Genomic DNA, 57431 nt, shown 5'->3' with positions numbered 1-57431 from the left:
GGGAGATTAACCGTTTTCAGGCTGAGGCCGCCTTCAAACTCGTCGCTATTTTTCAGACTGACAATCCAAAAGAATCGTTCAAGGCGGAATTGCCACAGCGCTTTCCAGACCTGGCGGATGCCGAACAATTCTTGACCGACTGCGTAACGGCTGATTTTATAGTGAATAGCTTGGAAACCAAGCCTTCCAAACGTAATCCAGCAGCGCCTTTCACGACTTCTACACTACAACAGGAGGCTAGTCGAAAATTGGGCTTTTCCGTCGCTCGTACCATGGCGGTAGCACAGCGGCTTTATGAGGCTGGCAGAATCACTTATATGCGTACCGATTCAGTGAACTTGAGTGATACGGCACTGTTAGGCGCGGAAGAGGAGATTAAAGCAGCCTATGGAGCCAACTACCATAAACGTCGTCAGTACCGGACCAAATCGGCCGGCGCGCAAGAGGCGCACGAGGCCATTCGTCCAACGTATTTCGACCGGCACACCATCGACGGTGATCATGCAGAAAGGCGACTGTACGAATTGATCTGGAAACGTGCCATAGCCTCCCAAATGAGCGAGGCTGAGTTTGAGAAGACGACTGCGAAAATCGGCATTTCCACACGGCGTGAAGAATTGGTAGCCAACGGAGAGGTAATGCGATTTGACGGTTTTCTAAAGGTCTATTTTGAATCGACCGACGAGGAGCAGGACGTTAATCTGGACAACGATGGTGAGAACACCTTGCTCCCTCCCCTGCAGCGGAACCAACGGGTGCAATTGCGCTCCATGACCGCCACTGAACGTTTTTCCCGTCCGCCTGCCCGCTATACAGAGGCTAGTCTCGTAAAAAAACTGGAGGAGTTAGGCATTGGCCGCCCGTCCACCTACGCGCCCACCATTTCGACGATACAAAATCGGGGCTATGTGGTCAAAGAAGATCGCGAAGGGAAGTCTCGTGACTATCGTGTGCTAGAACTCCAGAATGGCCAGTTGTCGACTCTGGTTAAGACGGAAATCACTGGCGCAGAAAAAGCCAAGTTATTCCCTACCGACATCGGTGTGGTGGTAAATGACTTTCTGGTCGAACATTTCAAAGGAATCGTAGACTTCAATTTCACGGCCAAGGTCGAAAAGGAATTCGATGAGATTGCTCAGGGAATGAAGGAGTGGACAGACATGCTGCGGGGCTTCTACGGGCCGTTTCATACGGAAGTAGAAACCACCATCAAAAATGCCGACCGCGCCACCAACGAACGAGAATTAGGAATTGATCCTGAATCCGGGAAACGGGTCAGTGTGCGCATCGGAAGGTTTGGGCCCATTGTGCAGATCGGATCAGCCGAAGATGAGGAGAAGCCCCGTTTTGCGAGTTTAAGGCCGGGGCAGATGATTGAAACCATCACCTTTGAAGATGCACTCGATTTATTTAAGCTGCCCAAAAAAATAGGAGAATTTGAAGGGAAGGAAATGACGGTAGCCATTGGTAGATTCGGACCTTACATCCGCCATAATAATGCTTTTTATTCGCTACCCAAGGATGTTGATCCACACGGCGTCACAACCGATACTGCCATACAGATTATTCAGGATAAGCGGCAACGGGACATCGAGAAGGTAGTCAAGGTATTCGACGAGAATCCGGATGCTCGTATAGAAAACGGCCGTTGGGGACCGTTTATCCGCTTCGGCAAGCAGAATATCAAGATGCCCAAGGGAACGGATGTCGCGTCTGTAACATACGCAGACGTTTTAAAATGGGCAGAAGCTGGAGATAAGAAGCCAAAGAAAAAAGGAAAGAAATCGTAAATGAAAAAAGACCTGCCTGAAAATATAGTCAATGACATCTCGATCGCCGTAGTTCTTGAAAGTGATTCGCCTACCGGCAAAGTCTGGAACGTTTACCTGATCAACGAAAAAAACATACCCATCAAAAATGTGATGGTTAGTTCTAAAGGCTACGGTGTTAAAGACGACAAAGAGGTAAAAACGTCTATATTGCGTCACTTTATAGGCGATATCGATCCGCATGACTATGCGAAAATCGAAGCGATCGATGAACAGGTATTCGGGTTAACCAATGAGTATTGGCTCAGTTATTACATCGATGGAACCATCTACGATAAAAAATATATTTTTTTACCAGAAAGTATCATTGATGATAACCTGATCAAAGTACCGGTGTTGAATAAACCCGGGGTACTAATTGGAGGAAATAACTGATCAATGGCCCGGACAAACAAAATCATCGCGATCGACGGATACTCGTCCTGTGGCAAAAGTACACTGGCTAAAGCACTGGCGAAGAAACTCCATTACGTTTATGTCGATAGCGGAGCCATGTATCGGGCCGTGACGTTATATTTTATACGGAACGATATCCCCATTACGGATACCGAAAAAGTGATCCAGGCCTTAGCGGCGATTCATATTGATCTCCATAACGAAGCCGGAAATACCACCATTTTCTTAAATGATGAAGATGTGTCCGAGGAAATCAGGCAGATGTACGTTTCCGATTATGTCAGCGAAGTCAGTGCGGTCAAAGCCGTGCGTTCGGCGATGGTTACCCAGCAGCAAAAGTTAGGACAACGGCGTAACATCGTCATGGACGGTCGCGATATTGGTACAACGGTGTTCCCCGACGCTGACTTGAAAATATTCATGACAGCCGATCCCAAAGTGCGCGCGGAACGCCGCTACCTGGAATTAAAAAACAAAGGAGAGGCGATCACCTTGGAAGAGGTATTTGAAAACTTAGCGCACCGTGATTACATTGACACCACTCGCGAAGAAAGTCCACTGATTCGAGCAGAGGATGCCATTGTATTGGACAACACCGACCTCAACGAGGAGGAGCAGCTACAGTTCGTTCTTGACCGGTTATAGCCTGCCAGGATAGGTCGCTAATCCCTGCTCAAGACAAAGCAGTGCCCGCTTCAGGTCGTTCACATTCAGTACATATGCCAGCCTCACTTCGTTCTTCCCGGCTTCAGGCGTGCTATAAAAGCCACTTGCCGGGGCCATCATGACGGTCTGGTTTTCATAAGAGAAATGTTCCAGCATCCATTGGCAGAACTTATCGGCATTATCAACGGGCAAACGGGCCACCACATAAAAGGCGCCTCCCGGGTTTGGAGTATATACGCCCTTGATTGCATTAAGGCCTGCCACCAAGGTATCTCTCCTAAATGTGTATTCTTTTTTTACCGCATCGAAATAAGTCTGTGGAGTGTCAATAGCGGCTTCAGCTGCAATCTGGGCAACAGCCGGCGGACTAAGTCGGGCTTGTGCAAACTTCAATGCCGCATTCCAAAGCTCTCTGTTTTTCGTGATCAAACAACCCAGTCGCGCTCCACAAGCACTGTAACGCTTGGAGACCGTATCGACCACTACCGTGTGCTGTTCCAGTCCGTCGAGTTGCATGGGCGATATGAACTCCCGGCCGTCGTAGCAAAATTCGCGATAAGCTTCATCGACCAGCAAGAATAAATCGTGTTTCAGACAGAGGTCCCTTAACGCTTCCATTTCTTCGCGGGAATATAGGTAACCCGTGGGGTTATTGGGATTACAGATCGCAATAGCTCGCGTGTTTGGCGTAATGGCCGCTTCAAAATCTGCGATAGGGGGGAGTGCGAATCCCTGATCGATGTGAGAGAGTATAGGTATTACGTTAACACCGGCTGATCGGGTGAAACTGTTGTAATTTGCATAGAAGGGCTCAGGAATGATAATTTCTTCGCCGGGGTTGATGCAAGTTTGCATGGCGAAGGAAAGCGCCTCAGAGCCGCCGTTTGTTACCAGGATGTCGTCCGGGTTTATATCGTATCCCAACGTGTTATAATAACCGGCTAATTTCCTTCGATAGGATTCCGTTCCTTCAGACGGCGTGTATGCCCACACTTTGAAATCGATGTTGCGAATGGCATCCAACATCAATTGGGGTGTCTCGATATCGGGTTGGCCGATGTTCAGGTGATATACATGTTTACCCTCCCGCTTTGCTTTTTCAGCATAAGGGGTAAGTTTACGGATTGGAGAAGCCGGCATTTCGTCGCCTTTTACACTAATTGCGGGCATGTCACAGTATTAATACGATGTTAATTTTGACGCAATATTAAGCATAGCTTTTCATTTAAAAGCAAAAAAAAGCCGCTAAAAAAATAGCGGCCTCCTATCTTTTTATAAGATGTTATAAATTAACCGGTTACCTCTCCCTTGATGTAGAGAGTCTTTACAGGTGTTTTGGTGTTGGATCGCACCGTAAAATTTTTGGTAAAAGGTTGTTTTGCAGCTGCATTGTAGGTCACCGATATCGTGCCCGTTTCTCCGGGTTTTACAGGTGTTTTGGTGAATTCGGCTACAGAGCACCCGCAGGACGGCTTCACTTCGTTGATGATAATCGGTTCTGTACCCACATTAGTGAACGTAAACACGTGAGTAACCGGCTTACCCTGGGGTATTTTACCAAAATCGTGGGTTTCTTTGTCAAACTTAAATTCTGCTTTGCTATTCTGCTGGGCGAGCGCCGTGGTACTCACAAAAGCTACCAATAGGGCGCATATAGAAACAAATTTTTTCATCATCTTTTTTCTGAGTAAATGTTTTGTTTTAGTAATCGTTGTACAAATTTACTGTTTAGAATTGATAAGTCAAAAAATGTTCCAAAAACAATGGCTAGGGAAATCTATTTGTCGCCATCTGGCTAAACTAGGGGATATTGAGGTATTTATGGGTTTGTAAAGAGATTTCCCACTTGGGATTTTGCATTACGTAATCTACAATAAGCGGCGTCATTTCCTGTGCCTTAGACCATTCAGGCTGAAGATAAAGCCTGCAGGAAGGGGAGACCAGTGTTGCATGTTTTTCGGCCCAGGCGAAATCGCTTTTGTTGAAGACAATCACCTTCAGTTCACCTGCCACGGCGATAACATCGGGCAAAGGTGACTTGAATTTCTTGGGCGAAAGGCAAACCCAATCCCAGTGACCGCTCAACGGATAGGCACCGGATGTTTCAATAAACGTTTTGATGCCCGCCGCCTGCAATCCTTTCGTGAGGTAATCAAGGTTGTAAATCAAGGGTTCTCCGCCGGTTACGACCACGGCTTTTGACGGATACTGTTTAGCGTGTTCAATAATCGCGTCGGCCGGCGTAAGCGGATGCAGTTCGGCATCCCAGCTTTCTTTTACATCGCACCAATGGCATCCTACATCGCACCCGCCCAGGCGGATGAAATATGCGGCCTTGCCGGTATGATACCCTTCCCCTTGAATGGTGTAAAATTCTTCCATTAAGGGAAGCTGGGAGCCATCGTCTGGAATTTGGTGTGCCATGCGTGATTTTGAGGTTGCAAAGATACGGAAAATCATTCTCTTTCCGTATCTTTGTGCCCCAATGATGAATCACCTTTGTATGGTGGTTTGTGGAAATACAGTTTTTAACAAAAAATCATAGTTGTAGATGATTAACATTACCCTACCAGACGGCTCCCGGCGTCAGTATGTACCAGGAGTCACCGCGATTGAAATCGCGCAATCCATTTCAGAAGGTTTAGCCCGCAACGTACTGGCGGCGGAAGTAAACGGCGAAGTATGGGATGCATCGCGTCCCTTAAACGAAGATGCCACATTACGGCTGCTTACCTGGAATGATAAAGATGGAAAATCGACCTTTTGGCACTCATCGGCCCACTTGATGGCTGAGGCGTTGGAAGCACTTTACCCCGGCACCAAGTTCGGTATAGGTCCGGCTATCGAAACCGGATTTTATTACGACGTTGATTTTGGTGATCGCGAGTTTTCTTCCGATGATTTCAAACAGATCGAGGAAAAGATGATCGAACTTGCCCGTGCTAAGTCGGAATATGTGCGCAAACCGGTGAGCAAAGCCGATGCGGAGGCTTATTTTACAGAAAAAGGTGATGAATATAAACTCGATTTAATTAAGGATCTGCCGGATGGCAGCATAACATTTTATACCCAAGGCAATTTTACCGACCTGTGCCGCGGGCCCCATATCCCTAACACGGGCTTTATTAAGGCCGTGAAACTGACGAACGTCGCCGGTGCGTACTGGCGCGGTGACGAGAGCCGGAAGCAGCTCACTCGTATTTATGGCGTGACATTTCCCAAAGCCAGTGAGTTGGCTGATTACCTTCACATGATCGAGGAGGCGAAAAAGCGTGACCACCGGAAACTGGGAAGGGAACTGGAATTATTCGCCTTTTCTGAAAAGGTAGGATTGGGACTTCCCTTGTGGTTGCCTAAAGGAGCGCGGTTGCGGCAAAAATTGATCGATTTTTTGCAGCGGGCCCAAATGAAGGCAGGGTATGAACCGGTGGTGACGCCCCACATCGGACATAAAAGCCTGTACGTCACCTCTGGCCACTACGAGAAATACGGCGCAGATTCGTTTCAGCCAATTCACACACCACAAGAAGGGGAGGAATTTCTGTTGAAGCCGATGAATTGCCCCCATCATTGCGAGATTTACAAAACCAAGCCTCGCTCATACAAAGATCTGCCGATCCGCTACGCGGAGTTCGGTACAGTTTATCGTTACGAACAGAGTGGGGAGTTGCATGGACTAACCCGTGTGCGGGGATTCACGCAAGACGATGCTCACCTATTTTGTCGTCCGGACCAGGTAAAAGACGAGTTTAAAAAGGTAATTGACCTGGTGCTTTATGTATTTGGGGCGCTGGGTTTCGAAGACTACGTTGCCCAAATCTCATTGCGCGATCCTGAAAACCGTGCGAAATATATTGGATCGGACGAAAACTGGGACCGGGCCGAAACGGACATCATAGAGGCAGCGGAAGAAAAGGGGCTAAAGACGGTAATCGAATTGGGCGAGGCGGCCTTTTATGGACCGAAACTTGACTTCATGGTCAAAGATGCGCTGGGCCGTAAATGGCAATTGGGAACTATCCAGGTTGATTACAACCTGCCCGAACGATTCGAATTGGAATATACCGGTAGTGACAACGCCAAACACCGGCCGGTAATGATTCATCGGGCTCCGTTTGGTTCATTGGAGCGTTTCGTAGCCGTATTGATTGAACATTGTGCAGGGCAGTTCCCTTTGTGGCTTGCACCTGAGCAGTTTATCATTCTTCCCGTGTCCGAAAAATACGAAGAATATGCAAAAAAACTTTTGGAATCCCTCAATAATTCCGATATTCGCGGCTTGGTTGACCTACGGGATGAAAAGGTAGGTCGCAAGATCAGGGATGCAGAATTAAAGAAAATCCCGTATATGCTTATCGTTGGTGAAAAAGAAGCCGAAAACGGCACGATTTCTGTTCGGAAACACGGCCAAGGTGACCTAGGAACGATGGGCATAGATGAGTTTAGCGAACAGTTAATTAAAGAAATAACCGTTTAATTATTTTAGACATTTGGCATTAAATAGACCAGGATTCAGAGGCCCAAGACCTCCGTTTAAGAAAAAGGAGCCGGAACACCGCATTAACGAGAATATCCGAGTACCGGAAGTACGATTGGTGGGCGAAAATATAGAGCAAGGGATTTATCCAACGCGTAGGGCTTTGGAATTGGCCGACGAATTGGAGCTGGATTTAGTTGAAATTTCGCCAAATGCTAATCCTCCGGTTTGCCGGATTATCGACTATAGCAAGTTCATCTACGAACAGAAGAAGAAGCAGAAAGAGATCAAGTCGAACGCGAAGCAAACGGTTATCAAGGAGATTCGCTTCGGTCCGAACACCAGCGATCATGACTTCGAGTTCAAACTTAAGCATGCAATCAAGTTTTTGGAAGCCGGAGAGAAAGTACGCGCATATGTTCACTTCAAGGGCCGTGCAATTGTTTATAAGGAACAGGGAGAAATCCTGTTGCTACGTTTTGCTCAGGCGTTGGAGGAATACGGCAAGGTGGAACTGCTTCCGAAGTTGGAAGGAAAACGGATGTTCCTGACGGTAGCACCCAAAGTGGGAGCAAAGAAATAACGAAATAACAAATCGATATATAATTCAATAAATCATGCCAAAAGTGAAAACCAATTCCAGTGCAAAAAAGCGTTTCAAGCTTACTGGAACAGGTAAAATTGCGCGGAAACATGCGTTCAAGAGTCACATCCTGACTAAGAAAAGCACAAAACGTAAACGCAATCTAACGCAAACCGGTTTAGTGTCTGAAGCAGATATGGGCAACGTAAAACGTATGCTTGCGATCGGCAAATAAACGGAAGTAAAGGAAGTAAAAATCAAAATTAGTAACCGGGTACTGGGTTGTAAGACCGTTGTGAAACACGGCGCCTGTTACCAAAAATCAAAAGATTATGCCACGTTCGGTTAACGCAGTAGCGTCAAGAAGAAGACGCAAAAAAATCCTCAAATTGGCCAAGGGCTACTATGGGGCGCGCAGCAAAGTATACACCGTTGCGAAAAATACAGTAGAAAAAGGATTGCAGTATGCTTACCGCGACCGCAAAACCAAAAAAAGGGAATTCAGAGCTTTATGGATACAACGTATCAACGCCGGTGCCCGCGAACACGGAATTTCGTATTCGCAGTTAATCGGTAAGTTGAATGCGAAAAACATCGGGTTGAACCGCAAGGTATTGGCCGATTTGGCCATGAACAATCCTGAGGCATTCAAGGCCGTAGTTGATGCAGTGAAATAAAGTTTAAACCCGATATCGATTTGTTAGAAAAAGGAAGCCAACGGCTTCCTTTTTTAGTTGCCCAACGCGAGATACATCACCCGATGTGGTCCGATTTGGGGGATTTCAAATTCATCGGAAACGAAGTCGAAGCCAAGGTGTGAATAAAAATCATATGCAACCCTTCGGGCATTACACCACAGATAATCCGCTTTCAATACGTGGGTTAAATGCTCGATTGCCGCGGTTAGTAAGGTCGAACCGATACCCTTGCCGCTCCAGTCTGGGTGCGTTGCCATTCCACGCAGCCGATATCCTACTCCTTCATGGTCTTCCATCGGTTCGTACTGGCAGGATAAGATGCTTACGATAGCATCGTCCGGAGTTGCATAGCCCATATGAAATGTTGCCTCATCATTATCGCCTTGAAAGTGACAAGCTGCCATCGGCGCGCCGTTTCGAAGTACGCGACTGCGCAAAGCGAGCGTTTCATCAGCCGTAATGAATTTAACCATGTCCACCGATTTTAGCTAATACATCCACCAGACGATTCGAATAGCCGTATTCGTTGTCGTACCATCCGACGACCTTCACCAATCCGCCGACAACTGACGTCAACTGCGCGTCGAAAACGCAGGAGTAGGGGCTGTTAATGATATCGACCGATACAATCGGGTCCTCTGTATATTGCAGAACGTTTTTTAACGTTTCCTCTGCGGCCGTTTTAAAAGTATGGTTGATTTCGTCAACCGTGGGCTGAGTGCGCAATATGCAGGTGAAGTCGGTAAGTGATCCGTTCAATACGGGTACCCGTATGCCCGCGCCTCCTAACTTACCTTCAAGATGGGGAAATACATTCGTTACCGCTTTCGCTGCACCTGTAGTAGTGGGAATGATCGATGCCGAAGCGGCTCGCGCCCTGCGAAGGTCCCTGTGCGGCGCATCGTGCAGGTTTTGGTCGCCGGTCATGCTATGCACAGTGGTGATGTAGCCATCAATGATGCCCCAATTGTCGTCCAGCACTTTTATCAATGGTGCGACGTTATTGGTTGTACACGATGCATTCGACAATAAGGGAGCGTGCAGATCAATCAACGTATCATTCACGCCCAGGACCACCGTTGGGATTTCTTTATCCGGCGAAGGGGCCGATATAACCACCTGGCGGGCACCTGCCGCCAAGTGGCCGGATGCTGTTTCCTGTGTGAGATGCTTTCCAGTCGACTCAACCACCAGATCGATACCCAGCGATTTCCAGGGGAGGTGATCCGGTATTCGTTCGTTGAGCACGGTGATGGCTTGGCCGTCGATAATCAATTTGTTTTCAGTTACGTCAACTGTGCCTAGATAAGGGCCATGTACGGAATCGTATTTAAATAGGTGGGCCAGCGTCTGCGAATCTGCTAAATCATTGATTGCGATGATATTGATGTCAGCATACCTTCTTAATAATAAGTTGCGGAGCGTGTTGCGGCCGATACGGCCAAATCCATTAATGGCGATATTGAGCATTTCAGTCGGGGTATCGTGGGTTTACCATGGTCAAAGTTACGCATTTGATTAGTATCCGGCGAAACAAAAAGTTGGAGTATTGGGTTATACAGGTATGAATAAGAAGAACTATGAATAAGAAGAACGAAAAATTTGAACCCAAAGATTCCGATCAACGGCCGCCGAGAAGTAACCGGGTGGTCAAGGATGCTGAGGACCGGGACTATCAACACGAAGAGCCGTCAATAACGGCTCCGGCATTGAAACGGAAATTCAGTGAACAACCCCCAACCAAGCACAATTCTAAAACCTGAAAGGCAATATAACAGTGGGATGACATACTTCATTCGCTTTCATCCATAATGGAGTTAACTTTACGAAAAAATTCCATTAGATCATGAAAACGATTATTGCCGCTACTGATTTTTCCAAAGAAGCGGAAAATGCAGTTGCTTATGCAGCCTCGCTTATCCAGCAAATCGGCGGAAAAATCATACTATTTAATGCGTATAGACCCTCTATTCACGTTTCAAATGCTCGCTTGTCGCCCAAAGCGCTTGACGAGTCTGCTAACCGTAGCCGGGAAAAATTGGCCCTGCAGGCCCAACAGATCAGCGATATCTACTCCATTCCGGTCTCCAGTTACACCAGTGTCATGGGGGACATTGAAGACGAAATTGATTACCTGTTTTCAGAATATGAAGCAGATTTATTGGTCATGGGGATGGCCGCCAGATCTTTGGAACAGGATTTACTGGGCAATACGACTACGGCGTTGATTCATCAGTTTAAGTTTCCAGTACTGGCCGTTCCTCTTGGTGCGAGGTTCGGGAAAATAGACCGGGCTTTGTTTGCATGTGATAACCTACAGGGGGTCCAGCGGGTAATTCTGGAAGAGATCAAAACATTGGCACTGGGCGTTGGGGCTTCCATTGAAATCTTTCATGTGGACAACCGCATCCGAAAAATCCAGCAGGTCAGGATCGACGACGAGATTATAGCCAAATTCGGAGAAGGATTGGACGGCGTAACCTACTATTATAAAAATGTCGAATCCAATGCCGTTATCAAAGCCATAGCCGACGAGTTAACCCATATAAATGCAGGCTTGCTGATTATGCTACCTGCCCAATATGGATTTTGGGCTTCGCTTATTCACCGAAGCAAAACACGGATTATGGCATCGGGGTTGTCCGTACCCTTGCTTTCCATTCCGCTGTCCTTTGCCCGGCAGCAGAAAAACTAGGATCGGAAACTACTGGCGGATAGCCGCTATCACATCGGAAATCTTCCGTTCGCCGTCCCAATATTCCTTCAGTTGACCGTTGCTACCGTAAATATATACAGCTGGGTATTGGGACGGTATGTGGAATTTATTAACAAAGTCGGCATTTCTGTCGTACAAAAGTTCGACATTCGCTTTGCCAACCAAGGGTTTGGCATGGGTTTCCAGAAAGGTACTCATCAGTGCCGGATCGTTCATGGACACAAAGTAAAAATTTGCGTCTTTTACCTCATCATAATGTTTGCCCAAATGGTTGGCTTCCTGTTGGCAATGGCCACAGGTAGGATCGAAAAGAATAAAAACGAGGTTTCCTTTTTTAGCCAGATCCGTTTTGGTAAACTGGATGCCACTACGTAATATATAGAATGTAAAATCGGGAATGACCGGTGACGGGGTGGGTTGTGGAGGGGCTGTGTCTGAAGGGGCTGCTGTCGGCTGCTCTTTCATAACGTCTGCCGACGGAGCTTCTGCGGACGAATTGGCTGATTTTGCATTATTATCGCAGGAGAGTGTCCCGGTCGTCAGCAAGAAACTGGCGAACGCCACTAACGAAGTTGTACGTATTGTCATAGACGCAAAGATAGGAGATTATGCGGAGAGTTTACGTACCAAAAGTTGGCACGTATAACTATCCTTCAACTCCAGGATGATTGCTTTTTTCACCAGAACCCGGTCTATTGTCTGTTGATTGTAATGGCGGATGGTGATGAGTTCCAGCCCTTTCTGAAATTGTACATCATATCGTGCACCGAGATCATCGAGCAAAGCCGCAACATTTTCGCCGGTATCATCTATACTGATTGAAAAGTTTACCGCACTGTTGTGCATCATGTTGACTTTAATATGATGCTGATGCAGTCTGCTGAAAATATCACTTAGGTTATCTTCTACGATAAATGAAAAGTCCTTAGGAAGTATCGAAATCAAAATCTGGTTGATTTTAAAAATGAATGAAGGTACAGGCAACGACTCGTTTGATTTCCATATTTGGGTGCCTTTGCCATCGGTGTCTACAAATGATTTGACGTATAGAGCAATGTTTTTGTTTTGCAGCGGTTTGATGGTCTTGGGATGGATGACTGTGGCACCATAATAGGTAAGCTCAATTGCGTCCAAATAAGACAATTCAGGAATCAGTTCCGTTTGATCGAACCATTTCGGATCTGCGTTCAACACACCGGGCACGTCTTTCCAGATGGTCACACTTTCGGCGTCGAGGCTGGCCGCAAAGATTGCGGCGGAATAATCCGAGCCTTCCCGGCCCAGTGTCGTCGTGAAATTCTCGGAAGTCGACCCAATAAAACCCTGCGTAACGACCAGTTGGTTTTCCAGTAGGGCAGGGATCCCAAGCTGGATGCGTTCAGCGGTAGTTTTCCAATCTACTTTTCCTTCCCGGTGGGTATTGTCTGTGAGGATGTAGTCCCTGGCATCGACCCATTTGCTTTTTAGTCCGACGTCATTCAAATAGTGGCACACGATGGTGGTAGATACAAGTTCGCCCACAGCCACAATTTGATCGTAGAGGTAGTCATACGGGTCTGCAGGATTTTCTTCTAATATCCATTCGATTTCCACAAACCGGTTGGCTACCTCGTGGTATACAGGATGGCTGTTGTCCGGAAACAAGCTTCGCATGATCGTATCATGATACTGTTTGGATTGTTCCAACAGCTCGAATGCGTCGCCCTCCTGTTTAAAATAACTTAACGTAAGCTGTTCGAGTAGATTCGTGGTCTTGCCCATGGCAGAAATCACGATAAGCAATTTGCCTTGCTGGTGAGTCGAGACAATACGGCTCAGGTTTATGACCCCTTCGGCGTCTTTGACCGACGCACCTCCGAATTTGAATACTTGCATCAAATAAAAATACTTATTTATTGGTTATTTCACCGATGATACGTTTTGCCCGATCTGTGAGTAGCCGATCAATTTCGGAATAGGGTACACGCAGCTCGGTTTGGCCGTCTACATAAGGCTTGATTTCGTAAATATTATACAGGAAAAGCAGGCTATCCGATTCTAGCGCAAAATTGTCGGGAATATGAAAGTGTCCCTCATCAAAAAAATAACGATCATCCAGCGGTTGATCAACGGAGAGGTTTTCTTGCTTCCTGAAATAACGTTCAGCAACGGCGGTCAGCTCGTTCCGAAAAGGTTTGGTAACGATATCGTCAAGCGTCAGCGGAACCTGATTTGCCAGGTCGTAATGCGCGAATACCGTAGCATAGTTTCCATGAGCGCCTCCTGTATACGCGTAAACATCGATAACCAACCCAAGGTAAGTGGGGGTGATGTGATGTACCTTTGCATTGGATTCGGAAGTCCAGATTCGAGGAAATGCGTCAGACAAAAAAAACCGGTCAAATTCGCTGACGAATGTTTGGGCCGCTCCTTTCACCGTCGCCGTATCACTACCCAGCAGCGTCTTTAAAACAAACCGATTGACCATGGAATCTTTAAACGACGGATAGGAAACCGCATAAAATGTAGTATCGGTGGTTTCGTTGGTTTTTACAACGTGGTCGCTATAGAGTGTATAATGTTCGTATTCATAGGCAAGCGTGTCAGTGGAAACAGCCTGTTCATCCCTTTCATTTGTCTCCCGGTTAAACTGGCATCCCGATAATACGCAGGAAGCAACGCTGAGGCATAGCCAAGCTTTCTGTACAATCTTTTTTAGCATAAATCTAGAATTTAAAAATCCAAGGAGACATTTATCCACTCCTTATCAAATGCAGCACCATATTTCCGATAGAAATTGATGGCAGGTTCGTTCCATTCCAGTACCTGCCAAACCACGCCGCTGTATCCCCTGTTTTTGCACAATTTTAAAGTTTCATCGAAGAGAGCCTTGCCAATTCCTTTGCCACGCATTCTTTCGGTAACGATGATATCTTCCAGATACAGCCTGCGGCCTTTCCATGTGGAATAGCGTATATAGAACAATGAAATGCCTACAACGAGGTTGTCCACTTCCGCAACGAAAGCTTCCCAAACCGGAAACGGACCAAACCCGGCTTCGACAAACTCCGCCATACTGACGGTGACTTCGTTAGGAGCACGTTCGTAAATAGCAAGCTCCTTGACCAATTCCATGATCTGCGGACAGTCGGCAACTTTGGCTTTTCGTATTGCAATATTCATCGGCTTCCGAAAATTGTGCTTCCCAAACGCACCATTGTGCTGCCCTGCTCTATGGCGATTTTATAATCGGAAGACATGCCCATAGATAATACGTCGAAATATTCAGCGTCAGTAAAGAAACTTACTTTAATGCCATTAAATAATGACTTTAACTCCCGGAACTCCTCCTTGATTTCTTTTGTATTGGACGTGTTTGTGGCGATTCCCATGAGTCCCCGAATACGTACATTTGACAGCTGACGAAATTCATCCGAACGGAGCAGTTCGATGAGTTCAACGTGATCGAGTCCGAATTTTGTATCTTCCGTGGCGATGTGTATCTGCAACAAACAGTCAATAACACGGTTGTTTTTTTTGGCGTGTTTATCAATTTCCTTCAGTAATTTCAAACTATCTACCGAGTGAATCAATGCAACAAAAGGTGCAATGTATTTAACTTTGTTACTTTGGAGATGGCCAATAAGGTGCCATTCGATGTCTTTGGGGAGCGCTTCCTGTTTGCCAACGAGTTCCTGCACCACGTTTTCACCGAATGCGCGCTGTCCGGCATGGTAAGCTTCCAGTATTTCTTCGTTAGACTTGGTCTTTGAAACAGCAATAAGGGTCACATTTAAACGGGAGAGCTCCTCCTCAATGGCTTTTATCTGATCGGCTATGTCCATAAATCCGGCGCTATTTTTGTAAGTTTGCACAAAACTACAAAACCACGGGGGATCCGCCAACAGGAATGAAACTTAATTGGGCAGCACATAGGATGCAGGGGATGGTAATCGCATGGATTGCGTTATTTTTCTGTACATCCTGCGGCGGAGAGAAAATTCCCGCTGGGGTCGTTTCGCCTAAACAGATGCCTGCGATACTGGTGGATATGCATCTGGCTGACGGGCAGCTGGCTTCATTGCCAATTGACTCAGCGCGTATGCGTAGGGATGGTTACTATCAAGCTGTTTTTGAGCGGCATCATATTGATTCCACAACCTTCAGGCAGAGCGTGGAATTTTATTCCAGCCGCCCGTACCTGATGAATGAATTTTACACGGATGTTGAAAAAAGGCTGAATGCCTTGAATTTAGCTGAACAGCAGCGTGTAGAAAAAAAATACGAAGCGCAACGACGTACAGATTCCATCCGCAATGCGCGGCTAACCGACAGCCTTCGGCGTATCGAACGAGATTCGCTTGATTTCAAACGCAAGCGCTACTTACTATTCCTGAATGCTCCGGATAGCCTATACGGTAAGCCCGATTCCGTTACCTATCAACTGCTTCGTGAGCGGATGCTTGAAGCAATCGGACTGAAAAATAATATCGGGGTCAGCAGTCAAAAAAGCCCCGTATTGCCAGCTAAGCCTCCGGTTATACCAAAGCCGTCTACGTCTGAGCCTCCCCGACCGAGGTTGCGGCCATTTGAAAAGATAAAATAGCGATGATTTACCCAGATAACGCGAGTGAGAAATTAGGCTTTACGGATATAAAGGCACTGATCAAAACCAAGTGTCTGAGTGAAGCAGGAAAGGAGTTGGTAGAAAAGATACAGCCACAGAAGCGGGTGGATCAAATTGATAAGTTTCTGCGGCAGGCACATGAATTTAAAGAGTTACTCATAAACGATGCGCCCTTTCCCGTGGACCATCTCTATCCCATCAAGCCGTTGGCGGAAAAGGCGCGGGTGGAAGGGACTTTTCTTTCAGAATCCGAGTTTTTCAGCATCCTGCTTTCATTGAAGACGGTCTTTGCCATTCTTCGATATTTTAATGAACGCAACGGTACCTATCCCAATTTAGAAGCGCTTTTTGAACACCTACCCATTGAAAAAAGTATCGTATCGGCGATCGAGCGGGTAGTCGACGAGAAAGGAAATGTACGGATGGATGCATCCCCCAAATTGGCTGACACGGTGGCTGCGATCGCAAAAGCGGAATTAGAAGCACGCAAGCGTATTGATCAGGTTTTCCGGATGGCGCAGCAGAATGGGTGGACAGCAGATGGCAATCTGACCATTCGGGATGGACGTCTGTGCATTCCGGTGCACGCTGAAAGCAAGCGCAAGATCAAGGGTTGGATACACGATGAGTCCGCCACCGGACAAACCGCCTTTATTGAGCCGGAGGAAGTGTTTCATCTCAATAATCAAGTGCGTGATCTGGAGTTTGAAAGAAGGCGTGAAATCGTGCGCATATTGACTGCACTGACCGATGAATTACGTTTGCATATACCCTTGTTATTGGATTATCATAATCTATTGACCAAGGTGGATTTCGTGCGTGCAAAGGCGCTATTTGCAATCGATATTGATGGGCATATGCCGGAGCTCTCCAAAGAGGCATCCATATCACTGGTTAACGCGCGCCACCCACTTCTGTTGCTCAATTTCAAAGGCAGCCAGCAAACTGTCGTTCCGTTAAACGTAACGGTCGATCAAACCCAGCGGATTATTGTCGTTTCGGGACCCAATGCCGGGGGCAAATCAGTCTGCATGAAAACCATTGGGCTCTTGCAGCTCATGGCGCAAGCGGGGCTGCTGATTCCGGCAGACCCCGCCTCAAGATTAGGTGTATTCAATCGGATTTTTGCCGATATCGGTGATGATCAATCGATCGAAAGCGATCTTAGCACTTATAGTGCACATCTCTCAAAGATGAAATATTTCTCGGAGCATGCCGATGCGAAAACGCTGATACTCATTGATGAGTTTGGTACAGGCACCGATCCGATGTTTGGTGGTCCCATTGCAGAGGCCGTCCTGGAGGTGTTCAACCAAAAGGAAGTAAGGGGAGTGGTAACGACTCATTATTCTAATTTAAAGATGTTTGCCAGCAATACCGAGGGGATTGAAAACGCATCCATGCTGTTTGATAATGTGGCGATGCGCCCTCTCTATATCTTGCAAACGGGTAAACCAGGCAGCTCTTATGCGTTTGAAATCGCACAGAAAATCGGATTAAACTCAGCGATCCTCCAGGCTGCGAAACAAAAAATCGGCGCGCAACAAAAGCGGGTAGATACCTTATTGGTTGACCTTGAACGGGATAAAAAGGAAGTGCATGATACCAAGGTTTCGATCGCGCAAAAAGAGCGGCAATTGGCTCGGTTAAAAGCCGAAAACGAACAATTGCAAGCTTATTTGGAAGAAAATAAAAAGACCATTCTCAAAAAGGCAAAGGACGAGGCCCGTGAAATCATTCGGAATGCGAATAAACTTGTCGAAAACACCATATCGGATATCAAAGCAAGCCAAGCAGATAAGCATAAGACCAAACAGCTGCGTCAGCAGCTCGAAGTAGAATTAAACAAGCACACCGATCAACCGGCGGCTTCCGTATCCAAGAGCAAACAAAACGTTCCTCAAGGGGTTTCTATTGAGGTGGGGGACTGGGTGAAGATACCCGACACGGGAAGTGAAGCCGAAGTGATCGGTCTATCGAAAAATAACTTGGTGCTGGCTATGGGCGAACTGCGCATGGTGAAGAAGCGGAGCGAAGTGGAACCCGTTGCTAAACGAAATGTGGCCAAGGCCTCACGGAAAACCTATCACGCCAGCGTATCGGAGGATGTTGCCAATTTCAAACCTGAAGTAGATGTGCGTGGTATGCGCACCGAAGCAGCTTTGAATGAGATTGAGAAGCACCTCGACAAGGCCGTGATGATGGGGTTTCCCAGTTTAAAAATCATTCACGGGAAAGGAGACGGAATTTTACGTAGGTTTATCCGTGATTATCTGCGCAAATATGGTGAAGTTGAGCGCCTGGAAGATGAGCATCCGGACCGGGGAGGCGAGGGGATCACTTATGCCTATTTGAGTTAGTTATAAATGATTAATATAAAATGCTGCATTGTCAGGTTGTGCGCCAACGGCTGAATCATAGCCAAGGTTGAACACTGATCGTTGATAGCTGAAAACCAGAGATATGGACTTTTTCCCAGAAGACAATGACTTAATTGCCATAGGCGTCTCCATTATTTCAGGCAGCCTGGTAGGTTTAGAACGCGAGTATAAAAATAAATCAGCCGGTTTCCGTACCATCGTACTGATCTGTTTGGGAGCAACTGCATTCACGATTGTCTCGCGTTACGGAGTGGGTAGTGACGATCGGATAGCAGCGAATATTATCACAGGCATCGGCTTCATCGGAGCGGGAGTGATTTTCAAGGACAAGTTTTCCGTGATGGGCTTGACCACCGCCGCGGTGATTTGGATGGTAGCGGGAATCGGAATGGCCGCAGGGATTGGGTATTACGGTTTGTCATTGTCGCTTTCCGTGATGACTGTACTGATCTTATCGGTTTTTAACAAGGTTGAAAGCGCCATGGAGCGAGTTTTCTTAACCCGGACCATTTTTGTTGTCTTTCAGGATATGGATATCACCAATATGGAATCGTTGAAACGGGTGATGGACAAGCACCATATCAATCACCGGCGAAAAACGGTCAGCAAACGAAACAGAAGGTTATCCGTTGTTTTTGAACTGGCAGCCGACCGGAAAAATCTCCAGGCATTCAACAATGAGATGATTAGCCTGACATACGTGGAAGAATTTTATTATAATTCGTAAATTGAAAGCGGCCGCTCGAAAATGGGCGGCCGCTTTCAATTTATAGTGAAGATATGCTTAGAAGCTGTATGTCAGTGAGGCATTCCATGTGGTGCCTAAACCATAAAAGTATCCAAACCCATCTTTGCGGCCGAAATATTCTTTGTTAAAGAGATTGAGCACGTTTCCACGCAATTTTAATCGTTGGGTGCCGATGTTAAATGCATAAGTTAGTCCTGCATCAACAACGCCGAACCCATCCAGTTTCTCGGGTTTATATACCTCGTCTTCCAATACGGCTTCGACAACATTTTCTGGATCCACCTGTGCATACAGATCGGTGTAAAAATTAAAATCTACGTCAACAGAGAGATCGGAGAGGATATTATACTTGGTGCCCAAACCAAATGAAGTCTGGGGAGCATTACCTATCTTAACACCGGACAAAGGCAATTCGCCGTTACCGATAATTTCTGAATTTACTTCTTCCCGGAATCGGAAAGGGGAGCTACCGTCATATTGCCAGTCCCCAATAGAACCATAGCCACGTATCATCCATTGAGGTAAAACTTGCGCTTGAAAATCAAGTTCCAATCCTTTATGTAATTGTTTGATGCCGGTAATCAGGTAAGCGCCTTCTATCCTGTCGTCTGAATACGTGCCATTAAATAACAGGAAGCGATTGGCCCATGACGTATAGTATCCATTTAAACTAACGGTAAAGTTTGGAATGGTGAATCGGTAACCTGCTTCCAATCCAAAAATCTCCTCGTTTTCTACCACAGGATCGGTGAAATCTACGGTATTTTGGACGAATACGTTATCTAAAAAAGGTTGACGAGAATAGAAACCGGTATTGGCAAAAATCGTATGTCCTTCCGCAAAGTCAAACGACGCTCCTCCCTTAATATTGTAACCGAGTTTGTTTTCCACGTCAGATTTAGCTTCCCCGCCTTCGTAGTTCCAACGATCAAATTTCTGGTAGGATTGGTTTGATATAGCGCCTTGTATAAATGCAGAAACCGTTTCATTGCTAAACTCGGCCTGACCGAATATACCTTGGTAGTTTAATTGCTCAGAGTTGTCGTACCCTACACGATACGCTTCACCCGCGGGATTGAATAATGCAGTCCATGGGTTAGCCTTAAACGTTTTTTCCACGACGTAGTCATCTCCCCGATTGGTGTTGGAACCATCCCAGCCCTGTAATCCCAACTTATTTACCAATTGCTGGAAGTGGTCCCCACGATAAAACCGAATATCCGCGCCAACATTGAACGTGAAATAATTTTGTGTGTCGAAGTTGTAATTGGTCACCAAGCCGTACCAAGCATGGTTATTCGCAGAAGCACGTAACATGGTGCCGTTATAGCCAGAACCGATGCCATCCGCGATGGTCTCTCGATTATAATCAACCACTCCCTGCCAGTTGATTAAACCGTTGGGAAGGTAACCTCCCCCACCAAATTGTTGACCCAGGAAACTTAAACCGCTACCCAGCGGACCCACTCCGCCGCCTCTCCCGATAGAAGCATAAAGAACAGTAGAAAGCGAAGAACTTTCGTTGATGTTGAAATCCCAGTTCAGATTCGCTACCGGCTTATGATAATAGTTTTTTCGAATGGCCAATCCTTTTCCATCCAAATAACCGTAGTTTGAATTGCCCTTGATTCCAGTAATGTCATAGCCCGGGTTATTGATCGTCGTCCGATTTCCTTCGGCATCGGTATTATAGCGCGTTACGAGGGCTTTTGAATAGTTTTGATCATGCCATTGCGGTGCGCCGAAAACCATGAAATTGAAATTATGGCGTTCATTGGGCTTGAAACCTACGGAGAAGAAATAGCTTTGACCTTCGCCGGCCGTTCCTATCGCATATTTTGCGTCCGCCCGCCAATAGTCTAACATAAACGAGAAGCCCCATTTGCCGTTAAGCCCGGTATTATACGAAACGGTTCCCTTGGCATAGCCATTATTCCCCGTTAGGAACCTGACGGAACCGCCTTTCTCGAAGTCCGTAGCTTTCGTCACGATATTGACCGTTCCGCCAACCGAAGAAATCGCTAACTTCGACGAGCCCAACCCACGTTGTACTTGCACTGCATTTGCTATATCGGCAATTGAACTCCAGTTAGACCAGTACATATTTCCGTCCTCCATACCATTAATTGGTTGGCCATTCAACAGATACGCCGTATTGGATTGATCAAATCCGCGGACGAAATTTTGGCCGTCGCCGAAACCACCGGCTTGATTGGTTACGAAAACGGAAGGTGTGTTTTTCATAATTTCGGGAAACTCTACGTTTCCAACCCCTTTATTCAATATTTCCGCCCGTGACACGGTCGATACGGCAATCGGTGTTTTTCGATCTTCTGCAATGTCGATGATTCCCCGGCCCACAACAACTACCTCTTCAAGGGATTGCGAATCCGAAGCTGTCAACACCAGGGTTCCTAAATTGGATTCGGTTGAAAAAGGAACTGTACGTGTGGTGAACCCAAGGATACGGATCACCAATTCGCCAGATTCGGCATCCGTAGATAAACTGAAATTTCCTTCACTATCCGTGGATGTCCCCCCTGATAAGCCTTTAACGGCCACGGTTGCGCCGGCAATCGGATAGGTGCCGTCGGTTACTTTGCCAATAAGCAAACGTTGTGCCCAGGAAAAGTTGCTAAACATTACGAAAAAAGCAACTAATGTAGCCCATTTAGTAGTTTTTTTTGCCATACCCTTAAAGATTTGATAAACGAAATGTGTGCAGAATGTAGTTTTCTCAGTAAACTTGAGGAAAGTCGTGTTTCATGTGCTATGAGAAACGTTACATTCATGATGAATGAATTGTTTATGTACAAAGGTAAGGCCTTTTGTGTGAAATTAACGTTAAGAAATTATTGTATAACCTAATTTTGGAGAATTGTTAACAAAAGATGGTTCCTTGATGCGGATTCCGTTAAGACAATTTAACGGACAACCGCGTCTGCCAACGGAATGAGATCTCCAGCCAGCCTGGAAAGTTTTCAGCAGGTGGCGCGTTTTCCTCAATTCCCGAAATCGATAACAATATCAATGCCCGCCTTGCCGATCAATAGCAGGATGATCGTTCTTCTATGTTAATGAGCGTCCAAACCGATGATTTCATTAGCTTCAACAGGAAATCGGAGGGCCTATCAGACGGTTGGCGGTGGTGTGCTCGATCCCGGTCCGTATCCCGATCTGATTTTACTGTGTTTTTTGCTGTAAACAAAATAAACAACAACGCCGATGATCATCCAGATAGCTAACCGCTCCCAGCTTTCTATGGGCAAGGATGCCATCATCGCGATACATACAATAATCCCCAGTATAGGTACCAGCGGTACCAGCGGTGTACGGAAGGGTCTGGGAAGATTGGGGTTAGTTTTGCGCAGTACTATAATTCCAATACATACAAGTACAAAGGCGAAAAGAGTACCGATGCTAACCATATGCCCGAGATCGGATACGGGAACAAATCCCGTGAATATACTTACGAAAACCATAAAGATAACATTGGTTTTCCAAGGGGTTCGATGCTTGGATAAATCCGAAAAGAACTTGGGTAGCAAACCATCTTTGCTCATTGTATAGAAGACGCGGCTTTGGCCCAGCAGCATCACTAAAATTACGGATGTATAACCGGTGAGAATGGCAATAATGAGCGCGGTGTTGAGAAATGTGTATCCGGTTTGGGCAAATGCCGTAGCCACAGGTTTTGCATCGCCGGCAAATTTCGTGTAATTTTCTAATCCGGTCAGCACATACGAAAACAACACATATAAAAGTGTGCAAACCACCAGCGATCCGATGATGCCAATGGGCATTCCTTTTTGCGGATTTTTGGCTTCCTGTGCCGCTGTACTTACTGCATCAAATCCAATGAACGCAAAGAATACCACACCCGCGCCACGCATGATCCCGCTAATACCAAAGTGGCCGAAATAATCACTTTTGAAAAATTCAAAAAAGCCCAATTGCCCAGATCTAACCAGCTGCTCACCCTCGTTGGCTGGGATGAACGGGTCGTGATTGAGTGGATTAATAAAACTCCATCCTAACGCAATGAAAATCAATACGACGGCCACCTTAACGACCACAAGAATATTATTTACCAAGGATGATTCTTGCGTGCCCCTAATCAGGAGAAGCGAGAGCAGGCATATAATAATGATAGCTGGGATATTGACATAGCCGCCTTCCCAAGGGCCATGAAGCAGACTGTCCGGGAGATGAATACCGAATACGATGAGCAATTGGTTAAAATATTGTGACCAACTGGATGCCACGGTAGCGGCTCCCAATGCATATTCCAATACAAGATCCCAGCCGATAATCCAAGCAACAAATTCACCCATTGTAGCGTATGAATAGGTATACGCACTGCCGGCTACGGGAATCATCGCAGCAAACTCAGCGTAACAGAGTCCCGCGAATGCGCATCCGAGAGCGGCAACAACAAAAGAAAGGGTTACTGCGGGTCCGGCATTCTCGGCGGCGGCTATTCCGGTCAGCGAGAAAAGTCCGGCTCCGATGATCGCTCCGACACCCAAGGCGACCAGTCCTCCGCTTGACAAGGTCCGCTTCAATGTTCCTTCGCCACTTTCCGCGGCTTCTGCGATCAACGACGGAATCGATTTCTTAAATAACATGCTACTTTTCTTTTTCAATTTAGGCCCATCTACGTATGGCCGTGCCAAACCTACAAATTTTTATCTTTAAATAAATGATTTTTTTGCCGTCCGTTCATTTACAGGAACGTTTAGCGGAACCGACACTATAAAAAACAAAACAGGGATTTGTTGATCAACAAATCCCTGTTTTGTGTGCTTTACATAAGCTGAATATTATTCCGGCCGATCGGATTGTGCAGCAACCGATGCTTTTTCCGGCCGTTCAACTGCAACAATCTCTTTTTTTGTATCATTCGTTTCAAGTTTTGCGTGGCTGTTGGTATGGCCACCCAAAATGGGTGCGATAACCAGTCCGACCAGACAGGTTAATTTAATCAGGATATTCATGGACGGGCCAGAGGTATCTTTAAACGGGTCGCCCACGGTATCTCCGGTTACTGCGGCTTTGTGCGCATCCGATCCTTTATAAGTCATCTCGCCGTTGATTTCAACGCCCGCTTCGAACGACTTTTTGGCGTTATCCCATGCACCACCCGCATTGTTTTGGAAAATAGCCCAAAGGACACCGGAAACAGCAACACCTGCCATATAGGCGCCCAAAGCTTCAGCCCCCATTACAAAACCGACAATAATGGGCGTAACGATGGTAATTGCACCGGGAAGCATCATTTCGCGAAGTGCCGCTTTCGTGGAAATATCGACACATTTGCCATACTCAGGTTTTGCTGTTCCTTCCATGATTCCCGGGATCTCGCGGAACTGGCGCCGTACCTCGTTAACCATGTCCATCGCAGCTTTCCCGACGGACTGCATAGCCAATGCCGAGAATACGACCGGAATCATCCCGCCGATAAATAACGCGGCCAAAACATCTGCTTTGAAAATATTGATGCCGTCGATACCGGTAAACGTAACGTAAGCCGCAAAGAGTGCCAACGCAGTTAACGCCGCCGAAGCAATGGCGAACCCTTTTCCTACCGCGGCCGTTGTATTTCCTACCGAGTCCAAGATATCGGTACGTTGACGTACTTCTTTAGGTAACTCACTCATTTCGGCAATGCCACCCGCGTTGTCAGCGATCGGCCCGAATGCATCGATGGCAAGCTGCATGGCCGTCGTAGCCATCATGGCCGACGCGGCAATCGCCACGCCATAGAAACCTGCCAATTCATAGGATCCCCAGATAGCGAAGGCAAAAAGCAGCACGGATGAGCAGGTCGACTTCATGCCGGTTGCCAAGCCAGCAATGATATTGGTAGCCGCGCCGGTTGAAGAATTCCGAACGATGTTCAACACGGGCTTTTTACCCAGGCCGGTATAAAATTCTGTGAATAAGGAAATTAATCCACCGACAGCCAATCCGACAATGGTTGCATAAAACACATTCATCCGAGGCACTTCTATAAAGCCTTCGCCAAAAAACTTCATGTTGATTGTTTCCGGCAGCATGAACCGGATCAGAAAGAAGCACGCAATAACGGTCAGGATGATTGCCACCCAGTTTCCTAAATTCAGCGCGCCTTGTACTTGGTTTTCTTTCGCATCGTTGGAAGAAACTTTAACGAAGAGTGTGCCAATGATCGAAGCAATGATGCCCACACCCGCAATCACCATCGGCAGTAAAATGGGGCCATAGCCATTGAACGCGTCGGTATATGCGGAGCCCGAAACTTCGGCCATATCTTTAATGATGTAATTCCCCAAAACCATTGAGGCCAACACGGTGGCAACGTACGAGCCAAATAGGTCAGCGCCCATTCCCGCCACGTCTCCTACATTGTCGCCGACGTTATCTGCGATGGTAGCCGGATTTCTGGGATCATCTTCAGGGATTCCAGCCTCGACTTTTCCAACCAAGTCCGCACCGACATCGGCAGCCTTGGTGTAGATGCCGCCACCAACGCGTGCGAAAAGCGCGATGGATTCGGCACCCAGTGAGAACCCTGCCAGTGCTTCCAGTACCACCGTCATCTCGCGATAGAAATTGCCGCCGTCGGTGATAAACATATTAAGAAAGATCAAAAAGAAAATGCTGAGACCAAGTACCGCTAACCCTGCGACACCTAATCCCATCACAGTACCGCCGGAGAAAGAGACTTTCAGGGCTTTGGGTAAACTGGTTCTTGCCGCCTGTGTGGTACGAACATTGGATTGAGTTGCGATACGCATACCAATATTTCCCGCTAAAGCTGAAAAGAAGGCGCCAAAAATAAAGGCAACGACGATAATCCAATGGGTGGTTTCTACTACGGTAGATACCGCAAAGAGCGCAACGGAAGCGATGACCACAAAAATAAGAAGAATCCGGTATTCCGCTTTCAGAAATGCCAAAGCCCCTTCTTGAATGCTTTTTGCAATACTTTTCATCCGTTCATCACCAGCGTCCTGTTTCCTTACCCACGCTGATTTCACGATCATTACCGCGATGCCGATTAAAGCAAGCACAGGTACAAAATAGATCAAATTTTCCTGTAAAAATCCCATTATAACCAATTCATTTGTTTACAAAATGCTACATTTTCAAAATAGGCCTCAACAAAGAGTCGCCAAAAATAAGATGCTTATTGCAATAATCAAATTAATTTGCACGAATTCATAGATATTAAGAATATTTATCTACTTTCGATGATATAATCGCAGTCCAAAATTGCCCAATGAATACCATACCTGAACAACATGACGATATGAAGCGTGAGCTGGGGTTACTCGACGCAACGATGCTAGTGGCCGGATCGATGATCGGTTCGGGGATTTTTATTGTCAGTTCCGACATTGTTCGCAATGTGGGCAGTGCCGGATGGTTGATCTTCATTTGGCTGCTTACCGGTCTGATTACCGTTATCGCCGCCTTGAGTTACGGGGAGCTGTCGGCCATGTTTCCGAAGGCGGGAGGACAGTACGTATATCTGAGGGAAGCCTATAATCGCTTGGTTGCTTTTCTGTATGGCTGGTCGTTGTTCCTGGTTATCCAAGCCGGGACGATTGCGGCGGTCGGTGTGGCATTTGCTAAGTTTACCGCTTATATTTTTCCTTCACTTGGCGATGAAAATGTGTTATGGGATTTGGGATACATCCGGATCAATGCCGCACAGCTAGTGGCCATTGCAACCATCGTCATCCTTACCTGGTTTAATTCCCGTGGCGTTAAAAATGGGAAAATTATCCAGACAGTGTTCACGGTTGTTAAGATCCTTTCTCTGGGCGGCTTGATCGTGATGGGGCTGTTTGGTGCTTTTGATGCCGAGATATGGCGTGCCAACTGGTCTACGGCCTGGGATACCATCCGTTGGGATGCGGATAGCCATGCAGCGGTTTCGATAGGGGGGGCGGCCGTGTTTGCGGGGATTGTATCGGCGATGGTAGGTTCCCTCTTCTCCAGCGATGCATGGAATAACGTAACGTTCATTGCGGGAGAAGTGCGAAATCCCCAGCGGAACATCGGCATGAGCCTTTTTTTGGGAACGCTCATCGTGACAATTATCTATGTGTCGGCCAACTTAATGTATCTGGCTACGCTGTCAAGGGAGCAAATTGCTTACGCCCCTGCGGATCGCGTAGCCGTAGCTGCCGCACAGGCTATTTTCGGACAGGTAGGAACGATCGTGATCGCGGTTATGATTATGATTTCAACATTCGGCTGTAACAACGGACTAATATTGGCAGGTGCACGGGTCTATTATACGATGGCGAAAGATGGACTGTTTTTCAAGAAAGCCGGCGAACTAAACAGATTTGAGGTGCCCGGCTGGGGATTATGGGCACAATGTATCTGGACATCGGTACTCTGTCTCACCGGGCGGTATGGTGATCTGCTCAACTACGTTGTTTTTGTGGTGCTGATCTTCTATGCATTGACCATTGTCGGAGTTTTTATCCTTCGCAAGCGGATGCCCGCCGCCCAGCGTCCTTATAAGGCGCTCGGTTACCCTTTGCTGCCCGCGCTGTATGTATTGGCAGCAGCCACCATCTGTGTAGGATTACTGATTTATCAGCCTACTTTCACCTGGCCGGGGCTGATTATCGTGTTATTGGGGATTCCGGTTTTCTTTATGTGGAATAAAAAAGACCTTTAAAATAACTGCGTTCGTTTCCTAATCGCTTTGTCAAAAATCGGGCAGACGTGGAAAATCTGCCCGAGTTCTATTTTTTGCCGCTTCTTTTTCGCCGATTAATCAATCGTCCAAAGGTAGATGGTATCATTCCCTACTTCCACGGTCTTCTCGGCTTCCCAATCGCCCATATCAAAGTCGTGGGATACGATACGGCTTCCAGGTTTCAACTCCTTTTGTAGTTTTGGGCGCAGCTTCAAGTTGACCGATGGCAACAGGTACATCGTTACCACATTCGCCTCGCTGAAATCAAAGTCAAACAGATCGCCTTGTACAAACTTTACTTTGTCGGTCACACCGGCCGCCTTTGCATTTTCGTTAGCCTCTTTCAGTCGTTGTGGGTTGAGATCCACGCCGACTCCCGTTGCGCCGAATTTTTTTGCCGCAGTGATGACGATGCGCCCGTCACCGCATCCCAGGTCATAGACGACGTCGCCGGGTTTGACACCTGCAAGTTTCAGCATTTCCTCAACAGTCTCCTGGTTGGTAGGCACATAGGGAACATCCAAGGCAAGTTCTTCCTGGGCGTATGCACCCGTGCATACACCAACAAATAAGGCGATCAGCCAGTTTTTAACATTGCTCATCATTTTCATTTTTTAATTGTTGCACATTCATTAATTACTATAAATCGATCGTTTATGTCTTTTATCAATGACCTGCTCCGTTCACCGGATCGCAAAGAAAAAGAGCATGCCCAACGCCAATACGGCTACTCCTACCAAAGCTCCAATGCCGGTATAAGCTAAGCTGGAATACAGTAAATACGCACATGCCCCGCAAAAAATAATCGGTGTAAGGGGGTATAGCGGCACCCTGAATGGGCGAACAGCTTCCGGTTCCCTTTTTCGCAATACAAATAGCGAAATACCTGTTGCGAGAAAGAAGAACCAAAATACGGGCGCTGTAAAATCGACCATAGATTGGAAACCATCACGCGTAAATGCACCCAGACCGATCAAGGCTAACGCGATTACGCATTGTACCATCAATGCATTGATCGGAGAAGAGGTTTTTAGATTCCATTTGCCCAATCCGGAAAGCACCTTAAAATCGCGGCCTACTGCGTAATTAGTGCGGGCGCCCGTGAAGATCGTTGCATTGATCGAGGTGAGCGTAGCCATCACAACCAGTATGCCGATCAAGAATACACCCGCTTCGCCGAACGTAACCCGCATCAGATCGATACCGACAGCATCAGACGCAGCAATCCGCTCGATGCCGAGTGCATGCAAAAATGCCCAGTTGACCAGCAGATAAAGCATCGTGGTAGCCAGTATGCTGATGGCCAACACCCAGACCATTTTCCGGCTTCCCGCCTTGAGTTCAGCCGATATATATCCCGCTTCGTTCCAACCTCCAAACGTAAGGAGCACAAAGACCAATGCGAGTCCTATGGAGGTGTTGTTTTCGGAAGCCAGCGGAAGAACCGACAGGCGTTCGGGCGATGGATGGGCGAAAAGACCGACCAGTACGACGGATAAGATGCCTAGAAATTCAACGGCGAACAGAAGATTTTGCGTGCCGGTGCCAAACCTTACACCCAACATGTTGATCGCCGTAAGCGTAATCACGACCAACGCGGCAAACAACGCAGAAGAATACGCGCCAATTGGATATAGTTGTGAAACATAATCGCCAACGATGTACGCCAGCAAGGCGATTGATCCCGTTTGAATAATACTCAACCTTGCCCATGCAAACAGGAAGGCGAAGCGATTGCCGAAGGCCCGCATCAAAAAATGATAATCGCCACCGGTGTTGGGGAAAGTGGTGCTTAACTCTGCATAACATAACGCTCCAACCAGTGAGATGACGCCACCGAGTAGCCATATGCAGAGGAACAGCTCCGCACTGCCTGTGTGCGCTGCAACAATCGAAGGTGTGCGGAAGATGCCTGCACCCACAATGATTCCGATGACAAGTGCTATTGCGTCGATGGTCCGGATTAAGGGACGGGGAGTTTGGTTTTTAGGGGCCTGTTGAAAGGGCGTTGCTATCGCGCTGCCATTCCTTTCCTCTTTCATACTTTACGGTTTTTAGTATGGGTGTACGGGTAATAATACAATCTGCGGTAAGCTTTGTTTCCCGGGGTGTGTAATAATTTTGTTGGGATTTATGCGAAGAACTTGTCGCTGAAATTTACCAGAAACAATTCCTTGGTAGCCCGGGTACAAGCGGTGTATAGCCAGCGTAGGAACTCAACGTCGAGCATTTCATCGGTGAGGTAACCTTGATCTACAAACACAGCCTGCCATTGCCCTCCCTGCGCTTTGTGGCACGTGATGGCCATAGCAAATTTTAACTGTAATGCGTTGTAATAGGGATCGGCCTTAAGTGCGGCCAAGCGAGCCTTTTTGTCGGTGATGTCTAGGTAATCGACCATGATCGCATCGAAAAGGCGCTGCTGATCAAGTTGCGAAAGACTAGGCGAATCGCTGTGGAGCGTGTCTAACATAATGCGGCAATCCACGGGTTCGATCTCATCCGAGTCCAGAAATTCCAGACTGGCATCTGCGAAACGGAACCCATGCTGTTCGTGTACATTGCGTACCCTCCGTACGCGCGCCATATCACCGTTGGCAATGAAACCGCTGCGGTTGGAATCAGCTGAAAGCCAATAGTAGTTGTTCCGGACGACCATGATATAATCACCGCCGGTCAGCTCTTCCTCCCGGAACAGAATGCGGTTGCGGATGTGTTGATTATATAAATTGGCGTTTTTGTTCGAGCGGCATATGACCAGGGTATTTTCCATGCCGTATTTGTCGTATGCATAATGCAAGCCTTCGATAAGTCGTTCCCCCGTCATGCGATAGATATCGGGAAACCCTTTGATCCGGAAACGTGGAAAAGGAATCGATTCTTCCTGTCCGGACACCGAATGAATCTGCTGACGAATTACCGTGGCATTGTATAGGATCCCTGAGTGTTTTTCCTGTCGTACTACTTCCGTTAATTCGTGAACGAAGACGCGCATTCCGAATGTCCGCTCCAGCCATTGGGGTTCCAGCGCGGGACTTTGCAACAGTCCTACCGGAGGGAGCTGTGCAACATCACCGACAAACATTAACCGACAGTTTTTACCGGCTCTTACATAGGCTACCAAATCTTCCAATAAACTTTTTCCGTTAAACGAAAACCGCTCATTTGAGATCATCGAAGCTTCATCGACAATAAAAAGAGTGTCAGTATGCAGATTTTCAGCTAAGCCAAATGCCATATCCGGCGAAACAGCGATCTTTTTACGATAGATCTTTTTGTGTATGGTCATTGCCTTTTTGCCCGAATAGTTGCCCATCACTTTTGCGGCCCTGCCGGTGGGCGCCAGTAATACTGAACGCATATATAGTGCAGGCAGTGTGTTGACCAACGTGCTGATCAAGGTGGTCTTGCCGGTACCAGCAAAACCTTTAAGCACAAAGCAAGAAAGGTCGTCTGCGTAACGCAGAAAATCGGAGAGTCGAAGAAACGCTTCCTGCTGTTGGCCGGTGGGCGGCAACGGAAAACGACTGGAAATTAATTCATCGATCTGCACGGTCAAAGGTACCCAAAAGTTTGGTACAAATGATTTATCTAAGTAAGTTTGTTGCCAGTAAACGGATGGTGATGAAATATACTTCGACAGATTTTAACAAGGAACAGGCTACGGCTTATACCTTGCTCGTCAGGATAGGATCCGATGAGAACGCATTAGCCATCGTAGATACAGAGAAACGATTGAAATTGGTCGCCACATATGATCCAGCGATGACGGAAGGGGAGATTAGGGATGTATTGAATCTGGATTTCGCAGCGGTGAAACTTTGCCTTCACGGCAACCGGTATACGTTTGTTCCTGAAGAGGTGTTCGACGACCCAGCCACACAGTCATACCTCGGCCATTTGCCGGACGATGGCTTGGTGGCGACATCGGTATCGGATATCCCATCGCTCGGCATTAAGGTGCTTCATCAACCTGACCGATTGGTTACCGAATCCCTCGCTGTGCGTTTTCCTGACCTGGTTACTTATTCGACTGTGCAAGCCTTGTTGCAGGGCGTTGCGGATTACGGATTAACGTCGGACAGGCCGGTGCTTATTATCGACAAACAGGCATCCACGGTCATCGTATGTGCGTTTGATAAAAGTAGATTTATATATGCCAATGATTTCGATGTGTTGGGCATGGAGGATTTCACGTTTTACCTGCTTTCCATTCTGAAACATCTCGGCTTGGAAGAAAGCAGACCGGATATATGCCTGTCGGGCGACGTTGCCGAGCAGGATGAAATCCATCAGTGGGCGCTATCCAATGGTAGCGAAGTGGTCTTTGCGGACAGCGGGGCGTTGGTCCGGATTGCGGTGCCGCAGGAGTTGATACCGCAGCAACATCGATTTCTTACACTTTTAGGGCTTCATTTATGCGAATAATAGGAGGGAGCCGGGCGGGATTGCGCCTGCATCCACCTGCCGCTTTACCGGTACGCCCTACGACGGATATGGCCAAGGAGGCACTGTTCAATGTCTTGCAACATCGAATGGATTTTGAACAAATAAAGGCCCTTGATTTGTTTTCCGGCACGGGAGGTATGGCTTTTGAAATGGCGTCCCGTGGTGCCGCATCGGTATTGGCTGTAGATATCCATTTCAAGTGTGTGCAATATATTAATGCCACGGCCAAAAATTTGGAGTTATCAGCGATTAAGGCCATTAAGACGGATGTGCTGAAGTTTATCTCGAACTGCAAAGATGAATTCGATTTTATATTTATCGACCCTCCGTATGATTTGCCCCAACTTCCCCAACTCCCCGCGAGGATAGTTACCCAAGGGATGCTGAAGCCGGGAGCAATCATGGTACTGGAACATTCGTCGACGCGCAGCATGGGTATTCAACCCAATCTTGTCGAAACCCGGAAATACGGGTATTCTTCATTTTCGTTTTATCAAATACATTAGAACCCCATGAAAATAGCAGTGTTCCCCGGCTCATTTGATCCCATTACCAAAGCTCACGTCGATGTCGTGAAAAGAGCGACGACTCTTTTTGATAAAATTTATGTGGCCGTTGGCGCCAATACGACAAAGAAGGGCTTCTTCAGTCCTGATGAAAGGCTGGCAATGATCAAAAAGGTATTCGCGTCGCAGGCCGATTCGGTAGAGGCAATCCTGTTTGAGGGGCTTACGGTTGATTTTTGTAAAAAAGTAGGCGCCGGCTATATTCTCCGCGGTATGCGGAATGCGACAGATTTTGAATTTGAGAAGGCCATCGCATTGAACAATTCCGTATTGGCACCCACTATAGAAACGGTTTTTTTGGTAAGCAGCAACGGATTATCCCATATCTCGTCCACAATCGTCCGTGAGATCATCGTAAACAAAGGCGACGTAAGCCAACTCGTACCGGAAGCCGTGTTGGCAATGGTGGGGGAGAAGTCCTGACCACTGTTTTAGGTAACCGTATCTAGGATGTCCACGATCAGGGGATAGGTGTTCTTACGAATTCGGTCAAATTTATCTTTCCCCAGCCAGATGGCATCCACGATATCTTCTTCGTGTTGGGGCTTTAACTTCGGAACTTTGTTTACACCCATTTCATACCAATTAGTTTTTTTCAAAACCAGCTCGCCTTTCATTAAATAGGTGTGATAGGTGGTCGCTATTTTTTGTCCGAGATAGTCAACGGTGATGCCGCATTCTTCCTGTACTTCCCGTACGGCAGCCCTCCGCATCGATTCCCCTTCGTCCACCTTACCTTTGGGTAAATCCCACTTTTCAAGCCTGTGAATAAACAGGAATTTACCTTTTCCGTTTTTTACTAATCCACCTGCCGCTTTAATTAGTTTGATTCTTTTTTTAATAGAATTAAAAAAGTCAGTCGGTTTTTTTATTAGTATGAAATATGTGGTGGGATTTTTATTTTCTTTTGCTTGCTTGAAAAGTTTTTCCAAGTCAAGGTATTGATGGTCAATTGATTGAATATTGCTAACGCTTTCGGGTACAAAATCTGCCACAACGAGAGCGGATTGGTTCATATAAATTTTATAGATTTGCGCCATGAATAATATGAATGAGGTTGCACAAAAAGTTGCCGAATCATTGTTGCAAATTAAAGCAATTAAATTACAACCCAAAAAACCTTTTACATGGGCTTCGGGTTGGAAGTCTCCGATTTACTGCGATAACCGTGTAGCTTTGTCTCACCCACCCATCCGTACGTACATTCGCCAAAAGTTGGCTGAATTGATACAGGAAGAGTTTGGATCGGTTGAGATGATTTCAGGTGTAGCTACAGCGGGGATTCCGCAAGGGGTATTGGTTGCCCAGGACCTAGGCCTTCCTTTTACCTATGTTCGGAGCAATTCAAAGGACCATGGACGGGAAAACCAAATCGAAGGTGAGATCGTGAGCGGCCAGCGCGCCGTAGTGGTCGAGGATTTGATTTCAACCGGAAAAAGTAGTCTGAAAGCTGTACAGGCCCTGCGAGAAGCCGACTGTAATGTCGTAGGTTTGGTTTCCATATTTACATATGGGTTTGCTGAAGCAGAAAAAAACTTTACAGAAGCCAAATGCAGGCACTTAAGCCTATGCAGTTACGATAATTTGATAGAAGTTGCGGCCAAGCATAATTACATATTGAACAGTGACATCGAAGTGTTGGAACAATGGCGGGCCAACCCATCCGAATGGTCGCCTAAATAATTTGAGAGTTCTCTTTTATTCCCATGACCGTAATTCAAAATCAAGCGATTATTGACGAATCCGTCGACCGGGTATTTGCGTTTTTAGCTGACTGCACGAATCACGAGCAGTTGATGCCAGAGAATATACAAGATTGGGCATCTACACGGGACCAGGCAAGTTTTACCATCCAAAACATGGTGAAACTTGCGCTTAAAGTCGATCGCCGGATCGAGAATAGAGAAGTGGTATTCGTACCTGTAGAAAAAGCTCCCTTTGATGTAACCCTGCGTTGGGAAACCACCTTACAAGGAGATGGACAGACACTCGCCCGATTGATCGTCGAGGCGGATCTCAACATGATGATGAAAATGGTGGCCGCCAAGCCATTGCAAAAATTGGTAGATTACCAGGTCGATCGTTTGAAGTCAGTACTAAATTAGGCCCCGGCAAAAAGTCAGATATTAACAAGAAACCCCGGCATTCGTTTGTGCCGGGGTTTCTCTTTTATCGATTGAGTGGAATTGAAGTTTACGCGTCTAACTGCTCAGCCACGAAATCCCAATTGACCACATTCCACCAATTCGTAATATATTCAGGTCTGCGATTTTGATAATGAAGGTAGTACGCATGTTCCCAGACATCGATTCCTAAAAGCGGTTTTCCTTTCAACTCTGCGTCATCCATCAATGGGTTATCCTGATTAGGGGTGGAGCCGATCTTTAAGGTGCCTTGGTCGCTCACTAACCACGCCCATCCCGAGCCGAATCTGCCCGCGCCAGCCGCGGCAAACTGTTCTTTGAATTGATCAAAAGAACCAAAAGAACCATTGATGGCATCCATCAATGCACCTGCCGGAGCGTTGCCGTCGACGGGTGCACGCAATGATTTCCAAAAAAAGGAATGATTCCACGCGCCGCCGCCGTTATTGCGTACGGTATCCGATAGCTTCGAAATGTTGGCGAACAATTCTTCCGGCGTGGAGTACGTTATTTTGTCCGCTTTAATCGCATCGTTTACTTTGGAGATGTAACCCGTATGGTGCTTGGTGTAGTGGATTTCCATGGTCCGCGCATCGATGTTGGGTTCCAATGCATTGTATTCGTAACCCAAGGGCTCCTGCGTAAATTCCAACGGAGTTCCGCTTGACTCGGCAGATTCTTTGCCTGATGAAGTCGGAGAACTGCACCCTACCAATGTGTTTAACGGATTGACCCCCAGAGCGGTAGTCGCCACGGTTGCTGCAGAAAAGCCAATGCTTGTGCGTAAAAAATTCCTTCTATTGGTCGTTGCCATAATGGTTAAAGATTTGATTTCATAGCTTTAATTACAACCAAAGTTAGTGTTTTGTTTTAAAAACCCATGGATTAATCCCAATTTATTGACCCGGCGACAACTTTCAATCGCAGAATCCATCGGGGGAGCATGACGGTCCCTCGGCCACGTCGAGAAACGAACTTGGGTTCGCTTGGCGCCATTCGGCGAATGATTTTTGCAGCGTTTGCAAAAATACGTCGGAGGGTTGCGCTCCTGATACGGCGTATTTTCGGTTAAATACAAAAAAAGGGACACCACGTATTCCGATGTTGCGGGCTTCTTGAATGTCTTGGGCCACCTCATACCCAAATCTCTCGCTGTTAAGCATTTCCAGCATCGCTGTTTCCTCCAGACCAGCCTCCTTGCCAAGTGCAATTAGCGTACTGGACTCGCTGATATCCGCTCCATCGGTAAAATGAGCCTTGAACAGGGCTTCCTTGACAACGTTGCCGACCCCATTTGCTTGGGCAAGATGTATCAACCGGTGGGCATCCCAGGTGTTTGTTACCACGGTCCTCTCAAAGCGCAATGCCAGCCCTGCATTCTTACCGGTAGCAGCTACGCCCGAAGTCATCTCCTTCGCTTTTGCAATGCTCATTCCTTTTCGCTCGGCAAGGTATTGGTACGTGTCCGTGTAGGTAGCGCCCTTTGGTAATTCGGGATCAAGCTGAAAACTTTTCCATTCCAACTTGATGAATGGAGCATCTTCAAATTGCCCCAATGCCGCTTCGAAATTACGTTTGCCGATGTAACAAAACGGACAGGCAATGTCAGACCAAACTTCTATTTTCATTATTCCGTGTTTTAAACGTTCGCCATCAAGCGAATTTCATTACTAATTCCTCTTTCGGGATCCGAACTTTTTTCTGGTTTACCAGCCAATCGTTTTCTTGATCCCGATAACCCAACGGCAGTAAGGTGACACTCTTCAATCCTTGTTCGGGCAACCCAAGCAACGCATCCAGCGCCGTGTTGTCGAACCCCTCCATAGGGGTTGCATCGACCTGAAGCTCCGCAGCGGCCGCGATGGCAAGCCCAAAAGCGATGTATGCCTGACGGGCAGCGTGCTCAAAATTGGCTTGGGCAGGTTGACTCAAGTACATGTTCTTCAGCCGGGTTGCATAGTCGTCGAACGAGCTGGCGGGAATGCCACGCTCGGCAGCTGTGTGGGCAAATACGGCATGGATCCGCTCTGCTGTGTACTTGTCCCAAGCGGCAAACAATAAAAGGTGGGAACTGTCAACGATCTGTGATTGCCCAAAGGCGATGGGCTGGATTTTAGCTTTCAACTCCGGGTTGGTAATCACCAGGATTTTAAATGGTTGTAGTCCCGATGAAGTCGGAGCCAAGCGGGCCGCTTCTAAGATGCTGTCAATTTTCTCTTGCGCGACGGTTTGTCCGTTCATCTTTTTTGTCGCATAGCGCCATTTTAGTGTTTCTAGCAGGTGCTTATTGATTTGATATTAATACGAAGATTTATGATTTACTCTACTAATGCCTTGATAAACCCCGCGGTCGCATCTTCCAGGATGCGCTTTGCGGTGTGCGGGTCTCCCGGGCCGGAGATCATTCCCATTGCGATCAGCCCGTGAAGGATCGACCAAAATGTCATCGCTTTCAGATGAGCATCGGCGTCCGGCTGCTTGCTTTCCCGTATAGCCGCTTCGATGGTGTCGTGGAAAACACTGCTGACCTCCATGATCTCACGCGTTTCCCGTACCATTTCGCAGGTAGGGATCCCCAGTCCATACATAATCTGATAATGCTTTGGATGTTCCTCAGCAAAAGCCCAATACGCATTGGACAGCGCCATTAACTGATCGGTAGGGCGGTCGTGTTCCCGTTTTGCTTGGTGAAGCCGCCTTGCAAGCAGTGCATAGCCTTCCTGTGAAAAGGCGCTTCGAATGGCTTCTTTGCTTTCAAAGTGTTTATACACAACGGGGGTGCTGTACTCAATGGCATCAGCAATCCGACGGATGGACAGCGCGTCCCAGCCTTCCTCTTCCACAATTTGCCAAGATTGCGCCAATATCGCAGCTCGAACCTGTTCTAACTGCCGTTGCTTACGTTCGGATATTCCCATGGTAACACTGTGTATAAAAGTTAACACTGTCAGCAAAAGTAACAACCGAAACTTTATTTCACCAAGCGATTGCAGAAAAACGACAATGGGATGACGAAGTTAGTTGCTCGAATGGGCTTTCAGGAATGCGATAAGAGGCCGGATGAATTGGTCGTATGCCTCGATATGGGGCAAGTGGCCGATGCCGTCAATCTCCACTAGTTGCGCATCGGGGATGGCTTCAGCGGCTTTCCGGCCCAGTAGTGGATAATTGCCGAGGGTCTTCTGGACCTCCTTAGGTGCAAGGGCTTTACCCAATGCAGTTCGGTCGCGCTGGCCTATGATCAAGAGCGTCGGAGATTGGATGTTACCGAACTCGTATACTACCGGCTGGGTAAAAATCATGTCGTACAATAGGGCGGAGTTCCAAGCGATGCGTGGGTAATCAATATCGTGGGTCCAGCCGGCCAGCATATGTACCCAACGATCGTATTGAGGTTTCCATTTGTTATCATAATAAAACGTAAGCTGATAATTCTTTATCTTGTCGTACGTCTGAGCCAGTTCACTTTTGTACCAATTTTCAACCGTTTGGTAAGGTACCACGGTTTTCCAGTCTTCCAGGCCGATCGGGTTTTCTAAAATCAGCGTTTGGGTATAGGCTGGGAACATGAGTGCAAAGCGGGTGGCGAGCATACCGCCCATTGAATGACCAAGTATGTGTGCCTTCCCGATGCGGAGGCTATCGAGCAGCTGTTTGGTATTGAGAGCCAGCAATTGAAAAGAATATTGGATACGGTTCGGTTTTGATGATTTGCCAAAGCCGATCTGATCGGGTATGACAACACGGTAACCTTTTGCTGCGAGGTCATTTGCCGTTTGTTCCCAATAGGCTCCGTTGAAGTTTTTTCCGTGCATGAGTAGTACGGTTTCCCCGTTGGGTGTGGTGGGAATGACTTCCATATACGCCATTTTCAGTGACTCTCCCTGAATGGCCAGGGTGAGGTACCGTGTAGGATACGGATAATCAATGGTCTCTAAATTGGTCCCGATCGGCGAATTTTGTTGTGCATCCGAAAATTGGACGATTGAAAGAACCAAGATCGTCGCTGATATTCTTTTAAAAAGACATAGATAATTCATACCGATCAATTAGCGGTTCGTATATTAGTTGCTATATCTCTCCGTACTGCCAATAGGAGCAATCCGGACAGGTAGATGCTGTGTATCAACTGGGCTGATACGGCTGTCCAGTTCTCAACGAGGGCGCTGCCGAAAATCAAGATCGTCATGATGGCCAGTCCCGTAAATAACGCTTGCTGAAACCAACGTCCGCTGATGAGCCAAACACCGGCAATGAACTCCACGAAGACCAATACGTACCCGAATGCAAAAACAAAGCTATGCGGCAATACCGTCCCGGTAAACTGGTCTGCCATATCCGAAGCAAAAGCTTCGAGTTTTGGAAGCCGGACCAAACCGTGGCCCAGAAACGACATCGCGATGGGAAGGCGAAGAAACAATTCAATAAGGCGTTGCTTATTCATGGAGCATTGTATTGGACCGAAACAAAGATACCGGTTTGTATCGATTTCGCTGTCCGGTTTCCCGAAAGAATGTTAATTTTGACACATGTCACTACCGATTGATCATCTTTCAACGACTCAGCAATTCATCGAAAGGGAATTAGCCTACAGTGCGCACAACTACCACCCGTTGCCAGTGGTATTGGAACGGGGTGAAGGCGTATACCTTTGGGACGTGGAGGGCAAGCGCTATTACGATTTCCTTTCGGGTTATTCTGCCGTAAACCAAGGCCATTGCCATCCGAAAATTGTAAAGGCCTTGGTGGATCAAGCGCAAAAGCTTACACTGACCTCGCGGGCTTTTCATGCCGACTTATTAGGTGAATATGCCGAATACATCACCCGCTATTTCGGATATCAAAAGGCATTGCCTATGAACAGTGGGGTGGAAGCTGTGGAAACAGCGTTGAAACTCGCCCGTCGCTGGGGCTACGACAAAAAAGGAATACCAGCCAACCAGGCTAAAATCATTACCGTAGAAGGTAATTTCCATGGGCGTACGCTCAATGTAGTATCGTTCAGCACCGATCCATCATCACGCGATGGTTTTGGACCCTTCATGCCGGGATATGAGGTGATCCCTTACAACAATCTGAGTGCGTTGGAAGCTGCATTGTCCGACCCGACAGTTGCGGGCTTTCTGGTGGAGCCGATACAAGGAGAAGCCGGCGTATACGTGCCGGAAGACGGATACCTTGCAAGGGCGTATGAGTTATGTAAACGGTCGAACGTGTTGTTCATCGGCGATGAAATCCAAACGGGATTGGCCCGTACCGGCAAGATGCTCGCATGCGACCACGAAAACGTGCGACCCGATATCCTGATATTGGGAAAAGCCCTGAGCGGCGGTATGCTGCCGATTTCGGCGGTGCTGGCCGATGATGAGGTTATGTTATGCATCAGGCCCGGCGAGCATGGCTCGACCTATGGCGGCAATCCCTTGGCCTGCAAAGTTGCGATGGCTGCATTAGACGTTATCAAAGCGGAGAGCCTGGCTGACCGTGCCCAGGAACTGGGTATCTATTTTCGTAAACAATTACAGCAGTTAAATCATCCGAATATTTTGGAAATAAGAGGTAAAGGGTTATTAAATGCTATTGTTATCCGGCACGGTAACCCCGACGCTGCCTGGCAATTGTGTTTGGCGCTTAGAAACCATGGTTTACTTGCCAAGCCGACGCATGGCGATAAAATACGGTTCGCTCCGCCATTGGTCATCACAAAAGAACAATTGGATGATGGGATTCGCATCATCAGCGAAAGCTTAGCCGTTTTGATATCCCAATGAACCTACTTCTGCTTTGAAACCGGTTCGCCACTCATTCGGGACCGCGTTGCCGTGTCGGCACGATGTGAGCGGGATATCTTTACGGTAAAGGCACATGTCACCACCCAAAGGTGGACTAGACGTGGACTTACCGTGCTCACCAGGTGCACACCATACGAAGCAGTATCGGATCAATTTCGATGGTTGATGCAAATAATACGTATTGCGCAGTGATTATCAGATTCTCCGCGACGTAACAGAAGGTATAGAAAACAACAAGAATCACATTCACGTAGTGAATGAATTGCAACTCGGTCCAACAATGTGTAATTTCGCCTGCAAATAAATAGAACATGTATCAACAGCGGCAACGGTACGACCGTCAGGAAAAGCGGGAAACAAATCAACAAGTTTACGGCATACGTGCGGTCATTGAGGCGATCGATAGCGGTAAGGAAATCGAATCGTTGTTCATTCAGCGAGGGCTGGGCGGGGCGTTATTTCTCGAACTGAAGCAGGTACTAAGTCGGCATGGCATCAGCTACCAGCACGTGCCGGTGGAAAAACTCAACCGCATGACGCGGAAAAATCACCAAGGTGTCATTGCTGTGATTTCGCCGATTACGTACCAACGGGTGGAGGACATCGTGCCGGTCATTTATGAAAGAGGTGCGGCACCGTTGCTGCTCCTATTGGATGGCATCACAGATGTCCGAAATTTAGGTGCAATTGCGCGTACAGCCGAATGCGCCGGGGTCCACGCGCTCGTCGTGCCGAAAAAGGGTACGGCCGAAATCAACCCAGATGCAATTAAAACTTCGGCAGGAGCATTGTTTAAAATCAATGTGTGTAGGGAAGACAGCTTGGTCAAAACGGCTAAATTCCTGCAAGAATCAGGAATTCAATTAGTGGCTTATACTGAAAAGACAGACAGGAGCTTATATGAGATCGACTACACCGTTCCCACCGCATTGATCCTGGGTTCGGAAGAGCAGGGTATTTCCGACGAGCTTGTTCGCATTGCCGACCACTTGGCAAAGATTCCCATGGCAGGATCGATCGCATCACTTAATGTTTCGGTGTCCGCAGGCGTGGGGCTTTACGAGGTGGTAAGACAGCGATTGGCTATTTAGGCACTATTCCGAAGCATGCTCGGCGGCAGCAGCCGCTTTCTTTTTCCGTTTCTTAGCGCTTTGCCTTCTTCTGCCGTAGGTTCCTTTTACAATTTTGCCGCGTTTGGTTTTCTTATCTCCTTTTCCCATATTGAATTATTATATGAATAATACGAATTAAACCTTGAAAGGTTCTTGAAAACGATTTTGAAAAACTGCAATACGAAGTTAATAAATAGATCGCGATATACCAATATCGAACGTACTGACATTTTCATTCGGTTTGCTAGGGATTTTCGACTTAATTATAGGTTAAATTTGAATTTCAATGATTTTACAATCAAGTAAATATGAATTTTATATGAAGCATCAATTTGATAAGAAATGAAACTTCGGTATGAAATTGATGGACATGAAGTGATCGTCAACATCCACGAACAATTGGTGTGCATTACAAACGATGACGCATTCAAAAAAGCGATTGCCTCACGGCCGGTACATTCGGTAGCTTTTCTGATCAACTCCTTGCGGGCAGATTACGCTAGGATTTATGGTTCCGTATTGGCCATAGGGGACGATTCCTTTGCCGTGGAAATATGGGGGCATCTTTATGCGGAGTATTGCTTATTGAAATATAAAACTGTACTTCGTTTCGTCTTTCCTTTTGGCTTGTACAACCGTTTCCTTCGTTCATGTCGAGTCTTTGACTGTGGGGCGCGAGGCAAGGACCCGAACCGGTGGGTTTGGGATATATTGGCCCGTTATCGGCATAAAATAGAAGGTTGGTTGCCAAAAATCGGTTCGTGGCTGGCCAGTCGGTAGCCCAGTCGCCAGCGCAGCTCTATACCGATCGTAACGTTAGGCCGCCTTGTGTGAAAACGACAAACTAACGGGTTGATTCCGACAACGCTACCCAGTACCTTTGTGATATGAAGAAAGTAAGTATACTCGTTCCGGAAACAGCGGTCGCGTCGGCTGTTGTCGATCCCCGTTACATGTTCACTGCCGTCAACGGATTTTTTAGGAACGCCGGGCACCGGCCCTTTTTTGACGTTCAAACGGTGGGGCTTACGAAAGAAGTACGGCTAAATGACGGGCTGGTTTCCATCCACGTCGATCGGGTCTTGACAGACGTTGAAAAGACGGACCTGATTGTCATTCCCGCGATCAGCGGGGATATCAGCGAGGCAATCCGTCGCAATGAAGATTTCTATCCTTGGATCGTTGCACAATACCAACGCGGTGCGGAAGTGGCCAGTTTATGTATCGGTGCTTTTTTGCTGGCTTCTACCGGATTACTGGACGGTAAATCGTGCTCCACCCATTGGTTGTTTGCCAATGAATTCCGGGCACGTTTCCCGGGAATACAGCTGGCAGATGACCGGGTAATCACCCATCAGAAGGGACTGTATTCGAGTGGTGGGGCCAGTACGTATTGGAATTTACTCTTATATTTGGTCGAGAAATACACGTCGCGCGAGATGGCCATCATCGCCTCCAAGTTTTTCCTGCTGGACATCGAGAAGAACAGCCAGTTGCCGTTCAGCGTTTTTAAAGGGCAGAAAGACCATGGTGATGATCTCATCCTGGCAATCCAGGAATACATCGAGCAGAACTACGCTAACCGGCTTACGGTTGACATGCTGGCCGATAAATTCGGTATCGGACGACGTACCTTCGAGCGACGGTTCAAGAAAGTAACCGCCAATACCTTGGTGGAGTATATCCAGCGGGTTAGAATAGAGGCTGCGAAGAAGCAATTGGAAACCGGCCGAAAAACGGTGGCTGAAGTGATGTATGACGTGGGGTATGTCGACCCGAAGGCATTCAGGGATGTCTTCAAACGGATTGCGGGCTTGTCGCCGGTAGACTACGCCAATCGATATAACTAATCGGCCGCTTCGGGTTCGTTACGCAACTTCCCGCATATCCACGGCCACTACGCGCGACACGCCCTGTTCGACCATAGTTACACCGTAGATGATGTCCGTGCTGGCGATGGTGCGTTTGTTATGCGACACGATGATGAACTGAGACTGATTTGAAAATTTGCGGATGATGTTGTTGAACTTATCGATATTTGTGTCATCCAGCGGAGCATCCACTTCATCGAAAATACAGAAGGGGGCTGGTTTGAGGAGGTACAGCGAGAACAGAAGGGCAGTTGACGTTAACGTTTTTTCGCCGCCGGAAAGCTGGTTTATGGAAAGTGGCCGCTTACCTTTGGGGCGGGCCATGATATCGATGTCGGACTCCAGCGGGCTTTCGGGATTGCTCAAAATAAGATCGCACGTATCCTCTTCATTGAACAATGAGCGGAATACGTTGATGAAATTTTCGCGGACCTTGGTGAAGGCTTCCATGAACTTTTCCCGTGCGGTATCGTCTATCTCCTGTATGGTTTCCAATAGGGAGTTTTTCGCATCCAACAGATCTTGTTTTTCCTTGACAATAAAGGTATAACGCTCGTTCATCTCTTGGTAAGCTTCCATCGCCATCGGATTGATGCTGCCGAATTCGTCCAGTTGTTTTCGTAACTTTTCGGTTTTAAAACGTAAGGTTTCTTCGTCTTCCTCCGGTTCCGGCAACTGCGCGTCCCGTTCGCTAGCTTCGTCGCCGGACATCAATTCGGCAATGTCGATGGAGAATTCAACCGAGAGACGTTCCTTCAACGCGTTGAGATCAAGTTTGAGATTCGTCTTTTTGTCCCGCAGTTCATTAAATAAAAAGTCGACTTGTTCTTTTTGCCGTCGCAGGCGGGTAATGTGCTCTTCGGTTTCATTGATTTTGCCCCGTGATGCATAGTAATCTTCTTCTACGTCTTGCAACCCCTTCTCGAAGGCTTCTTTTTGTGCATACATGGCAATCAGATCCTCATCCGAATGATCGACGTGCTGAAGCGTGTCTTTGATACCGGCCTGTACCTGTTCGTATTCCGCGGTGTTTTTCGCAATCCGTGTCTCGTAAGTTTCTCGTAAGCTTTCGCGGTATTCCAGGTCCTTATCGATACTGAAAACTCTATTTTGTTGCTGGTGAAAACGGATATTCTCTTGGTTATATGCCGATGATCTTTCTGTAAGCACTTCCGAAAGTTCTTGGAAGGCCCCCTGCATTTCCTGCAATAGAGCATGCTGACGTTCTTTATCGGTTTGGAGCGTTGCCAATCGCGGTTCGGCCGCTTTCAACTCGTGTGAAATGTTGGCCATTTTCTGCTCGATATCCTGTTTGCGGTTCTGGCTGTTCGCGATGAATGCCTGGTATTGTTCCTGCTTGGTCTTTACCGATACCAATTCATTGTTGAGCCTGTTGAGCTGCAGCCCCAGTTCTTCAATGCGGATTTTTTGTGTACTTCTTTTCAGGCCTTCCAGGCGCTGGGTATCATCCCCTAATTTTTGCTGGCGGTTGGCGATTTGATTGCTCAGCGATTTAATCTCCTTCGCTAGATTTTCCAGATTTTTTGCGCGCCCAATGCGCTTCCCTTCAAATAAGCCTACAGATCCGCCGGCCATGCCGACACTGTTTTTGCTGAACTTGCCACTTTTGTGTAGGATGACCCTGTTTTCTGTGGGTAGACTGCTTTCCAACGCTTTTTCGTCGTCCGACTGAAGCAGAAAAACATTGTGCAGGAGCCTTCGGCACAAGGGAAGATATTGTTCCTCTACGCTGATGATGTCCAACGCGGGGATCAACAGGCTGTCGGCCGCTGGGGGAACGCCTGTTGCCGGAACATCGCTCACTGCCTCAAGCACAAAGAAATTGGCCCGCCCACGGGCGGCGTCACTCAGCAACCGTATGGCATGTACCGCTTCGTCCTGGCGTTGAACCACGTAGTGGTTCATGTACGGTTCGAGGTAGTTTTCGATCGCAATGCGATACCCTTCCTGACAAAACAAGATATCGGAAAATAAGGGGTATGGTTTCTTCCATCCCGCGTTTTTTCGGAGGAAACGGATGGATTCTGGGAAGCCTTCAAGGTTGTCGACCAGAGATTTCGTTAAGTTATATTCGTTTTGCTTTGCGTCGAGCTGCCGGTTATCCCGGACAAGTTCGTCTTTTATCGATTGAATAGCCGTTTCCGTGTCCGTGATTTGCTGCTGGAGTTCGTTTTCCGATTGTACGGTAGCCTCATATTCCCGTTGCAGTGCCTCCGTCTGTCCCTCCAGTTGGTCGACCAACGCGTTGAATTGATCAAGCTCTGACGCCTTTGATTCAGCATCGGTTATGTTCCGGACACTTTCTTGCTCCAACGCGTCGTGCTGTATGCGTAACACCGCTATTTCTTTCTCAAGCTTGTAAATTTCGTTTTGCAACTCGGTGTGTTGGCGTGTGGAGGCATCCAATTTGTTTTTTGCGGTTTGTTGCTGCCCCCGGAGCTCGTCTACTTCTGCTTTTTGCTGTTGCAGGGAGACGGTGATGCCGTTCAACTTGGTTTGCTCGACGAGGTGCTCCTCATTGAGCCTCTTGATATTATATAGTGCGTGATTAAGTTGTTGTTTATCTTGGGATAACTCATTGCTCAGACGGGTTTCTTTATCTTGCAGGTTCCGAAGTTGTTCGTTTTTAACCTTTTTATCACTTTCATAAGCCCGTATTTTGCCAACGTATTCGTTTGTCGCTTTTTGCTGGGTGGCGAGGTTCTTTTCCTTGGCCAGGCTATCTTGTTTCAACTGTTGCAGCTGAGCTTCCAACTTGGCAATTTCGGTGTTTATGCGTGCCTGCTCCGTGCGTTGAGCCAATTCCTGCTCTTCAATCTTGGCCAGCGATTCACTGAAATGCGTAATGCGGTGGGAGGCCAGTGTGATACTCAATGATTTATACTGTTCCTTAAGGCGGTAGTACCGTTCAGTTTTTTTTGCCTGGTTCTCCAGCGCTTTAAGGTTTTTCTCGATTTCGAACAGGAGGTCGTCTACCCGTTCAAGGTCACTCTCGGTATCTTTTAGCTTGCCAAGGGTCTGTTTTTTCCGTACCTTGTATTTAGAAATTCCAGAAGCCTCTTCAAATAGGTTACGGCGCGAATTATCCTTGTTGTTGATGATTTCATCGATCATTTTAAGCTCGATGATGGAATACGAGTCGGCCCCAACGCCGGTATCCAGAAAAAGGTCGGTGATGTCTTTGAGCCGACATTTGACGTCGTTGAGCCGGTATTCGCTTTCGCCGTTGCGGTACAGTTTGCGCGTAATGGTCACCTGTGAAAACTCTGTGGGCAGAATGTTCTTTGTATTGTCGAATGAAAGTGATACTTCAGCAAGGTTGGCGGCTTTCCGGTTTTTGGTGCCGTTAAAAATGATGTTTTCCATTTTTTCGGAACGCAGCATGCGGGTGCTTTGCTCGCCGAGTACCCAGCGGATCGCATCCACAACGTTGGATTTTCCGCATCCGTTTGGCCCTACGATGGCGGTGACTCCTTCGTTGAAATGGATGGTTATTTTATCTCCAAAACTTTTGAAACCCTTTATCTCGAGCTTGGTGAGTTGCATCGGTATTTGTCGTCTCTTTTCGTATTTCCGTGGCGAATTTAAGAAATAGGATTGATTAAGTACATCGATCGGCTATCTTTGTCCGATTAATCACAATAAATATGGGATACAAGAGCCTTGCCGAATGCGTTAACGATTTGGAGCGTCACAATCACTTGATCCGTATCCGGCAGGAGGTAGATCCTTATCTGGAGATGGCTGCCATCCATATGCGCGTATATGACGCACAGGGCCCGGCATTGCTGTTTGAAAACGTCAAGGGGAGTCCATTTCCGGCGGTTTCCAACTTGTTTGGAACGCTGGCCCGTTCGCGGTTTATGTTCCGGGATACCCTTGACAAGATCAAGGTGCTGGTGGATGTCAAATCCGATCCCATGCGTGCGTTGAGAAATCCGTTACGCTATGCCCATGTCGCATCCGCAGCACTTTCCGCGCTTCCGTGGAAGAGAAAAAGCGGGGCGCCGATCCAATACGGTACCACCCACATCAGCCAATTGCCACAGATTGTTAACTGGCCGATGGACGGGGGGGCATTCATTACGATGCCTCAGGTGTACACCGAGGATGCCGCCCGGCCCGGAGTCATGCATGCCAACCTGGGGATGTACCGTATCCAGTTAACGGGAAATGACTACGTGACCGACGCCGAAGTAGGCCTTCATTACCAGCTTCACCGAGGGATCGGTGTACACCAGACCAAGGCCAACGCCTTAGGGCTGCCCTTAAAGGTGAGCATTTTTGTAGGCGGTCCGCCCGCACATGCATTATCGGCCGTGATGCCACTGCCCGAAGGGTTGTCCGAATTGACGTTTGCCGGAGCTTTGGGTAATCGGCGCTTCCGATACTTTTATGACGAAGAAGGATTTTGTATTTCCGCGGATGCCGATTTTGTGATTACAGGGACGGTTTATCCCCAGGAAAACAAACCGGAAGGTCCGTTTGGCGATCACTTGGGGTATTACAGCCTCATCCATCCGTTTCCGTTGATGCACGTGCACCGGGTGTATCACAGACCCAATCCGATTTGGTCCTTCACCGTGGTGGGACGCCCGCCGCAGGAAGATACAAGTTTTGGCGCGTTGATCCACGAGATCACCGGTTCGGCCATTCCACAGGAAATAAACGGCCTCCATGCCGTCCATGCCGTGGATGCGGCAGGTGTGCACCCCTTGCTTTTTGCTATCGGAAGTGAACGGTATACGCCCTATCTCAACACCGACCGGCCTCAGGAAATTCTCACGATTGCCAATCAGATACTGGGCAAAAATCAATTGAGCTTAGCCAAATACCTTTTTATTACGGCATATGAGGACGATCCGCAGCTCGATATCCACGACATTCCCGGTTTCCTTAAGCACCTGTTAGAGCGGATGGATTTCGGTCGTGATCTGCATTTTCATACCCAGACCACCATTGACACGCTGGATTATTCGGGTGATGGGCTGAATGCTGGTTCCAAGGTGGTTTTTGCGGCCGCCGGTGGTACGAAGCGGGTTTTATGGAACGAACTGCCGGGGGGCTTTCAATTACCCCAGCCGTTTCAAGACTGTAAGCTAGCTTTACCGGGTATTCTGGCCGTCGAAGCACCCGCTTATACCGATGAGAAGAATGAAACCGGCGGTATTGAAACATGGTGCGACGAGGTTAAGGATCAAGATCTGTCCGGCATTGCCTTGATGGTCCTTTGCGATGACGCCGGATTTACAGCTGCTAACGTGAACAACCTGGTTTGGATTGCTTTTACGCGCAGTAATCCATCGCATGATATTCATGGCGTGGGAAGCTTCGTTCAGCATAAACATTGGGGATGCCGGGGGCCGCTGATTATCGATGCGCGTAAAAAACCTCATCACGCACCAGAGTTGATTAAAGATCCCGAAGTTGAAAAGCGGGTCGATGCAATGGGAGCGGCCGGTGGGCCGTTGCATGGAATCATCTAGGAAATCGCGGTATCAGCGGTTAAACCAGTAGCTGACTTTCATCATGAATGTATTCGTGGCTGGCAAGGCAAACATCCGATCCAAGTTGCCGTCCCATCCCGGTTCGTAGATAGCGTCCTGGTAGGAACGGTTATGTTGCCACACCAGGTACAGCGTCGAGCCGGGGAGGTATTCCCAACGGGCGACCAGGTTGGAACGGAGCTCATTAAAACTGAAGTCGGGATTTTTGAACGATAGCTGGCCATTATCTCCATTGACGACATACAGACCATCAGTCAGACTGATCTCGCTTTCCGCGAATTGATAAAATCGATCGGAATAGGTTTTCGACCGGGTATCCGTTGCCAGTTTGAATTGGTCGTATCTGGCGACCGACGTAAATGGAGAACCGTAATACTGGATCGAAATATCGGGTGTAACGTTTACCTGCATATTAACCGTTACGCCGTACGTTTTCTGTTTCATTCGGCCCATCACATATTCCGTTTCTCCATCCGAACCGTCCGGAGGTTGGACGCTGCTCACATATTGCAGGTTATCGTCATTCCAGGCATAATCGAATTGCCCCGTCAGGCGCATGTGATCGCCGATTCGGAAAATCAAGCTTGGATGGATTTGGTTGTATCCGGTCTGCTCGGCCAGGTAATGTCGGCCGTCGTAAACCAATTTATATACCACTCTCTTGGCTCGATCGGAATTCACACTGATGTTGGTTGCGAAATTTGCATTATACCGCATATCCGGCCCGCCGCGTAGCCTACGGCTGTCTACGGTGTTCCAACTGAAGGTCTCCTTTACATCCATTTCGATCCGGTGTGCGATGCTTAGACTGCGCCAGCGGATCGCCACGTCGTTATTGATGGCGTCGCCGCCATAATTCCAGACATTTTTCTGCGTCATGTTGATGCCAGCAAAGCGAAACGGCCCCCAGGGATCGGTTTTTCGGAAGGCAATTTCTGATTCGTTCAGCATGTAATCCGATTGCTTCATGTACCCCACGTTATTGAGGTCAAATCCGGGTGAGGACCAGCTGTATATTTGTGAGAAATTCCATTGTGCATTCCCTTTTTTGCCGACCTTAATATAACCGCCTGTTCCTTGCATCGAGCGGCTACTGGGGTTGAGATCCAGGTATCGGGCTCCCGATTCGCGATGGAAGTAATGCGCTGCATTTGTTTTTGTTTTTAACAGCGCGCTGGGTGACCCATGGAGCGTGCTGAACATGCCCTTCATATCGATGTAATAGAGACGATTGGCAAAATACTGGGTAAAATCTAATCCAGCGGTGAACGCATTTCCAATCATTGCATCTTGCAAATGTTCTTCGGTCAGTTTCCGGTTTACCGCTGTCACCATCCCACCCAATAGCGTATTTCCATCCCAGTTTTTCTGAACCCGTGCAACGGTATAGTTGGTTAGTGGTTCCGTCATTTCGCTATCGAATATACCATTACGTCTGACGTTAGAAAAGGTCTGTGCGGTGACGCTCTCCAGAAGTCCAATCGTGAGTCCGTTACGATTCGTTCCTGTCAATTTTAGGGCTCCGATGATCGGAATGAATTTAGGTGTGCTCGTAAAGTTGTCAATGTTGTCGATTCCCTGGGGCTGGTAGGAGGGCATAGCACCGATCCTCCTTGAATAAAACATCATTCCCTCTTCGTTGTTGTCGAATTCCAAAATGTGCCTTCCCTCCAAAAAAAAGGGTCTCTTTTCCTCATAGAATACTTCATAAGCCGAAAGGTTCATCACAGATGGATCCAACTCTACTTGGCCATAGTCCGGGTTAACCGTTAAATCCAACGTAAAATCCTGCAGAGCAAATTTGGCGTCGAGCCCCGCGTTTCCACCCCATTGACTACCTTTCTGAAAAGGACTTCTGGGTATTTGTGGCTCATTGATGTGTTTGGCCATGATGTAAGGCGCAAATTCCATCCCTCGAGGTTTGGGTAAATCGGTCATACCATGCATTTCTCCGAACGAAAAAACATGGCCGTTGTTCTTAATAGGGATCAAACTCCAGTTCTGAACCTCATTATTTCGACGGATGATGCGCCTAATATGCAATCCCCATATTCCGTCTGTATTTTTTTGATTATATCTTAATTGGCTGAAGGGGATACGGAGTTCTGCCGTCCAGCTCGAATCGGCTGGGTTTACGTGGGTCCTTCCTTCCCAAACTGCATTCCAGCTCAGGTTGACGGAAAGTTTGTCCGTTACCGTCAGGTCTGTTTTATTCCCACCCAGGTTGATGTTGAACTCCGGGGCTACGCGATAATCGTGATACGTATCAAATGCGATGCTGATTAGATCGCCGTTGCTGTTGTCATCCCTATTTCCGATGAAGGCGTTCATGGTCTCCGGGTGTTGGTCTTTGCAATAGACCCCGATATAGATGCTTTGATCGTCATAGAAAATTTTCATTCGTGTCCAAGACGGTGTATATACACGTTCGAATGGAATGACCTGAGAAAACTTTTGCGACCATTGTCCCGTGTTCTGCCAGATATCTTCGTCTAGTTTTCCGTCTATTTTGATATTATCTCCGCTGAGTTTGGTGATATGATAGACCCGTTTATAGGCATCTTCAAAAGTAACCACCTCTTTTCGCTCGTCCTGAGCACGGGAAAAAAAATACGTAAAAGCGAAAATAACTACGTAGAAATATCTCATCATGTATTCTTCTTATAAATGGGAATCCTTCGCACGGCCCAAAAGTATAAAATTTAACGGCAACCGTATCTCTTGGATTAAGGATAGGTGATTGCCGCAGCCGTTTATAGCAACCGCAACGATCTAAGGTCCTAAGGTCGCTAAGGGAGGTGTCATCCACAAAGTCAGGAAAAATTTCCGGTGGGTCGGCAGGATACCGGGAGGATGAAAGAAAGCAACACCGACATTTTCGGAAATGCCGATCTACGTAATCATTGGCGTAAAATCTTTTCCATTTTTCTCCCTTTTGCCAATTCATCAATCAGCTTATCCAGGTATCTTGCTTTTTTGGTCAATGGATTTTCAATTTCTTCTATCCGATAGCCACAGATTACGCCTGTTATCAGGTGTGCATTTGGATTCAATTTGGCTTCATCAAAGAAAGTTTCAAAAGTTACTTTCTCGTCGATGAGTTTTTGGAGCTTTTTGCCGTCAAAGCCAGTCAGCCATTCGATTACCTGATGCAGTTCCTCCTTTGTCCGGCTTTTACCCTCCACTTTGGTAACATAATGCGGATATACCGATGCAAATGTCATTTTCGCGATTCGTTTGTCATGTTCAGGGGTTGTCTTCATAACCTATTATTTTGATAACGCGGACGATATCTTACTGTGAAACGTATGCAGTTAAAGATATCGTCGCATGACTGTAAAACCAAAACTGTAAAACAAAAATAGCAATATTGATTTATTAACAATGTGGATGCATAACGTTTTGGTTTCCCCTATACAACGGCTGCAAACAAAGCCAACATTGCATAGTCCACAATCGTACTTGGCCGATCCCGAGGTATCCTGTATTTTTGTGCGATGCGAAGTATAGCAAGCGTTGAAGAGCAATTTTTAAATGAGCTGACACAACTTTATGATGCCGGTGAGGTCCGGCAACTTTATCTTCTTCTTTTGGAAGATCACTTAGGATGGTCTAAGCACGATTATTTCCTGCGTAAACAGGAACTTGTTGACGATGTACGGATCAATGGATTACTCGAAGCATTATCGTCACTAAAAAAGGCGGAACCCATACAGTATGTCTTAGGGTACGCTTGGTTTAGGGGAATGAAACTAGTAGTTGATTCATCTGTGTTAATTCCCCGGCCGGAGACCGAAGAATTAGTTCAGCTTATTATCAATGAACAACAGTTGATTGATGGCGGTTGTCCCAGCATCATCGACATTGGTACCGGAAGCGGGTGCATCGCTATTGCCCTTAAAAGTGCTCTTCCTTGTGCGACGCTATATGGGTTGGATATCTCTAAAGACGCCTTGCAAGTCGCGAAGCAAAATGCCGACAACCAAGGCGTGTCCATTGAATATATACAAGCGGATATTCTCGAATGGGATGTGGTTTTCCAAGCGGATCAACGATATGACATCGTTGTAAGCAATCCACCTTATATTACCGAACAAGAGCAACGAGAGATGCATCTAAATGTGTTGGCCCACGAGCCTCATTTGGCCCTTTTTGTCGATAATCATACTCCTTTGTTATTTTACGAACATATTTCCGCTTTTGCATTGAAGCATCTTCGGCCAGGGGGAAAGCTTTATTTTGAAATCAACCGGAATTATGGCGTTGAGGTATGTGACTTACTACGAAAAAAAGGGTTCATGGATGTGCAGTTGCACCAGGACCTGCAGGGAGCTGATCGCATGATACAAGCCAGGAAAAAGTTATCTGCTTAAAAATGGAAATATTACTCATTGATTTAAAAGGAGTTGTTAACGATGGAAAATTATCTGAAATTTATTTTGGACGATAAAGTCGATAATCCTATCTTTGCACCACTTTCCAAAAAAGGAAAAGCGCTCTCTCTTAAAAAGATTGATTCCGTAGCTCAGCTGGTAGAGCAATACACTTTTAATGTATGGGTCCTGGGTTCGAATCCCAGCGGGATCACGTCTTGGGACAAGTCTAAAAACGATAGACTTGTCCCATTTTTTTTGCCTTGTAACTTGCTGTTATTCTGATAGATAAGAGCAATCGCAGAATTTAGCCTCGGAGTTCGATGTTGTGTTCCGTCAAATTCCAAAAAATCGGGGAACATCGAACTCACAATAAGTCTTCTTTCCTCAATATCGCCGTTTTCATAGCGTCTATCAATGTTTGCGACCTTTTTTAAGGTGGATGCTAACAAGTCTTTAATCTCCGTTCCTACTACTGCCAAGTCGTTTAATCTTCTTTCCAAAACCTCAATCTTTCCTTTGGTCAATTTCTTTACTTCTTGGAAATCGTCATCTGCCATTTCTCCATCGGCATTTTTTAAAAGCGCATTTTGATAGCGTTTGTTCAACGCATCAATCTCACCTATGATATTTGCCCGTTCCGTGTTTTGGGCTTTGGTCTTGTTATTGAAGTCTTTTATAAAGGCTTCGATAAAAACATCGACCATACCCTCTTTTGGCGACATATACCGTAGCTGTTTTAAGAAAGCCTCATTGGCGGTTTCGGCTTTGAACCGTACTCCGCAGGAGGAAGTGCAATGATAGTAGTAATAGTAATTGCCCATCTTGCCCTTTGAGGCACTTCCTGTGAGCATCCTATTACAATTAGGGTTAGGGCATTTAATAAACCCTCTAAGCGGTAGATTGTCCATAGCCACGATTTTAGGCTTTACAACCCTCTTTCTCCCATCGAGAATATCCTGTACATCCGCAAACGTCTTTTCGCTGATTAATGGCTCATGCTGTCCTTTGACAAAATATCCCTTTTCCTCTTTGTAGGGAGGAATGAATATTTTGCCACAGTACAAGGGGTTTCGGACGGCTACCCAAAAGTTATTTTTGCTGAACCGACCTTTTCCATCGGCTTTCTCCCGAACCATTTTCCATATCTGTTCGGTATTGAAGTTATTAGAAACGATTTGTTCAAACGCCCATTTTAAAAGCGGTGCTTCAAAATCATGGGGTGCAATGAACTTCTTTTTGCCCTCTGTTATCTTATTGGCATATCCCAATGGAGCAGTACCCATATACCGCCCCTCTTTTTTCGCCCTACGCATTCCGTGAAAGACATTTAATGCACGCCTGTCGTTCTCAACTTCCGGTGAAGCAAGATAGAACGCAAGCATGATTTTATTTTCGGGAATGGTAAGGTCTAAGGGCTGTTCTATCGCAACAGGCTCAACGCCATGTGTCCGTAACTGGTTAATCATTTGGTACGCATCCCCTGCGTTCCTACTGAACCTATCCCATTTGGTAAATAATATTATTGACCCCGCTTTGTTGTTCTTTGTTTTACGTAGGTTGGATAAATATTTCTGCCACTCTGGACGTTTGAAAGATTTTGCCGAATGGTCTTCTACGTACACATCCCTTACCGGAATGCCTTTTATCTCACAATATCTTCTTAGACGGTCTTCTTGGTCACGTTGTGAATATCCCTTGTCCGCTTGCTCGTCTGTCGATACACGTATGTATAAATCTGCCTTTCTCATCACAACAGTTTTCCTTGTTCATTAGATTAAAGTTTTCCTCTTAAATACTGGTTAACTGCAATGTGAGCTATCTTCTTGACAAACTCCATAATAGCTTGCGCTTCCTCTAAATCGACTTCCGTTCCTTTCTTTTTCAAGATTTGCTTAACTCTTTCGGGGGTTAAATCGTTCGCTTTTTCTTTCTCCATCTTCAACTCTATTTTGCTTGTTAACCGAGCGGAATAATCCGCATCACGAACAAACTTATAGATATGATGGAATGGCTCTTTGAATATGTCTTTGGGTTGAATTACTTGGCATAGTCTGCCTGTTTAGAACCATTTCGGCAATGCTATCCTCATTACTTCCACGTTTGGTTATGCCTAAAAAGCGAGTATGCCTATTGTTCACGTTTCATGGAGCAAAGGTAACCCGTGTTTCTGTCGCCCCAAGGTCAAGACACGTTTGGAAAAAAAATCTCCAGCCCGTTGGGTGTATTTTTTTCCCAAAACCTTGTGTCGCCCTAAACACTAACCTTGACTTGCTCCCGAAACGAAACATAGCATACTCCGGCTCTTTACACGAATAAAAAAAATGTCAGGCATGAGGAAAATAAGCATTGGAAATGGTATTGAAACAAAACAACAGCACCTCCTCTCATTGCCGAATAAATCAAAAAAATTAATTCAAAACTGTAAAGAAATGACGCATCAAATAAACACATCGGAAGCAAGCGTATATGTCGGCACATACGGAAAATATAATGACGGTTCAATCTTCGGAGAATGGCTAAAGCTCTCCGATTATACGGACAAGGAAGAATTTTACGATGCTTGCAGGGAGCTACACGATGACGAGGAAGACCCCGAATTTATGTTCCAAGACTACGAGAATATCCCAAACGGCTTAATCGGCGAATGTTGGATAAGCGATAGCATATTTGAGGTTTTGGAGGCTTTGGAAGATATGGACGAAACCCGAAAAGAGGCATTTCTAATATGGTGCGACAATGGACACCGTAAGCTGTCCGAGGGCGATATTGACGACCTAATAAGCGACTTTGACGATGACTACATAGGGGAATACAAGGACGAGGAAGATTTTGCCTATGAACAGGTAGAGCAAATGGACTTGCCCGAATTTGCAAAAACGTACTTCGATTATGAGGCTTATGCCCGTGACCTGTTTTGCGGTGACTATTGGAGCGATAGCGGTCATGTATTTTACAATTCCTAACCCACAGGCGACCACCTGCAAAGGTGGTCGCCTATCATAAAATCAAAACCATGATAATAGAAACTTATAGAGCGACCCTAAAACATGATACGGGCATGATACGGATAAAAGTAGTATCGCTAAGCGGTGAAAGGGGTGCAATACAACAGATAACAACCGCCGAGCATTGCCCCGAATGTGCCATTATAAAATTGCAGAAGATTAACACTAAAAAAATATAACGACATGAAAGCATTAAACGACATGAACAATGTAGAAAGAGGGTATTTACTTGCTAAGCTATTCCCCCAAAACCTTAAAGACTTGACCGTCTTTGTACAGCAGGAAGCGGAACGTTTCAGAGAGCAGGAGGAATATATACGCAGTATTTGGGCTAAAAGAACGTTTCTAACCGCTGATTACTGGTTTAGCTTGGTTAACAATACCGAACAGGTTTTAAAGCGGTATAACGTCACGTTACACCGTAGCACACGGGTATTTTCTGACCAACTTTTTGACGGTCACAATGCCATATTTCTAATAAACTGCCTTGTTGAGTATGCAGACAGGGAAGAATGTAACCCGAAGCTAAAAGAGGCTATACACTTGCTATTCGGGCATGATAAAATGATTGTAGACAGTTGAGTTTTACGGGAGCGGTACGCCGTTCCCATTTTTTGCCTCAAAAATTGGACGGCAAAAAAGACAGATCCTCCCCAGCTGTAATCGGTAAATAAGAATACACAACTTTTGGCAAATAAGAGTACACAATAATCGGCAACAATACCTACACAACTTCGGCAACAACTAGTGCAGAATGATTGCAGGCTGCTTCGGTGTTATTCAC

Annotated in this window: 54 protein-coding genes, 1 tRNA gene and 1 pseudogene (1 of these 56 running past the window's edge); 27 read left to right on the top strand and 29 right to left on the bottom strand. The window is 46.9% G+C overall.

From position 1 onward, the window contains the following. The 3 genes in view from topA to cmk are tightly spaced (at most 3 nt apart) and all read left to right on the top strand, a layout consistent with a single transcriptional unit that may run on beyond the window. On the top strand, nucleotides 1-1790 hold the 3' portion of the coding sequence (topA, locus tag ACFQRK_RS21820) for a type I DNA topoisomerase (RefSeq protein WP_379010358.1). It extends 535 nt beyond the left edge of the window; the window shows 1790 of its 2325 coding nt (coding positions 536-2325); its start codon lies off the left edge, out of view; it ends in the stop codon at nucleotides 1788-1790. Continuing rightward, a complete protein-coding gene (locus tag ACFQRK_RS21815; RefSeq protein WP_379010356.1) occupies nucleotides 1791-2204 on the top strand; it encodes a hypothetical protein in 414 nt (137 codons plus the stop codon). It begins immediately after the preceding gene. A 3-nt stretch (nucleotides 2205-2207) separates the two neighbouring features. Beyond that, nucleotides 2208-2870 carry a (d)CMP kinase gene (gene cmk / locus ACFQRK_RS21810; RefSeq protein WP_379010355.1) on the top strand — a complete coding sequence of 221 codons (663 nt, stop codon included), beginning with the start codon at nucleotides 2208-2210 and terminating at the stop codon, nucleotides 2868-2870. On the opposite strand, the gene ACFQRK_RS21805 is transcribed toward cmk, so the two are convergent. The 3 genes from ACFQRK_RS21805 to ACFQRK_RS21795 all read right to left on the bottom strand — a co-directional run bounded on the left by ACFQRK_RS21805 (nucleotide 2865) and on the right by ACFQRK_RS21795 (nucleotide 5315). Beyond that, nucleotides 2865-4061, bottom strand: coding sequence for a pyridoxal phosphate-dependent aminotransferase (locus tag ACFQRK_RS21805; protein ID WP_379010354.1), 1197 nt, complete (start codon nucleotides 4059-4061; stop codon nucleotides 2865-2867). The two genes, cmk and ACFQRK_RS21805, sit on opposite strands and share 6 nt — an antisense overlap. Nucleotides 4062-4180: 119 nt before the next feature. Continuing rightward, nucleotides 4181-4564, bottom strand: a complete 384-nt coding sequence (locus ACFQRK_RS21800) for a DUF1573 domain-containing protein (protein WP_379010387.1) — start codon at nucleotides 4562-4564, stop codon at nucleotides 4181-4183. 127 nt (nucleotides 4565-4691) lie between these two features. After that, nucleotides 4692-5315, bottom strand: coding sequence for a 7-carboxy-7-deazaguanine synthase QueE (locus tag ACFQRK_RS21795; protein WP_379010353.1), 624 nt, complete (start codon nucleotides 5313-5315; stop codon nucleotides 4692-4694). 127 nt (nucleotides 5316-5442) lie between these two features. Between ACFQRK_RS21795 and thrS the strand changes: the two genes are divergently transcribed. From thrS to rplT, 4 genes are all read left to right on the top strand, one after another. Beyond that, nucleotides 5443-7368 (top strand): threonine--tRNA ligase, encoded by a 1926-nt coding sequence (thrS, locus tag ACFQRK_RS21790; protein ID WP_379010352.1) that lies wholly within the window; start codon nucleotides 5443-5445, stop codon nucleotides 7366-7368. 13 nt (nucleotides 7369-7381) lie between these two features. Beyond that, nucleotides 7382-7951, top strand: a complete 570-nt coding sequence (gene infC, locus ACFQRK_RS21785) for a translation initiation factor IF-3 (RefSeq protein ID WP_379010351.1) — start codon at nucleotides 7382-7384, stop codon at nucleotides 7949-7951. Nucleotides 7952-7985: 34 nt separating this feature from the next. Further along, nucleotides 7986-8186: a 50S ribosomal protein L35 gene (gene rpmI, locus ACFQRK_RS21780; RefSeq protein ID WP_090629323.1), complete on the top strand. Its 201-nt coding sequence runs from the start codon at nucleotides 7986-7988 to the stop codon at nucleotides 8184-8186. A gap of 97 nt (nucleotides 8187-8283) precedes the next feature. Continuing rightward, nucleotides 8284-8628, top strand: a complete 345-nt coding sequence (rplT, locus tag ACFQRK_RS21775; protein ID WP_090629378.1) for a 50S ribosomal protein L20 — start codon at nucleotides 8284-8286, stop codon at nucleotides 8626-8628. Nucleotides 8629-8681: 53 nt separating this feature from the next. On the opposite strand, the gene ACFQRK_RS21770 is transcribed toward rplT, so the two are convergent. Then, a complete protein-coding gene (locus ACFQRK_RS21770) occupies nucleotides 8682-9122 on the bottom strand; it encodes a GNAT family N-acetyltransferase (RefSeq protein ID WP_379010350.1) in 441 nt (146 codons plus the stop codon). After that, entirely contained in the window at nucleotides 9115-10119 is a 1005-nt protein-coding gene (gene gap / locus ACFQRK_RS21765; protein ID WP_379010348.1) for a type I glyceraldehyde-3-phosphate dehydrogenase, read from the bottom strand. The genes ACFQRK_RS21770 and gap overlap by 8 nt, the downstream gene beginning before the upstream one ends. A 110-nt stretch (nucleotides 10120-10229) precedes the next feature. On the opposite strand from gap, the gene ACFQRK_RS21760 reads away from it, so the two are divergent. Both ACFQRK_RS21760 and ACFQRK_RS21755 read left to right on the top strand, forming a co-directional pair. Next, nucleotides 10230-10412 carry a hypothetical protein gene (locus tag ACFQRK_RS21760; protein WP_379010347.1) on the top strand — a complete coding sequence of 61 codons (183 nt, stop codon included), beginning with the start codon at nucleotides 10230-10232 and terminating at the stop codon, nucleotides 10410-10412. An 83-nt stretch (nucleotides 10413-10495) separates the two neighbouring features. Beyond that, entirely contained in the window at nucleotides 10496-11344 is an 849-nt protein-coding gene (locus ACFQRK_RS21755) for a universal stress protein (RefSeq protein ID WP_379010346.1), read from the top strand. 9 nt (nucleotides 11345-11353) lie between these two features. On the opposite strand, the gene ACFQRK_RS21750 is transcribed toward ACFQRK_RS21755, so the two are convergent. From ACFQRK_RS21750 to ACFQRK_RS21730, 5 genes are read right to left on the bottom strand one after another with little or no spacing between them, the layout of a single operon-like run. Next, a complete protein-coding gene (locus tag ACFQRK_RS21750; RefSeq protein ID WP_379010344.1) occupies nucleotides 11354-11953 on the bottom strand; it encodes a redoxin domain-containing protein in 600 nt (199 codons plus the stop codon). A gap of 18 nt (nucleotides 11954-11971) precedes the next feature. Then, the gene (locus tag ACFQRK_RS21745) at nucleotides 11972-13240 is read right to left on the bottom strand and encodes an aspartate kinase (protein ID WP_379010343.1); all 1269 of its coding nucleotides are present in this window, start codon (nucleotides 13238-13240) and stop codon (nucleotides 11972-11974) included. 13 nt (nucleotides 13241-13253) lie between these two features. Further along, nucleotides 13254-14066 carry a DUF3298 domain-containing protein gene (locus ACFQRK_RS21740; protein WP_379010341.1) on the bottom strand — a complete coding sequence of 271 codons (813 nt, stop codon included), beginning with the start codon at nucleotides 14064-14066 and terminating at the stop codon, nucleotides 13254-13256. An 11-nt stretch (nucleotides 14067-14077) separates the two neighbouring features. Beyond that, nucleotides 14078-14527, bottom strand: coding sequence for a GNAT family N-acetyltransferase (locus ACFQRK_RS21735; RefSeq protein ID WP_379010340.1), 450 nt, complete (start codon nucleotides 14525-14527; stop codon nucleotides 14078-14080). Further along, nucleotides 14524-15189 carry a YggS family pyridoxal phosphate-dependent enzyme gene (locus tag ACFQRK_RS21730; RefSeq protein ID WP_379010339.1) on the bottom strand — a complete coding sequence of 222 codons (666 nt, stop codon included), beginning with the start codon at nucleotides 15187-15189 and terminating at the stop codon, nucleotides 14524-14526. Before ACFQRK_RS21730 ends, ACFQRK_RS21735 begins: the two co-directional genes overlap by 4 nt. Before the next feature lie 65 nt (nucleotides 15190-15254). Between ACFQRK_RS21730 and ACFQRK_RS21725 the strand changes: the two genes are divergently transcribed. From ACFQRK_RS21725 to ACFQRK_RS21715, 3 genes are all read left to right on the top strand, one after another. Beyond that, nucleotides 15255-15950: a DUF4296 domain-containing protein gene (locus ACFQRK_RS21725; RefSeq protein WP_379010338.1), complete on the top strand. Its 696-nt coding sequence runs from the start codon at nucleotides 15255-15257 to the stop codon at nucleotides 15948-15950. Between the two features lie 2 nt (nucleotides 15951-15952). Further along, nucleotides 15953-18331, top strand: coding sequence for an endonuclease MutS2 (locus tag ACFQRK_RS21720; RefSeq protein WP_379010337.1), 2379 nt, complete (start codon nucleotides 15953-15955; stop codon nucleotides 18329-18331). A gap of 103 nt (nucleotides 18332-18434) precedes the next feature. Continuing rightward, nucleotides 18435-19079 carry an MgtC/SapB family protein gene (locus ACFQRK_RS21715; RefSeq protein ID WP_379010336.1) on the top strand — a complete coding sequence of 215 codons (645 nt, stop codon included), beginning with the start codon at nucleotides 18435-18437 and terminating at the stop codon, nucleotides 19077-19079. 57 nt (nucleotides 19080-19136) lie between these two features. Here ACFQRK_RS21715 and ACFQRK_RS21710 read toward each other — a convergent pair whose 3' ends face one another. From ACFQRK_RS21710 to ACFQRK_RS21700, 3 genes are all read right to left on the bottom strand, one after another. Next, on the bottom strand, nucleotides 19137-21791 hold the full coding sequence (locus ACFQRK_RS21710) for a TonB-dependent receptor (RefSeq protein ID WP_379010334.1): 2655 nt from the start codon (nucleotides 21789-21791) through the stop codon (nucleotides 19137-19139). A 440-nt stretch (nucleotides 21792-22231) separates the two neighbouring features. Then, the gene (locus ACFQRK_RS21705; RefSeq protein ID WP_379010333.1) at nucleotides 22232-23728 is read right to left on the bottom strand and encodes an amino acid permease; all 1497 of its coding nucleotides are present in this window, start codon (nucleotides 23726-23728) and stop codon (nucleotides 22232-22234) included. A gap of 195 nt (nucleotides 23729-23923) precedes the next feature. Beyond that, nucleotides 23924-26194 carry a sodium-translocating pyrophosphatase gene (locus ACFQRK_RS21700; RefSeq protein ID WP_379010332.1) on the bottom strand — a complete coding sequence of 757 codons (2271 nt, stop codon included), beginning with the start codon at nucleotides 26192-26194 and terminating at the stop codon, nucleotides 23924-23926. A 170-nt stretch (nucleotides 26195-26364) separates the two neighbouring features. On the opposite strand from ACFQRK_RS21700, the gene ACFQRK_RS21695 reads away from it, so the two are divergent. Continuing rightward, complete coding sequence (locus ACFQRK_RS21695) at nucleotides 26365-27783, top strand: APC family permease (RefSeq protein ID WP_379010330.1); 1419 nt, start codon at nucleotides 26365-26367, stop codon at nucleotides 27781-27783. A 95-nt stretch (nucleotides 27784-27878) separates the two neighbouring features. On the opposite strand, the gene ACFQRK_RS21690 is transcribed toward ACFQRK_RS21695, so the two are convergent. The 3 genes from ACFQRK_RS21690 to ACFQRK_RS21680 form a co-directional block, all read right to left on the bottom strand. Next, nucleotides 27879-28409 carry an SAM-dependent methyltransferase gene (locus tag ACFQRK_RS21690; protein WP_379010328.1) on the bottom strand — a complete coding sequence of 177 codons (531 nt, stop codon included), beginning with the start codon at nucleotides 28407-28409 and terminating at the stop codon, nucleotides 27879-27881. A gap of 78 nt (nucleotides 28410-28487) precedes the next feature. Further along, nucleotides 28488-29846 carry an APC family permease gene (locus tag ACFQRK_RS21685; protein ID WP_379010327.1) on the bottom strand — a complete coding sequence of 453 codons (1359 nt, stop codon included), beginning with the start codon at nucleotides 29844-29846 and terminating at the stop codon, nucleotides 28488-28490. 89 nt (nucleotides 29847-29935) lie between these two features. Further along, on the bottom strand, nucleotides 29936-31357 hold the full coding sequence (locus ACFQRK_RS21680) for an ATP-dependent RecD-like DNA helicase (RefSeq protein ID WP_379010386.1): 1422 nt from the start codon (nucleotides 31355-31357) through the stop codon (nucleotides 29936-29938). A gap of 29 nt (nucleotides 31358-31386) precedes the next feature. Here ACFQRK_RS21680 and ACFQRK_RS21675 point away from each other — a divergent pair, with 29 nt between their 5' ends. From ACFQRK_RS21675 to coaD, 3 genes are read left to right on the top strand one after another with little or no spacing between them, the layout of a single operon-like run. Then, entirely contained in the window at nucleotides 31387-32232 is an 846-nt protein-coding gene (locus ACFQRK_RS21675) for a DUF3822 family protein (RefSeq protein WP_379010325.1), read from the top strand. Then, nucleotides 32223-32759: an RsmD family RNA methyltransferase gene (locus ACFQRK_RS21670; protein WP_379010323.1), complete on the top strand. Its 537-nt coding sequence runs from the start codon at nucleotides 32223-32225 to the stop codon at nucleotides 32757-32759. The genes ACFQRK_RS21675 and ACFQRK_RS21670 overlap by 10 nt, the downstream gene beginning before the upstream one ends. Before the next feature lie 6 nt (nucleotides 32760-32765). Continuing rightward, nucleotides 32766-33242, top strand: coding sequence for a pantetheine-phosphate adenylyltransferase (coaD, locus tag ACFQRK_RS21665; RefSeq protein WP_379010322.1), 477 nt, complete (start codon nucleotides 32766-32768; stop codon nucleotides 33240-33242). A gap of 8 nt (nucleotides 33243-33250) precedes the next feature. Here the strand turns inward: coaD and ACFQRK_RS21660 are convergent, their stop codons facing one another. Further along, on the bottom strand, nucleotides 33251-33859 hold the full coding sequence (locus ACFQRK_RS21660) for an NUDIX hydrolase (protein ID WP_379010321.1): 609 nt from the start codon (nucleotides 33857-33859) through the stop codon (nucleotides 33251-33253). On the opposite strand from ACFQRK_RS21660, the gene pyrE reads away from it, so the two are divergent. Both pyrE and ACFQRK_RS21650 read left to right on the top strand, forming a co-directional pair. Then, nucleotides 33858-34502 carry an orotate phosphoribosyltransferase gene (pyrE, locus tag ACFQRK_RS21655; RefSeq protein WP_379010320.1) on the top strand — a complete coding sequence of 215 codons (645 nt, stop codon included), beginning with the start codon at nucleotides 33858-33860 and terminating at the stop codon, nucleotides 34500-34502. The two genes, ACFQRK_RS21660 and pyrE, sit on opposite strands and share 2 nt — an antisense overlap. A 23-nt stretch (nucleotides 34503-34525) precedes the next feature. Next, nucleotides 34526-34924 carry an SRPBCC family protein gene (locus ACFQRK_RS21650; protein WP_379010319.1) on the top strand — a complete coding sequence of 133 codons (399 nt, stop codon included), beginning with the start codon at nucleotides 34526-34528 and terminating at the stop codon, nucleotides 34922-34924. An 88-nt stretch (nucleotides 34925-35012) separates the two neighbouring features. Here the strand turns inward: ACFQRK_RS21650 and ACFQRK_RS21645 are convergent, their stop codons facing one another. From ACFQRK_RS21645 to ACFQRK_RS21620, 6 genes are all read right to left on the bottom strand, one after another. After that, complete coding sequence (locus ACFQRK_RS21645) at nucleotides 35013-35777, bottom strand: superoxide dismutase (protein ID WP_379010318.1); 765 nt, start codon at nucleotides 35775-35777, stop codon at nucleotides 35013-35015. A gap of 103 nt (nucleotides 35778-35880) precedes the next feature. After that, complete coding sequence (locus ACFQRK_RS21640) at nucleotides 35881-36591, bottom strand: DsbA family oxidoreductase (RefSeq protein ID WP_379010317.1); 711 nt, start codon at nucleotides 36589-36591, stop codon at nucleotides 35881-35883. Nucleotides 36592-36616: 25 nt separating this feature from the next. Then, nucleotides 36617-37243 carry a nitroreductase family protein gene (locus tag ACFQRK_RS21635; RefSeq protein WP_379010384.1) on the bottom strand — a complete coding sequence of 209 codons (627 nt, stop codon included), beginning with the start codon at nucleotides 37241-37243 and terminating at the stop codon, nucleotides 36617-36619. Nucleotides 37244-37281: 38 nt separating this feature from the next. Then, nucleotides 37282-37881 (bottom strand): TetR/AcrR family transcriptional regulator, encoded by a 600-nt coding sequence (locus ACFQRK_RS21630; protein WP_379010316.1) that lies wholly within the window; start codon nucleotides 37879-37881, stop codon nucleotides 37282-37284. Between the two features lie 99 nt (nucleotides 37882-37980). Further along, a complete protein-coding gene (locus ACFQRK_RS21625) occupies nucleotides 37981-39003 on the bottom strand; it encodes an alpha/beta fold hydrolase (RefSeq protein ID WP_379010315.1) in 1023 nt (340 codons plus the stop codon). A 5-nt stretch (nucleotides 39004-39008) separates the two neighbouring features. Then, nucleotides 39009-39407, bottom strand: coding sequence for a DoxX family protein (locus tag ACFQRK_RS21620; protein ID WP_379010314.1), 399 nt, complete (start codon nucleotides 39405-39407; stop codon nucleotides 39009-39011). 85 nt (nucleotides 39408-39492) lie between these two features. Here ACFQRK_RS21620 and rocD point away from each other — a divergent pair, with 85 nt between their 5' ends. Together rocD and rlmB are read left to right on the top strand one after the other, a co-directional pair. Further along, nucleotides 39493-40734 (top strand): ornithine--oxo-acid transaminase, encoded by a 1242-nt coding sequence (gene rocD, locus ACFQRK_RS21615; protein WP_379010313.1) that lies wholly within the window; start codon nucleotides 39493-39495, stop codon nucleotides 40732-40734. 332 nt (nucleotides 40735-41066) lie between these two features. Continuing rightward, nucleotides 41067-41846: a 23S rRNA (guanosine(2251)-2'-O)-methyltransferase RlmB gene (gene rlmB, locus ACFQRK_RS21610; RefSeq protein WP_379010312.1), complete on the top strand. Its 780-nt coding sequence runs from the start codon at nucleotides 41067-41069 to the stop codon at nucleotides 41844-41846. 3 nt (nucleotides 41847-41849) lie between these two features. Here the strand turns inward: rlmB and ACFQRK_RS21605 are convergent, their stop codons facing one another. Continuing rightward, on the bottom strand, nucleotides 41850-41975 hold the full coding sequence (locus ACFQRK_RS21605) for a 30S ribosomal protein THX (protein WP_379010311.1): 126 nt from the start codon (nucleotides 41973-41975) through the stop codon (nucleotides 41850-41852). Nucleotides 41976-42209: 234 nt separating this feature from the next. Between ACFQRK_RS21605 and ACFQRK_RS21600 the strand changes: the two genes are divergently transcribed. Together ACFQRK_RS21600 and ACFQRK_RS21595 are read left to right on the top strand one after the other, a co-directional pair. Further along, on the top strand, nucleotides 42210-42647 hold the full coding sequence (locus tag ACFQRK_RS21600; RefSeq protein WP_379010310.1) for a hypothetical protein: 438 nt from the start codon (nucleotides 42210-42212) through the stop codon (nucleotides 42645-42647). A gap of 107 nt (nucleotides 42648-42754) precedes the next feature. After that, nucleotides 42755-43717, top strand: a complete 963-nt coding sequence (locus ACFQRK_RS21595; protein ID WP_379010309.1) for a GlxA family transcriptional regulator — start codon at nucleotides 42755-42757, stop codon at nucleotides 43715-43717. 18 nt (nucleotides 43718-43735) lie between these two features. Here ACFQRK_RS21595 and smc read toward each other — a convergent pair whose 3' ends face one another. After that, complete coding sequence (smc, locus tag ACFQRK_RS21590) at nucleotides 43736-47305, bottom strand: chromosome segregation protein SMC (protein ID WP_379010307.1); 3570 nt, start codon at nucleotides 47303-47305, stop codon at nucleotides 43736-43738. Nucleotides 47306-47406: 101 nt separating this feature from the next. Between smc and ACFQRK_RS21585 the strand changes: the two genes are divergently transcribed. Next, complete coding sequence (locus ACFQRK_RS21585) at nucleotides 47407-49245, top strand: UbiD family decarboxylase (RefSeq protein ID WP_379010306.1); 1839 nt, start codon at nucleotides 47407-47409, stop codon at nucleotides 49243-49245. Nucleotides 49246-49257: 12 nt separating this feature from the next. Here the strand turns inward: ACFQRK_RS21585 and ACFQRK_RS21580 are convergent, their stop codons facing one another. Both ACFQRK_RS21580 and ACFQRK_RS21575 read right to left on the bottom strand, forming a co-directional pair. Then, nucleotides 49258-51918, bottom strand: coding sequence for a DUF5916 domain-containing protein (locus ACFQRK_RS21580; protein WP_379010305.1), 2661 nt, complete (start codon nucleotides 51916-51918; stop codon nucleotides 49258-49260). Nucleotides 51919-52166: 248 nt separating this feature from the next. Further along, on the bottom strand, nucleotides 52167-52529 hold the full coding sequence (locus ACFQRK_RS21575; protein WP_379010304.1) for a DUF2200 domain-containing protein: 363 nt from the start codon (nucleotides 52527-52529) through the stop codon (nucleotides 52167-52169). Between the two features lie 234 nt (nucleotides 52530-52763). Here ACFQRK_RS21575 and prmC point away from each other — a divergent pair, with 234 nt between their 5' ends. Both prmC and ACFQRK_RS21565 read left to right on the top strand, forming a co-directional pair. Further along, entirely contained in the window at nucleotides 52764-53639 is an 876-nt protein-coding gene (gene prmC, locus ACFQRK_RS21570) for a peptide chain release factor N(5)-glutamine methyltransferase (protein ID WP_379010303.1), read from the top strand. Between the two features lie 141 nt (nucleotides 53640-53780). Further along, nucleotides 53781-53853 (top strand) — tRNA-Lys (locus ACFQRK_RS21565). A 739-nt stretch (nucleotides 53854-54592) separates the two neighbouring features. Here the strand turns inward: ACFQRK_RS21565 and ACFQRK_RS21560 are convergent. Both ACFQRK_RS21560 and ACFQRK_RS21555 read right to left on the bottom strand, forming a co-directional pair. Beyond that, nucleotides 54593-55390: pseudogene (locus tag ACFQRK_RS21560) on the bottom strand (recombinase family protein); the annotation flags it as partial. 26 nt (nucleotides 55391-55416) lie between these two features. Then, complete coding sequence (locus ACFQRK_RS21555) at nucleotides 55417-55578, bottom strand: hypothetical protein (protein WP_379010302.1); 162 nt, start codon at nucleotides 55576-55578, stop codon at nucleotides 55417-55419. Nucleotides 55579-56071: 493 nt separating this feature from the next. Here ACFQRK_RS21555 and ACFQRK_RS21550 point away from each other — a divergent pair, with 493 nt between their 5' ends. Together ACFQRK_RS21550 and ACFQRK_RS21545 are read left to right on the top strand one after the other, a co-directional pair. Beyond that, complete coding sequence (locus tag ACFQRK_RS21550; protein WP_379010301.1) at nucleotides 56072-56605, top strand: antirestriction protein ArdA; 534 nt, start codon at nucleotides 56072-56074, stop codon at nucleotides 56603-56605. A 225-nt stretch (nucleotides 56606-56830) separates the two neighbouring features. Next, complete coding sequence (locus tag ACFQRK_RS21545) at nucleotides 56831-57229, top strand: hypothetical protein (RefSeq protein ID WP_379010300.1); 399 nt, start codon at nucleotides 56831-56833, stop codon at nucleotides 57227-57229. Nucleotides 57230-57431 lie beyond the last annotated feature (202 nt).

The sequence above is a fragment of the Parapedobacter sp. GCM10030251 genome (genome assembly GCF_042666505.1).
In the GTDB taxonomy this organism is placed as follows: Bacteria; Bacteroidota; Bacteroidia; order Sphingobacteriales; family Sphingobacteriaceae; genus Parapedobacter.
Note: the sequence above shows the minus strand (reverse complement) of the source record. Positions and strands in the feature narration are given on the sequence as shown.

Coding starts and splice junctions, on each gene's coding strand:
- ACFQRK_RS21745 (WP_379010343.1), bottom strand. CDS start 13,240: ATGCAAGTATTCAAATTCGGAGGTGCGTCGGTCAAAGACGCCGAAGGG.
- ACFQRK_RS21815 (WP_379010356.1), top strand. CDS start 1,791: ATGAAAAAAGACCTGCCTGAAAATATAGTCAATGACATCTCGATCGCC.
- ACFQRK_RS21740 (WP_379010341.1), bottom strand. CDS start 14,066: ATGCTAAAAAAGATTGTACAGAAAGCTTGGCTATGCCTCAGCGTTGCT.
- thrS (WP_379010352.1), top strand. CDS start 5,443: ATGATTAACATTACCCTACCAGACGGCTCCCGGCGTCAGTATGTACCA.
- ACFQRK_RS21575 (WP_379010304.1), bottom strand. CDS start 52,529: ATGAAGACAACCCCTGAACATGACAAACGAATCGCGAAAATGACATTT.
- rpmI (WP_090629323.1), top strand. CDS start 7,986: ATGCCAAAAGTGAAAACCAATTCCAGTGCAAAAAAGCGTTTCAAGCTT.
- ACFQRK_RS21760 (WP_379010347.1), top strand. CDS start 10,230: ATGAATAAGAAGAACGAAAAATTTGAACCCAAAGATTCCGATCAACGG.
- ACFQRK_RS21630 (WP_379010316.1), bottom strand. CDS start 37,881: ATGGGAATATCCGAACGTAAGCAACGGCAGTTAGAACAGGTTCGAGCT.
- ACFQRK_RS21800 (WP_379010387.1), bottom strand. CDS start 4,564: ATGAAAAAATTTGTTTCTATATGCGCCCTATTGGTAGCTTTTGTGAGT.
- ACFQRK_RS21700 (WP_379010332.1), bottom strand. CDS start 26,194: ATGGGATTTTTACAGGAAAATTTGATCTATTTTGTACCTGTGCTTGCT.
- ACFQRK_RS21555 (WP_379010302.1), bottom strand. CDS start 55,578: ATGGAGAAAGAAAAAGCGAACGATTTAACCCCCGAAAGAGTTAAGCAA.
- ACFQRK_RS21645 (WP_379010318.1), bottom strand. CDS start 35,777: ATGGCAACGACCAATAGAAGGAATTTTTTACGCACAAGCATTGGCTTT.
- rocD (WP_379010313.1), top strand. CDS start 39,493: ATGTCACTACCGATTGATCATCTTTCAACGACTCAGCAATTCATCGAA.
- ACFQRK_RS21600 (WP_379010310.1), top strand. CDS start 42,210: ATGAAACTTCGGTATGAAATTGATGGACATGAAGTGATCGTCAACATC.
- ACFQRK_RS21650 (WP_379010319.1), top strand. CDS start 34,526: ATGACCGTAATTCAAAATCAAGCGATTATTGACGAATCCGTCGACCGG.
- ACFQRK_RS21750 (WP_379010344.1), bottom strand. CDS start 11,953: ATGACAATACGTACAACTTCGTTAGTGGCGTTCGCCAGTTTCTTGCTG.
- ACFQRK_RS21660 (WP_379010321.1), bottom strand. CDS start 33,859: ATGGCGCAAATCTATAAAATTTATATGAACCAATCCGCTCTCGTTGTG.
- prmC (WP_379010303.1), top strand. CDS start 52,764: ATGCGAAGTATAGCAAGCGTTGAAGAGCAATTTTTAAATGAGCTGACA.
- ACFQRK_RS21675 (WP_379010325.1), top strand. CDS start 31,387: ATGATTTATCTAAGTAAGTTTGTTGCCAGTAAACGGATGGTGATGAAA.
- rlmB (WP_379010312.1), top strand. CDS start 41,067: ATGTATCAACAGCGGCAACGGTACGACCGTCAGGAAAAGCGGGAAACA.
- ACFQRK_RS21725 (WP_379010338.1), top strand. CDS start 15,255: ATGAAACTTAATTGGGCAGCACATAGGATGCAGGGGATGGTAATCGCA.
- ACFQRK_RS21605 (WP_379010311.1), bottom strand. CDS start 41,975: ATGGGAAAAGGAGATAAGAAAACCAAACGCGGCAAAATTGTAAAAGGA.
- cmk (WP_379010355.1), top strand. CDS start 2,208: ATGGCCCGGACAAACAAAATCATCGCGATCGACGGATACTCGTCCTGT.
- rplT (WP_090629378.1), top strand. CDS start 8,284: ATGCCACGTTCGGTTAACGCAGTAGCGTCAAGAAGAAGACGCAAAAAA.
- ACFQRK_RS21795 (WP_379010353.1), bottom strand. CDS start 5,315: ATGGCACACCAAATTCCAGACGATGGCTCCCAGCTTCCCTTAATGGAA.
- ACFQRK_RS21620 (WP_379010314.1), bottom strand. CDS start 39,407: ATGAATAAGCAACGCCTTATTGAATTGTTTCTTCGCCTTCCCATCGCG.
- ACFQRK_RS21685 (WP_379010327.1), bottom strand. CDS start 29,846: ATGAAAGAGGAAAGGAATGGCAGCGCGATAGCAACGCCCTTTCAACAG.
- ACFQRK_RS21585 (WP_379010306.1), top strand. CDS start 47,407: ATGGGATACAAGAGCCTTGCCGAATGCGTTAACGATTTGGAGCGTCAC.
- smc (WP_379010307.1), bottom strand. CDS start 47,305: ATGCAACTCACCAAGCTCGAGATAAAGGGTTTCAAAAGTTTTGGAGAT.
- ACFQRK_RS21640 (WP_379010317.1), bottom strand. CDS start 36,591: ATGAAAATAGAAGTTTGGTCTGACATTGCCTGTCCGTTTTGTTACATC.
- ACFQRK_RS21755 (WP_379010346.1), top strand. CDS start 10,496: ATGAAAACGATTATTGCCGCTACTGATTTTTCCAAAGAAGCGGAAAAT.
- ACFQRK_RS21770 (WP_379010350.1), bottom strand. CDS start 9,122: ATGGTTAAATTCATTACGGCTGATGAAACGCTCGCTTTGCGCAGTCGC.
- ACFQRK_RS21690 (WP_379010328.1), bottom strand. CDS start 28,409: ATGATGAGCAATGTTAAAAACTGGCTGATCGCCTTATTTGTTGGTGTA.
- ACFQRK_RS21545 (WP_379010300.1), top strand. CDS start 56,831: ATGAAAGCATTAAACGACATGAACAATGTAGAAAGAGGGTATTTACTT.
- ACFQRK_RS21550 (WP_379010301.1), top strand. CDS start 56,072: ATGACGCATCAAATAAACACATCGGAAGCAAGCGTATATGTCGGCACA.
- ACFQRK_RS21595 (WP_379010309.1), top strand. CDS start 42,755: ATGAAGAAAGTAAGTATACTCGTTCCGGAAACAGCGGTCGCGTCGGCT.
- ACFQRK_RS21730 (WP_379010339.1), bottom strand. CDS start 15,189: ATGGACATAGCCGATCAGATAAAAGCCATTGAGGAGGAGCTCTCCCGT.
- ACFQRK_RS21625 (WP_379010315.1), bottom strand. CDS start 39,003: ATGAATTATCTATGTCTTTTTAAAAGAATATCAGCGACGATCTTGGTT.
- ACFQRK_RS21805 (WP_379010354.1), bottom strand. CDS start 4,061: ATGCCCGCAATTAGTGTAAAAGGCGACGAAATGCCGGCTTCTCCAATC.
- ACFQRK_RS21720 (WP_379010337.1), top strand. CDS start 15,953: ATGATTTACCCAGATAACGCGAGTGAGAAATTAGGCTTTACGGATATA.
- ACFQRK_RS21580 (WP_379010305.1), bottom strand. CDS start 51,918: ATGATGAGATATTTCTACGTAGTTATTTTCGCTTTTACGTATTTTTTT.
- pyrE (WP_379010320.1), top strand. CDS start 33,858: ATGAATAATATGAATGAGGTTGCACAAAAAGTTGCCGAATCATTGTTG.
- ACFQRK_RS21735 (WP_379010340.1), bottom strand. CDS start 14,527: ATGAATATTGCAATACGAAAAGCCAAAGTTGCCGACTGTCCGCAGATC.
- coaD (WP_379010322.1), top strand. CDS start 32,766: ATGAAAATAGCAGTGTTCCCCGGCTCATTTGATCCCATTACCAAAGCT.
- gap (WP_379010348.1), bottom strand. CDS start 10,119: ATGCTCAATATCGCCATTAATGGATTTGGCCGTATCGGCCGCAACACG.
- ACFQRK_RS21670 (WP_379010323.1), top strand. CDS start 32,223: ATGCGAATAATAGGAGGGAGCCGGGCGGGATTGCGCCTGCATCCACCT.
- ACFQRK_RS21715 (WP_379010336.1), top strand. CDS start 18,435: ATGGACTTTTTCCCAGAAGACAATGACTTAATTGCCATAGGCGTCTCC.
- ACFQRK_RS21695 (WP_379010330.1), top strand. CDS start 26,365: ATGAATACCATACCTGAACAACATGACGATATGAAGCGTGAGCTGGGG.
- ACFQRK_RS21705 (WP_379010333.1), bottom strand. CDS start 23,728: ATGTTATTTAAGAAATCGATTCCGTCGTTGATCGCAGAAGCCGCGGAA.
- ACFQRK_RS21710 (WP_379010334.1), bottom strand. CDS start 21,791: ATGGCAAAAAAAACTACTAAATGGGCTACATTAGTTGCTTTTTTCGTA.